Annotated in this window: 48 protein-coding genes, 1 rRNA gene and 1 pseudogene (2 of these 50 cut by a window edge); 12 read left to right on the top strand and 38 right to left on the bottom strand. The window is 37.1% G+C overall.

All coding sequences use genetic code 11. From position 1 onward, the window contains the following. From ftsZ to mraZ, 13 genes are all read right to left on the bottom strand, one after another. On the bottom strand, positions 1-724 hold the beginning of the coding sequence (gene ftsZ, locus EL165_RS15525; RefSeq protein ID WP_002981900.1) for a cell division protein FtsZ. Its footprint begins 1,184 nt before the window's first position; the window shows 724 of its 1,908 coding nt (coding positions 1-724); the start codon lies at positions 722-724; its stop codon lies off the left edge, out of view. A 91-nt stretch (positions 725-815) separates the two neighbouring features. Further along, the gene (gene ftsA / locus EL165_RS15520) at positions 816-2,201 is read right to left on the bottom strand and encodes a cell division protein FtsA (RefSeq protein WP_002981899.1); all 1,386 of its coding nucleotides are present in this window, start codon (positions 2,199-2,201) and stop codon (positions 816-818) included. A gap of 82 nt (positions 2,202-2,283) precedes the next feature. Next, positions 2,284-3,252: a cell division protein FtsQ/DivIB gene (locus tag EL165_RS15515; protein WP_002981898.1), complete on the bottom strand. Its 969-nt coding sequence runs from the start codon at positions 3,250-3,252 to the stop codon at positions 2,284-2,286. A 65-nt stretch (positions 3,253-3,317) separates the two neighbouring features. After that, a complete protein-coding gene (gene murC, locus EL165_RS15510; protein ID WP_002981897.1) occupies positions 3,318-4,676 on the bottom strand; it encodes a UDP-N-acetylmuramate--L-alanine ligase in 1,359 nt (452 codons plus the stop codon). A gap of 144 nt (positions 4,677-4,820) precedes the next feature. Continuing rightward, positions 4,821-5,915, bottom strand: coding sequence for an undecaprenyldiphospho-muramoylpentapeptide beta-N-acetylglucosaminyltransferase (murG, locus tag EL165_RS15505; RefSeq protein ID WP_002981896.1), 1,095 nt, complete (start codon positions 5,913-5,915; stop codon positions 4,821-4,823). A 1-nt stretch (position 5,916) separates the two neighbouring features. Further along, entirely contained in the window at positions 5,917-7,155 is a 1,239-nt protein-coding gene (locus EL165_RS15500; RefSeq protein WP_041461991.1) for an FtsW/RodA/SpoVE family cell cycle protein, read from the bottom strand. A 22-nt stretch (positions 7,156-7,177) separates the two neighbouring features. Beyond that, positions 7,178-8,515, bottom strand: a complete 1,338-nt coding sequence (gene murD, locus EL165_RS15495; protein ID WP_002981894.1) for a UDP-N-acetylmuramoyl-L-alanine--D-glutamate ligase — start codon at positions 8,513-8,515, stop codon at positions 7,178-7,180. Between the two features lie 86 nt (positions 8,516-8,601). Beyond that, positions 8,602-9,843 carry a phospho-N-acetylmuramoyl-pentapeptide-transferase gene (gene mraY, locus EL165_RS15490; RefSeq protein ID WP_002981893.1) on the bottom strand — a complete coding sequence of 414 codons (1,242 nt, stop codon included), beginning with the start codon at positions 9,841-9,843 and terminating at the stop codon, positions 8,602-8,604. Positions 9,844-9,920: 77 nt separating this feature from the next. Then, complete coding sequence (locus tag EL165_RS15485; RefSeq protein WP_002981892.1) at positions 9,921-11,381, bottom strand: UDP-N-acetylmuramoyl-L-alanyl-D-glutamate--2,6-diaminopimelate ligase; 1,461 nt, start codon at positions 11,379-11,381, stop codon at positions 9,921-9,923. A gap of 57 nt (positions 11,382-11,438) precedes the next feature. Further along, positions 11,439-13,430: a penicillin-binding transpeptidase domain-containing protein gene (locus EL165_RS15480; RefSeq protein ID WP_002981891.1), complete on the bottom strand. Its 1,992-nt coding sequence runs from the start codon at positions 13,428-13,430 to the stop codon at positions 11,439-11,441. Further along, positions 13,414-13,779, bottom strand: coding sequence for an FtsL-like putative cell division protein (locus tag EL165_RS15475; protein WP_002981890.1), 366 nt, complete (start codon positions 13,777-13,779; stop codon positions 13,414-13,416). Before EL165_RS15475 ends, EL165_RS15480 begins: the two co-directional genes overlap by 17 nt. A gap of 66 nt (positions 13,780-13,845) precedes the next feature. Then, positions 13,846-14,739 carry a 16S rRNA (cytosine(1402)-N(4))-methyltransferase RsmH gene (rsmH, locus tag EL165_RS15470; protein WP_002981889.1) on the bottom strand — a complete coding sequence of 298 codons (894 nt, stop codon included), beginning with the start codon at positions 14,737-14,739 and terminating at the stop codon, positions 13,846-13,848. Positions 14,740-14,788: 49 nt separating this feature from the next. Further along, positions 14,789-15,247: a division/cell wall cluster transcriptional repressor MraZ gene (mraZ, locus tag EL165_RS15465; protein WP_041461948.1), complete on the bottom strand. Its 459-nt coding sequence runs from the start codon at positions 15,245-15,247 to the stop codon at positions 14,789-14,791. Between the two features lie 272 nt (positions 15,248-15,519). On the opposite strand from mraZ, the gene EL165_RS15460 reads away from it, so the two are divergent. From EL165_RS15460 to EL165_RS15450, 3 genes are all read left to right on the top strand, one after another. Then, positions 15,520-16,281, top strand: a complete 762-nt coding sequence (locus tag EL165_RS15460; RefSeq protein ID WP_002981887.1) for an alpha/beta fold hydrolase — start codon at positions 15,520-15,522, stop codon at positions 16,279-16,281. 62 nt (positions 16,282-16,343) lie between these two features. Next, entirely contained in the window at positions 16,344-16,967 is a 624-nt protein-coding gene (gene yihA, locus EL165_RS15455; RefSeq protein WP_041461990.1) for a ribosome biogenesis GTP-binding protein YihA/YsxC, read from the top strand. Then, positions 16,960-17,409 (top strand): GNAT family N-acetyltransferase, encoded by a 450-nt coding sequence (locus EL165_RS15450; protein ID WP_002981882.1) that lies wholly within the window; start codon positions 16,960-16,962, stop codon positions 17,407-17,409. The genes yihA and EL165_RS15450 overlap by 8 nt, the downstream gene beginning before the upstream one ends. Positions 17,410-17,472: 63 nt before the next feature. Here EL165_RS15450 and EL165_RS15445 read toward each other — a convergent pair whose 3' ends face one another. The 14 genes from EL165_RS15445 to EL165_RS15385 all read right to left on the bottom strand — a co-directional run bounded on the left by EL165_RS15445 (position 17,473) and on the right by EL165_RS15385 (position 27,072). Beyond that, positions 17,473-18,372, bottom strand: a complete 900-nt coding sequence (locus EL165_RS15445; RefSeq protein WP_002981880.1) for a hypothetical protein — start codon at positions 18,370-18,372, stop codon at positions 17,473-17,475. Positions 18,373-18,382: 10 nt separating this feature from the next. Then, complete coding sequence (locus EL165_RS15440; RefSeq protein ID WP_002981878.1) at positions 18,383-19,723, bottom strand: hypothetical protein; 1,341 nt, start codon at positions 19,721-19,723, stop codon at positions 18,383-18,385. Positions 19,724-19,728: 5 nt separating this feature from the next. After that, positions 19,729-20,136, bottom strand: a complete 408-nt coding sequence (locus EL165_RS15435; RefSeq protein ID WP_002981877.1) for a hypothetical protein — start codon at positions 20,134-20,136, stop codon at positions 19,729-19,731. Positions 20,137-20,141: 5 nt separating this feature from the next. Then, positions 20,142-20,549 carry a DUF6804 family protein gene (locus tag EL165_RS15430; protein WP_002981876.1) on the bottom strand — a complete coding sequence of 136 codons (408 nt, stop codon included), beginning with the start codon at positions 20,547-20,549 and terminating at the stop codon, positions 20,142-20,144. Between the two features lie 8 nt (positions 20,550-20,557). Then, positions 20,558-20,773, bottom strand: a complete 216-nt coding sequence (locus tag EL165_RS15425) for a TM2 domain-containing protein (protein WP_002981875.1) — start codon at positions 20,771-20,773, stop codon at positions 20,558-20,560. A gap of 3 nt (positions 20,774-20,776) precedes the next feature. Next, positions 20,777-21,403 carry a PH domain-containing protein gene (locus tag EL165_RS15420; protein ID WP_002981874.1) on the bottom strand — a complete coding sequence of 209 codons (627 nt, stop codon included), beginning with the start codon at positions 21,401-21,403 and terminating at the stop codon, positions 20,777-20,779. A 17-nt stretch (positions 21,404-21,420) separates the two neighbouring features. Beyond that, positions 21,421-21,930 (bottom strand): SH3 domain-containing protein, encoded by a 510-nt coding sequence (locus EL165_RS15415; RefSeq protein WP_002981873.1) that lies wholly within the window; start codon positions 21,928-21,930, stop codon positions 21,421-21,423. 12 nt (positions 21,931-21,942) lie between these two features. Further along, positions 21,943-23,013, bottom strand: coding sequence for a type I restriction endonuclease (locus EL165_RS15410; protein WP_002981872.1), 1,071 nt, complete (start codon positions 23,011-23,013; stop codon positions 21,943-21,945). 5 nt (positions 23,014-23,018) lie between these two features. Further along, positions 23,019-23,357 (bottom strand): YegP family protein, encoded by a 339-nt coding sequence (locus EL165_RS15405; RefSeq protein ID WP_002981871.1) that lies wholly within the window; start codon positions 23,355-23,357, stop codon positions 23,019-23,021. Positions 23,358-23,424: 67 nt separating this feature from the next. Beyond that, a complete protein-coding gene (locus EL165_RS25880) occupies positions 23,425-23,595 on the bottom strand; it encodes a hypothetical protein (protein WP_002981870.1) in 171 nt (56 codons plus the stop codon). Positions 23,596-23,732: 137 nt separating this feature from the next. Next, positions 23,733-24,398 (bottom strand): response regulator, encoded by a 666-nt coding sequence (locus tag EL165_RS15400; RefSeq protein WP_002981869.1) that lies wholly within the window; start codon positions 24,396-24,398, stop codon positions 23,733-23,735. Positions 24,399-24,513: 115 nt separating this feature from the next. Beyond that, positions 24,514-25,176: a DUF5932 domain-containing protein gene (locus EL165_RS15395; RefSeq protein ID WP_002981868.1), complete on the bottom strand. Its 663-nt coding sequence runs from the start codon at positions 25,174-25,176 to the stop codon at positions 24,514-24,516. A 10-nt stretch (positions 25,177-25,186) separates the two neighbouring features. Next, a complete protein-coding gene (locus EL165_RS15390; protein ID WP_050791160.1) occupies positions 25,187-26,797 on the bottom strand; it encodes a sensor histidine kinase in 1,611 nt (536 codons plus the stop codon). Positions 26,798-26,871: 74 nt separating this feature from the next. Then, positions 26,872-27,072 carry a hypothetical protein gene (locus EL165_RS15385; RefSeq protein WP_002981866.1) on the bottom strand — a complete coding sequence of 67 codons (201 nt, stop codon included), beginning with the start codon at positions 27,070-27,072 and terminating at the stop codon, positions 26,872-26,874. A 379-nt stretch (positions 27,073-27,451) separates the two neighbouring features. On the opposite strand from EL165_RS15385, the gene EL165_RS15380 reads away from it, so the two are divergent. Together EL165_RS15380 and EL165_RS15375 are read left to right on the top strand one after the other, a co-directional pair. Continuing rightward, complete coding sequence (locus EL165_RS15380; RefSeq protein WP_002981865.1) at positions 27,452-28,267, top strand: hypothetical protein; 816 nt, start codon at positions 27,452-27,454, stop codon at positions 28,265-28,267. Between the two features lie 77 nt (positions 28,268-28,344). Further along, positions 28,345-30,132, top strand: coding sequence for a metallophosphoesterase family protein (locus EL165_RS15375; RefSeq protein WP_002981864.1), 1,788 nt, complete (start codon positions 28,345-28,347; stop codon positions 30,130-30,132). A 140-nt stretch (positions 30,133-30,272) separates the two neighbouring features. Here EL165_RS15375 and EL165_RS15370 read toward each other — a convergent pair. Beyond that, positions 30,273-31,370 (bottom strand): annotated as a pseudogene (locus EL165_RS15370) (phosphatidylinositol-specific phospholipase C1-like protein). 308 nt (positions 31,371-31,678) lie between these two features. On the opposite strand from EL165_RS15370, the gene EL165_RS15365 reads away from it, so the two are divergent. Together EL165_RS15365 and EL165_RS15360 are read left to right on the top strand one after the other, a co-directional pair. After that, positions 31,679-34,723 (top strand): SusC/RagA family TonB-linked outer membrane protein, encoded by a 3,045-nt coding sequence (locus tag EL165_RS15365; RefSeq protein ID WP_002981860.1) that lies wholly within the window; start codon positions 31,679-31,681, stop codon positions 34,721-34,723. An 11-nt stretch (positions 34,724-34,734) separates the two neighbouring features. Next, the gene (locus EL165_RS15360; RefSeq protein ID WP_002981859.1) at positions 34,735-36,495 is read left to right on the top strand and encodes a RagB/SusD family nutrient uptake outer membrane protein; all 1,761 of its coding nucleotides are present in this window, start codon (positions 34,735-34,737) and stop codon (positions 36,493-36,495) included. A 189-nt stretch (positions 36,496-36,684) separates the two neighbouring features. Here the strand turns inward: EL165_RS15360 and msrA are convergent, their stop codons facing one another. The 9 genes from msrA to EL165_RS15315 all read right to left on the bottom strand — a co-directional run bounded on the left by msrA (position 36,685) and on the right by EL165_RS15315 (position 50,102). Then, the gene (msrA, locus tag EL165_RS15355) at positions 36,685-37,239 is read right to left on the bottom strand and encodes a peptide-methionine (S)-S-oxide reductase MsrA (RefSeq protein ID WP_002981858.1); all 555 of its coding nucleotides are present in this window, start codon (positions 37,237-37,239) and stop codon (positions 36,685-36,687) included. A gap of 276 nt (positions 37,240-37,515) precedes the next feature. Beyond that, positions 37,516-38,484, bottom strand: coding sequence for an ROK family protein (locus EL165_RS15350; RefSeq protein ID WP_002981857.1), 969 nt, complete (start codon positions 38,482-38,484; stop codon positions 37,516-37,518). Positions 38,485-38,574: 90 nt separating this feature from the next. Further along, a complete protein-coding gene (locus EL165_RS15345) occupies positions 38,575-39,774 on the bottom strand; it encodes a PepSY-associated TM helix domain-containing protein (protein ID WP_002981856.1) in 1,200 nt (399 codons plus the stop codon). Between the two features lie 48 nt (positions 39,775-39,822). Beyond that, positions 39,823-41,937, bottom strand: a complete 2,115-nt coding sequence (locus EL165_RS15340) for a TonB-dependent receptor (protein WP_041461988.1) — start codon at positions 41,935-41,937, stop codon at positions 39,823-39,825. Next, complete coding sequence (locus EL165_RS15335) at positions 41,937-43,139, bottom strand: PepSY-associated TM helix domain-containing protein (protein ID WP_126358658.1); 1,203 nt, start codon at positions 43,137-43,139, stop codon at positions 41,937-41,939. Before EL165_RS15335 ends, EL165_RS15340 begins: the two co-directional genes overlap by 1 nt. Before the next feature lie 39 nt (positions 43,140-43,178). Beyond that, on the bottom strand, positions 43,179-45,368 hold the full coding sequence (locus EL165_RS15330) for a TonB-dependent siderophore receptor (protein ID WP_002981853.1): 2,190 nt from the start codon (positions 45,366-45,368) through the stop codon (positions 43,179-43,181). A gap of 151 nt (positions 45,369-45,519) precedes the next feature. After that, the gene (gene secA, locus EL165_RS15325) at positions 45,520-48,594 is read right to left on the bottom strand and encodes a preprotein translocase subunit SecA (protein ID WP_002981851.1); all 3,075 of its coding nucleotides are present in this window, start codon (positions 48,592-48,594) and stop codon (positions 45,520-45,522) included. Between the two features lie 121 nt (positions 48,595-48,715). Further along, positions 48,716-48,937 carry a DUF2795 domain-containing protein gene (locus tag EL165_RS15320; RefSeq protein WP_002662059.1) on the bottom strand — a complete coding sequence of 74 codons (222 nt, stop codon included), beginning with the start codon at positions 48,935-48,937 and terminating at the stop codon, positions 48,716-48,718. A gap of 136 nt (positions 48,938-49,073) precedes the next feature. Next, positions 49,074-50,102, bottom strand: coding sequence for a GDP-mannose 4,6-dehydratase (locus EL165_RS15315; protein WP_002981850.1), 1,029 nt, complete (start codon positions 50,100-50,102; stop codon positions 49,074-49,076). An 89-nt stretch (positions 50,103-50,191) separates the two neighbouring features. Here EL165_RS15315 and EL165_RS15310 point away from each other — a divergent pair, with 89 nt between their 5' ends. Together EL165_RS15310 and EL165_RS15305 are read left to right on the top strand one after the other, a co-directional pair. Further along, positions 50,192-50,989 (top strand): DUF2797 domain-containing protein, encoded by a 798-nt coding sequence (locus EL165_RS15310; RefSeq protein WP_002981849.1) that lies wholly within the window; start codon positions 50,192-50,194, stop codon positions 50,987-50,989. Positions 50,990-51,020: 31 nt separating this feature from the next. Further along, entirely contained in the window at positions 51,021-53,675 is a 2,655-nt protein-coding gene (locus EL165_RS15305; RefSeq protein ID WP_002981848.1) for a hypothetical protein, read from the top strand. Positions 53,676-53,750: 75 nt separating this feature from the next. On the opposite strand, the gene EL165_RS15300 is transcribed toward EL165_RS15305, so the two are convergent. Next, positions 53,751-54,104, bottom strand: a complete 354-nt coding sequence (locus EL165_RS15300; RefSeq protein ID WP_126358657.1) for a hypothetical protein — start codon at positions 54,102-54,104, stop codon at positions 53,751-53,753. A gap of 175 nt (positions 54,105-54,279) precedes the next feature. Here EL165_RS15300 and EL165_RS15295 point away from each other — a divergent pair, with 175 nt between their 5' ends. The 3 genes from EL165_RS15295 to EL165_RS15280 all read left to right on the top strand — a co-directional run. Further along, on the top strand, positions 54,280-54,474 hold the full coding sequence (locus EL165_RS15295) for a hypothetical protein (protein ID WP_002981846.1): 195 nt from the start codon (positions 54,280-54,282) through the stop codon (positions 54,472-54,474). A gap of 123 nt (positions 54,475-54,597) precedes the next feature. Then, a complete protein-coding gene (locus EL165_RS15290) occupies positions 54,598-55,644 on the top strand; it encodes a PA0069 family radical SAM protein (RefSeq protein ID WP_002981845.1) in 1,047 nt (348 codons plus the stop codon). A gap of 1,112 nt (positions 55,645-56,756) precedes the next feature. Next, positions 56,757-57,671: ribosomal RNA gene (locus tag EL165_RS15280) — 16S ribosomal RNA — on the top strand; it runs 602 nt beyond the window's last position.

Raw genomic sequence — 57,671 nt, 5'->3', positions numbered from 1 at the left:
TTTCACCTGAAGCAATTCCTGTAGACATCAATGCTGTACCGGAGTTCTGAAGTACAGATTTAGCATCTCTGAAGTCAATGTTTACATCAAAGTAACCCGTAATAACTTCTGCCATCCCTTTCGCAGCATTGGTTAACACTTCATCGGCTTTTGAGAATCCCTGTTTGAATCCAAGATTTCCGAACTGTTGTCTCAGTTTATCATTGTTGATCACAATAAGCGAATCAACATTGTTTCTTAATTTATCAAGCCCGTTTTCCGCCTGTTCCAGTCTTCTTTTTCCTTCAAAGCTGAAAGGAACGGTAACAATACCTACCGTCAGAATTCCCATGTCTTTTGCTACTTTAGCAATGACAGGTGCAGCTCCGGTACCTGTACCACCGCCCATTCCGGCAGTGATGAACACCATTTTGGTGTTCTGTCCCATAGCGGCTTTGATGTCTTCAATACTTTCGATAGCTGATTTCTCACCAACTTCAGGATCGGCACCCGCTCCAAGACCTTCTGTGATAGAAGTTCCCAACTGAACTTTATTGGCTACCGGGTTATTATCTAAAGTCTGGGCATCTGTATTACAGATCACGAAATCAACACCGTGAATACCTTTCTCGTACATGTGTTTCAGAGCGTTGTTTCCACCGCCCCCTACACCGATTACTTTTATAATGGATGAATTTCCTTTTGGTAAATCAAATGAAAATCCTTGTGAACCTATATTTTCCATAACTATACTTTTTACAATTATAATTGGTCATTGATTAATGATAATGGATAAGGAAAAAATCGTTTATCGCTTATCACTCATCATTTATAATTTACTCTACTTCTTCAAAGAATTTTTTTACTTTTTCCATAAGCGACTGCCCGAAGGTTAATTTCGCTTTTCTGTTCTCCTGTCTTTCATTTTCAACAGAATGCTGCTCCATGACCGGGGCTGTCTGCTGAACAGGTTGAACAGTTTCTGTCTGTGCTGCAGCAACTTCCGGTTTTGGCTGTTCGGTGACAACTTCTGTTACTTCATCAATATTCTGCTTTTTGTCTCTGATCTTTAAGCTTTCCATCAGCAATCCGATAGATGTAGCAAATTCAGGGCCTTTCAGATACTGATTTTTATCGTTGGCGATATATTCATTCGCAAAACCGATTCTGCTGTCAAAACCTGTGGTATAATTAGCCAGCTGACGAAGGTGTTTTAAATTTGAACCTCCTCCGGTAAGCACAATTCCCGCAATAAGCTTTTTCTTTTGCTCAAAAGCGCCATATGCTTTCAGCTCGGTATTTACCATTTCAAGAACTTCTTCTACTCTCGCATTGATGATCTGAGCCAGAGTTTTTAAAGAAATTTCTTTGTCCGGTCTTCCGTGAAGTCCCGGGATTGTTACAAAAGTACTGTCTTTTTCCAATTCGGGAACAGCCGAACCAAATTTTACTTTCAGTTGTTCTGCATGTTTCTCTATGATGGAGCAGCCTTCTTTGATATCTTCGGTAATAATTCCGCCTCCGTATGGAATCACACAGGTATGACGGATGATATTATCTTTGAAAATCGCAATATCGGTTGTACCACCACCAATGTCAACAATCGCCACACCGGCTTCTTTTTCTTCTTTTGTAAGGACAGCTTCTGAAGAGGCCAATGGCTCTAAAGTAAGGGCTTCCATTTCTAATCCGGCTTCGCGAACGCATCTTGCAATGTTTCTGATGCTTCCCATCTGGCCCACTACAACGTGGAAGTTGGCTTCTAAACGCTTACCATGCATTCCGACAGGTTCCTGAATTTCCCCTTCGGAATCCACTTTATATTCTTGAGGAAGTACGTGGATAATTTCTTCTCCAGGAAGCATAACCAGCTTTTTTACCTGATCTTTTAATGCTTCGATGTCATCGTCTGTAATAAATTTATCAGGATGTTCACGCATAATATAATCGGAGTGCTGCAGAGAACGGATGTGTTTTCCTGCAATACCTACCGTGACTTTGCGGATAGGAACTCCGGCACTGGATTGTGCTTCGGATACTGCAGCCTTGATTGAATTAATGGTCTGTGAAATATTATTCACAATACCTTTATGAACACCAAGACTTTTAGCTTTTCCTACACCGAGAACTTCTATTTTCCCGTGTGCATTCCTTCTTCCGACAATCGCGACTATCTTCGTTGTCCCGATGTCCAGACCTACTGAATACTCTTGATTTTCCATTTTATATCGATTTGATTTTTTCTACTTTTCCCTTTTTTCTATAAGGATATTCTCCTATTTGTGTATAAATGTCCTTTCGGATTTATTCTATTTTTACTTTTGGCTTAGATTTAGGCTGTACCTTGACGGGTGGCTTTTTTTCTGCTTTTTTTGTTTCTTTTGTATGTGTTTTCGGTTTTGTACTCTCTTGCGGTTTTACCGTGTTTGAGCTGGTCTTTTTTGCTTCCGCTGTTTTGGGCTTCACCTCCGTCTTTTTGGCTGCAGCTACGGAAGGCGCTTTTGCCAGTTCCATTTTTCCTGCTTTTAAGATACTGTCATTTTCTTTAAAATACGGGTTTAAAGTGGTGACAATCTGATTCTGGTACTTCACAGAAACCATGCTGTACTTCTGCGGATCCTGATATACCAGATATTTTTCCACAAAGGTTTTGAAACCTTTTACTTTAAAATCAATATTATCAAGATCTCCGATTTCTACTCTATAGTTGCCTTCACTGGTAAGCAGGCTGTAGCTGTCTTTATTTTTTGAGATTCCGATAAAATATTTTTTACTGAAATCATCTTTGTCAATCTTTTCTACCAGTTCCGCCAGCTTTTCATATTCGTCCGGCTGTACATTTCCTGTGACCAGCATGCAAGGGTGCGAATAGGTTCTTGAAATCGGGAATTCAATTCCTTTTTCGTCTACATAAAAGTCTTTTCCGTCTTTATTCAATCTGAAAACCGGGACTCTCTGTTTGATGTCCAGATTGAGTTTTCCATTCAGGTTCAGATAAACATTGGCACTGTCTACTGCCGGTAAGGAATTGATCTTTTTTTCTAAAGCAGGAATATTAAGATCTCCAACTTTTCCTGACGGGTTTTCTTTTTTTACAATCTCCCTGATGTCTTTTTCATCCACAAAATACACCGGTGTTCTCTCACTCATTTTTACAGAAATCTTATTGTCCGTAATCTGCTCACGGCTGAATCTCCTCAATGAGAAGCTCAGTAAAAATCCTAAGATAATTACAGTGACAACAATTTTTAATATTCTGTATTTATTTTTCATACATCTTTTGTATTCATGTATTTATGTAAAAAGTATTCATGAATACGTAAATACATTATTACTTTTTACAATTTATTTATCCATTCACAAATAGGATCATACAGGGTGTCTATATTTCCTGCCCCTACAGTAAGGAGGATATCAAAATCTTTTTCTTTTATTTTTTCAAAAGCATCGGATAAAGAGGATACTTCTTTTTTATCTAATTTTACTTTTTCCAACAGCCAGTTTGAAGTAATTCCTTCAAAATTTTCCTGAAGTTCTCTTGCAGGATAAATATCAAGAAGAATGAGTTCATCTGCCTTACTTAAGCTTTCCGCAAAGCCGTCTGCGAAATCTCTTGTTCTGCTGAAAAGATGTGGCTGGAAGGCTACCAGAAGTTTTTTATCAGGATAAAACGTTCTGATTGAGCTCATTACAGCATTGATTTCTGTAGGATGGTGAGCATAGTCATCAATATAAATTTTACCGTTCTGATAAATATGTTTGGTATATCTTCTTTTAATTCCCTTAAAATTGGAAATTGCTTTTTTCAGCGTATCAAAATCTGCGCCTAAATTATGCAGAATAGCCAGTGCTGCAGTAGCATTTTCCACATTATGGATACCAGGAATTTCCCAGACAAAATCTTTTACTGTTTCAGTTGGGGTATGGAAATCAAAATAAATCTTATCATGATCCATACGCAGATTGTCTGAATAGTAATCTGCAGGTTCATTGACCGCATAAGTCTGATGTCCTCTGCCGATTTCCAATCCTTTTCTTATAAAAAGCTGTTTGTCCTGAGGGACTAACGCTGCAAACTGTCTGAATCCTTCTTCTATATGGCTTTTATCTCCATAAATATCCAGATGGTCGGCATCTGTAGAGGTAACCACTGCCCAGTCCGGAGAAAGATTCAGGAAGCTTCTGTCATATTCGTCAGCTTCAACTACTGAGTACATGGAACCATTGTACAGGAAGTTTGATTTAAAGTTTTCAGAAATTCCTCCCAAAAAGCATGAGAAAGGAAGATCTGCTTCTTTGCATAAATGGGCAACAAGGGTAGACGTTGTTGTCTTTCCGTGGGTTCCGGCAATAGCGATACAGTCTGTATTTTCTGTAATTAATCCAAGGACTTTGGCTCTTTTTAAAACTTCAAACTGATTTTGGTTGAAGTAATCCAATATTCCAAGCGTTTTGATAGCCGGAGTATAGATAACCAATGTATCTTCTTTCTGAAGGGAAGTTATCCTTTCATCAATAAGATCTTCAAAAACGATATCAATCCCCTCATTCATCAGGTTCTGGGTAAGTTTGGTATTGGTTTTATCATATCCCAATACTTTTTTTCCGGATGCGTTGAAATAGCGTGCTAATGCACTCATTCCGATACCTCCGATTCCGACGAAGTAAAAAGTCTGATATGTTTGTAAAATGTTCATTTATATTTTGATCTTTAACCACTCTTGAATAAGCTCAGAGTTGTATTACTATATTTTGTATTATAAGGCTTTAATCAACTAACATCAATGACTCGTTAATAAATTAAGTTTTAACGGTGTCAGGCTGAGCTTGTCGAAGCCTTTCTATTTTATCACATTAAATATTTCATCTACAATCTCTTTTGCTGCATTGGGCTTGGCAAAATATTTCAGATTGTCAGACATTTCTTTTCTTACATTTTCATTTTCGCAGATCTCTGATAATGTATTCCAGAATTTTTCCTGCATCTCAGAGTCTTTTACCATTCTGGCTGCGTTCTTTTCTACCAGATTCATGGCATTTTTGGTTTGATGGTCTTCCGCTGCAAAAGGGAAAGGTACCAAAAGCACCGGTTTCTGTGCTACAGCCAGCTCTGAAATGGCAATAGCTCCGGCTCTGGAAACAATGATATCAGCAGCAGAGTAGGCCAGTTCCATATCTTTGATAAATTCTTTCAGATGAATAGAAGATGGAAGCTGGAGGTTGGAAGACAATTCTTTATAATCCAGTTTTCCTGTTTGCCAGATTAATTGATACCCTTTTTCTTTCAGATTTTCAAGGTTTTCTTTCCAGGCATTATTCAATGTTCTGGATCCTAAAGAACCGCCTACTGAAAGAATGGTAAGTTTATCTTTGTCCAATCCCATTTTTTCTTTTGCCTGAGCGGTATCCTGCATTCCTGAAACGATGTTCTCACGAATCGGATTTCCCAGAAACTTTATTTTCTCTGCCGGAAAGCCGTCTACTTTCGGATAAGCCGTGAAGACTGCTTTAGCTTTCTTGCTGAGGATTTTATTCGTTACCCCTGCATGGGCATTCTGTTCCTGAATGAAAATCGGAATTCCCATTTTGCTTGCTTCATAAAGCGCGGGTCCGCTTGCAAATCCTCCTGTTCCTACAGCAAAGTCAGGCGTGAAGTTTTTGATAATCTTCTTAGATTTTGATAGACTTTTCAGAATCTTGAAAGGGAGACCTAAATTAGATAACAAGTTACCTCTGTCAATTCCGGCAATATCAATTCCTTCAATTTTATAGCCTGCCTGGGGAACTTTTTCCATTTCCATTTTCCCGTTGGCACCAATGAACAAAAACTCTGCATCAGGAAATCTTTTTCGGATCTCATCAGCAATAGCGATGGCAGGAAAGATATGTCCTCCCGTTCCTCCGCCTGATAATAGTATTTTTAATTTTTTGTCCATTTTAAGCGATATCGTTTATTTCTGCTATACTTTGTTTTTTGCCCATTCCTTCTTCATCATAAATCTGAATCCTTGAGCTTATATTTAAAATAATACCTAACTGTAAATAGGTTACCAGCATTGAGGTTCCTCCGTAACTGATCAAAGGCAGTGGCTGCCCAGTTACCGGGATCAGATTCACTGCTACAGCAATATTTACTGAAAGCTGAATAAAGATCATTACCCCGAGACTGAGCACGAGCAATGATCCGAAAAATGCCGGCATCTTGCTGGCGATCATAACAATCCTTATGATCATGATGAGGTATAAGCTGATCAGAAAAGCAGCGCCTATCACTCCATATTCCTCTACAATAACTGCGAAAATAAAGTCGGAGGCAGATTGCGGAAGCATTTGTTTCAATGCACTTTTTCCTGGTCCCATTCCGGTAATTCCACCATGTACAATGGCTGCTTTGGCCTGCATTACCTGGTAATTTTTCGCTTTTACACTTTCATCATCCACATCGGCTGTTTTGGCTTTGCTGGATGTAAATGTTTCAATACGGCTCATCCATGTATGAACACGGTTTCCTCCAATAAGATTGGTATTTAAAGCAATCAATAAGAAGAATACGATGGCTACAAATGATGCGGAAATAAATCCTGCAATGTATTTCCAGTGAAGCTGTCCTATCACAAGAACAATCACAGAAACCATTAAAATCATTAACGCCGTGGAGCCGTTATCTTTGGCTACCAACACAAAAACAAGCAGGATAGGTCCGAAGATATACATGATATTCTCTATCGGAAGTCTTTCTCTTGTAATTTTTTTGGTTAGATATCTGCATAGATAGATGATTAACATTAAAAAGGCAAATGATGAAGGCTGGAAGGAGATCGGTGTTCCGGGAATTTTCAGCCATCTGGAAGCACTGGCTCCGTCAATGGTCTGTCCTGTAAACATCGTAACCACCAATAGGACAATCATAAGGCCGAGCAGAATACTGCTAAGCTTTCCGATGTATTCATATTTTACGGTTCCAACCAGTCTCATAATACCCAAACCTAAGACTACAAAGAACATATGTTTGATAACGTGACCTGTTGTGGTCCCGTTATTGACAATGTATTCAAGATTTGAACTCGCAGAGTAGACAGGGAAAATAGAGAAGATGGAGATCACAAGGATGACCATCCAAAGTACTTTATCGCCCTTTAGAAATTCAAATCTGCTTTCTGTGTTCTGTTCGTCCATATTTAATGCTATTGGCTTCTGGCTAATGGCCATTGGCATTTAATACCTGTTGTTTAAACTGGCGTCCTCTGTCTTCGTAGCTTTTGAACAAGTCAAAGCTTGCACAGCAAGGAGACAATAAGACGGTATCACCCTTTTTAGCCAGTGATTTTGAAATTCTCACGGCTTCTTCCATACTTGAAGTGTCATAAATAAATTCTTTTTTATCTTTAAAGAAATCTATGATCTTCTTATTGTCAATTCCAAGACAAACAATTGCCTTTACTTTTCTTTTAACTAAATCCTCAATTTCGGTATAGTCGTTTCCTTTATCTAATCCACCAACAATCCAAACAGTTGGTGTTTTCATGCTTTCCAAGGCATAGTAAGTAGCATTTACGTTGGTTGCTTTGCTGTCGTTGATGTATTTTACGCCATCAATTTCAGTAACAAACTCCAATCTGTGTTCAACTGCCTGAAAGGTCATCAATGAATGTCTGATACTTTCATTGTTGATTTCTAATATTTTACCGGCAATTGATGCGGCTAAGCTATTCGCTACATTATGATTTCCCAACAAAGACAATTCATCAACTTTCATTGAGAATTCGTCTTTCATTTTTACCACAATTTCATCTTCATTCACAAAACCTCCTTCCTGTAATTTCTCTTTTGTTGAGAAAGGAATCATTTTAGCCTTTATCTCAAGCTTTTCAAGGAGATTTTTGCTCATTTCATCATCTTTGTTGTAGATGAAGAAATTATCATTCTCCTGGTTTTCAGCAATTCTGAATTTTGCCAAAGCATACTCTTCATAATTGTAATTGTACTGATCCAGGTGATCCTGAGACAGATTCAGCAATAAAGAGATATAAGGCCTGAAATTCTGAATATCATCCAGCTGGAAAGAACTTACTTCCAATACATAATATTCATGATTTTCATCTGCAACCTGCTTGGCAAAGCTGTAGCCGATATTTCCTCCCAAGCCTACATTCAATCCGTCATTTTTCAGGATATAATAGATCAGGGAAGTAGTAGTTGTTTTTCCGTTGCTTCCGGTAATGGCGATAATTTTTGCATCTGTAAATTCAGAAGCAAATTCAATTTCAGAGGAAAGTCTGATTCCTTTTTCATGAATTTTACTAATAATATCTGCCTTTTTTGGAATTCCTGGACTTTTTACGATCCAGTCTGCATTTAAAATTCTTTCTTCGTCGTGATTTCCTTCTTCAAATTCAATTTCATTATCGGTAAGGAACTGCTTATAGTTATCCTTAATGGCTCCTTTATCTGAAAGAAATACTTCCAGACCTTTCTTCTTAGCCAAATAAGCAGCGCCGCATCCGCTTTCTCCACCTCCTAAAACAACTATTTTCATATTTATTCTTTTGTAAAATGTAAAATGTAAAACGTACAATGTATCTGGTGTCTTTTTACATTAATACTTCTTACTTTTTACAAAATTTATCTCATTTTTAATGTGATCAGACATACAATTGCCAATATTACCCCAATGATGATCATTCTGTTCACGATTTTACTTTCGTGGAATCCTTCTTTCTGATAATGATGGTGTAATGGTGACATCTTGAACAGTCTATTGTTTTGGGCATATTCCAGCCCGTATTTTCTTTTTCTATATTTGAAAACAACTACCTGAAGCATTACAGACAGGTTTTCAATTAAGAAGATTCCGCATAATACAGGAATAAGCAATTCTTTTCTTAAAATAATGGCCAAAACGGCAATGACTCCTCCCAACATCAAGCTTCCGGTATCTCCCATGAAAACCTGTGCAGGATAGGTATTGTACCAGAAGAAGCCAATTACAGCCCCTACCATTGCTACGGCAAAGATGGTGGTTTCCCCCATGTTCGGCAGGAACATGATATTGAGGTAATCTGCAAAGATGATATTTCCGGAAAGGTAAGCGAAAAGGGCCAGCGTAAGCAATATAATGGTACTTGTTCCTGCGGCCAGACCGTCAATCCCGTCTGTGATATTGGCTCCGTTTGAAACGGCTGTTACTATGAAAATTACGATAGGAATAAAGACAACCCATGCCCACTCATGGGCATCTTTGTCATTCATCCAAAATAAAATTCCGCTGTAGTCGAATTCATTATTTTTTGCAAAAGGAACGGTGGAAACGGTAATTTTTTCTGTAGGCATAAAGTTTTGCTCTACGTTGTTCCTGTTGACCACCTTAGCATCTGCATATTTTCTTTTAACGGTGATGTCCGGGTGGAAGTACATTGTAATTCCGACAATTAGTCCTAATCCGACTTGGCCTACAATTTTAAATTTACCACTTAATCCGTCTTTATTTTTTTTAATCTTCTTTAAATAATCATCAAGGAAACCAATTGCTCCCATCCATAACATTGAAACCAGCAGCAGAACAATATAAACATTGGTAATCCTTGTAAATAGCAATACCGGAATAATGGTTGCCAGAATAATGATAAGCCCTCCCATGGTAGGGGTTCCTTCTTTCTGTTTCTGGCCATCCAATCCAAGATCACGTACCAATTCACCCATTTGTTTTGTTCTCAGGTAATTAATGACTCTTTTTCCGTAGACAAGAGCAATAATCAGAGAGAATAGTACAGCCATTCCGGCACGGAAGGAAATGTATTTCAACATTCCTAATCCCGGAACGTGAATTCCATGGTTGGTTAGATATTCGTATAGATAGTATAGCATAGTTTCAATTGTTAATAAATGATCATTGATAATTGATGAATGATTGAATAATTATTCTCTCAGTTATCACTTGTAATTTATTTGCTCATTAATTTCCAGAGCTCATTAATTACTTCTTTGTCATCAAAATGATGTTTCACACCATTAATCTCCTGATAGGTTTCGTGGCCTTTTCCGGCAACTAAAACGATATCTTTAGGCTCAGCAAATTTTATCGCCATTTTTATGGCTTCTTTTCTGTCCGGAATTGAAGTGTATTTGCTGAAGTTCTGTGGCTCAACACCCGCTTCAATTTCTTTGATAATCTGCGTAGGATCTTCTGTTCTTGGGTTGTCTGAAGTGATGATTGCCAAGGTTGATTTTTTAGTGGCAATATTTCCCATTTCAGGTCTTTTGGAGTGATCTCTGTCTCCTCCGCAGCCGAACACGGTGATTAATCTTTCGTTCTTGGTTCTGATATCGTTGATGCTGTCCAGAATGTTTTCCAATGCATCCGGAGTATGTGCATAATCTACGATAAAGAAAATTCCACCATCGGATTTGAAGGTTTCAAATCTTCCGGAAACTCTTTTTAACTTGCTGATAGCCTGAAGAATTTCATCCTGTTCAAAACCTAGTTCAGCAGCAATTCCAAAGACAAGAAGTAAGTTGTATACATTGAATTTCCCGGTCAATGTCGTCCAGAATTCTTTTCCGTTGAAGTTCAGCAGCATTCCGTTGAAATCAACTTCCAATAATTTTCCGTGATAATCTGCCATGGTTTTCAGAGCGTAAGACTTTTTTTTAGCCTTGGTATTCTGAAGCATGACATTGCCGTTCTTATCATCCACATTGGTGATGGCAATAGCTGTATCTTCTAATTCGTCAAAGAATCTTTTTTTCGTTTTTAAATATTCTTCGAATGTTTTATGATAGTCTAAATGATCATGGGTAAGGTTGGTAAAGCCTGCTATTTTGAAGTGCAATCCTTCAATTCTGTTCTGAGCAATCCCATGTGAGCTTACTTCCATGAAAGCAAATTCACATCCTTTTTCTACGGCTTCAGCTAAAATCCTGTTGATGGTAATCACGTCAGGCGTAGTGTGGGTAGCCGGTATAATTTCTTCACCAATTCTGATTTCAACAGTAGAAAGTAACGCAGCAGGATAACCCAGATTTTTGAAAACATCAAAAAGAAGGGTGGAAACAGAAGTTTTTCCATTGGTTCCCGTAACTCCTATCAGCTTCAGTTTCTGAGAAGGGTTTCCATAGTAATTGGAAGCGAGATATCCTAAGGCTTTAGACGAATCTTTTACCAGGATGTATGTTACATTTTCTGCCAATGTTTCAGGGAGTTCTTCGCAAACAACTGCTGCAGCTCCTTTTTCAATAGCAGATGTGATGAATGAGTGACCATCCACTACTGTTCCTCTCATTGCAACATATAGAGAGTCTTCTGTAACTTTTCTGCTGTCGATCACCAATTCAGTAATTTCACGGCTGTTATCTCCGTGAATTTCCAGTACTGGGATTCTGTTTACTAATTCTGTTATAATCATCTTTATCAATAAGGCTTTGCCTTATTTTGTTTTAAATTGCCCTTCCGGACTTGTTTCTTAATTCTGCAGAGATAAATAAATTCTCTGGTTCTTACTGATCGTTGTGCCTTCCAGAGGGAATTGTTCTTTTATTCTTCCTACTCCTTTATAGTCGACACGATAGCCTAAGTTTTCCAATTGCGGGATCACATTTTTCCCGATTAATCCTACTACATTAGGCATCTGTTTATCATTTACTGCTATTTTTACATTAGGCTCAACCATTTTACTCAGGTTTACCTTTTTGTCTACCAGCATTTCTTTTTCAATATTCTGCGGAGTTTTCAGGAATGTCTTTCCTGCAATTTCCTTAAACACCGGTGCTGAAACCGATCCTCCGTAAAAGCCTTTTGCCGTATTCGGCTCACTGATCATTACATAACAGGTGTATTTTGGAGCGTCTGCCGGATAGAAGCCTGCGAATGAGGCACGGTACTTCATAGGGCCGGGCAGCCAGTATTCAAATCTTGCGGTTCCTGTTTTTCCTGCCATTTTCAGGTTAGGCGTAAAAATGCTTCGTCCTGTTCCTTTTTCTACAGCTTTTGTTAAAGCACTGGTCATCATTTTAATAGCTTTTTCAGAAGCCATTTTATTTACCATTACTTCAGGTTTTGCACTGTACATCACTTTTCCGTCTTTCATGATTTTATCAATGAATAAAGGCTTAAGCATTTTTCCCCCGTTAGCTACCCCATTATAAAATGTTGTTAATTGAAGCAGGTTGATATTGGAAGAATATCCGTATGATATAGAAGCAAGCGTTGCTGCATTCCATCTTTTGTTTTCCGGAGTAACAATTTTTGGTTTTGTAATACCCGGAAGTTCAATGTCCATTTTGTCGAATAATTTCCAGCGTTTCAGGTGATCAAGGAAAATCTGTGGTTTTTCAGCATAGTACTTTGTGATCAGTTTGGCAGTACCTACATTACTGGACTTCGCCAGTACATCACTGATATCGTATGTTCCACCTCCGTGGCCATCGGAAATTCTCTGTTTTGCATATACCCAAACGCCGTTTCCAACATTTACAGTTGTGTTTTCATCAATAAATCCATCATCCATTGCTGCCAGCAGAGAAATGGTTTTAAAGGTGGATCCGGGCTCGATATTGTCTTTTAGTGCATAGTTGTAAGAATCTTCATAATCGCCGGATTCTGTCCTTCTTAAATTAACAAGAGCACGTACTTTTCCAGTTTCAACCTCCATGACGATTACGGTGCCATGTTTTGCTTCGAAATTAATTAACTGCTTCTCAAGAGCAGAGTGCGCAATATCCTGAATTCTAAGGTCTAAAGTGGTATAAACATCTTCACCATCTACAGGTTCCTGAACTTTCCAGAAATCAATCGGTTTCCACTGGGAAGAGTTAATTCTTTGTTCCAGTCTTTTTCCGTCAGTACCTGTCAGATATTTTGAAAAAGCGCCTTCCAGTCCGGATTTAAGTTCTCCGTTATCCATACCGATGGTACCGGCTCCGATTTCTGAGGTAGCCAATTCTCTTTTATAGTTTCTGTCAACGATAAATCCTCCTTTGTTTTTACCTCTTTTGAAGATCGGGAACTTTCTGATTCTGTCATACTGGTCAAAGTCAAGCCCTTTTACCAAAGTGTAGTACTGATTTTTCTTTTTTTTCTGCTCATCAAACTTCTGTCTGAATTCACTTCTCGGTTTCCCGAACATTTTACTCAGGGAATCAGTCAATGCTCCGATGTTGTTGGAATACACCGTATCTTTCATCGTTTTGAAGTCAAGATAGATGTCATAACGCATTACAGTTGTAGCGAGGATAGAACCGTCGGAAGCAAAAAGATTACCGCGGGCAGCCTTTAAAGTGGCTTCACGATAGTTTTTATTAATGTAATCATCTTTAATTTCCTGGACATTGGTATTCTGAAGGATCACAATCCTTGCCAAGAACATAACAAACACGCACAAAGCTACCACTGCAAAGAGGTAGCCCCATCGTAACGTTTTTTTACGTTTATTGTCGTATTCATTTTGCTTTTGCATCTGTACTGTCCAGTTTTATTAGCAATTTGTGAGGGTGGTTTTCCAGGGTCATCAATGAATCCCGTGCTACCTCTTTCCCCAGCTCTGATTCCATTTTTACTTTGATCAGCTTACTTTGAGCGTAAGCATTTCTCGATTTATATTCTTCTGTTTCTTCCTTTAAGGCGTTTACAATTTTAATTTTTTTATTGACGAGATGGTTGGTATAAATCATGGCCATCATCAGAACAAACAGCAGGAGAAAATACTTGTAATGTATTTTGATCTCATCACGGTTCAGAAAGTTTCCTTTTATAATGTCTATAAAAGTGAGTCTTTTCTGGGGGCGATTTGTTGTTCTTTTTGCCAAAGTTTTTTTTATAATTGATTAATGATAAAAGATAATTGATATCACTTATCATTTATAATTTATCGTTTATACTTTAATTCCTGTTCTCATCTTGGCACTTCTTGCTCGCGAGTTTTCTTCGATCTCTTTGTCATCAGGGATGATTGCTTTACTCTTGACCAATTCGAATGCCTTTTTATAATTTCCGTAGATATCTCTTTCCGGTTCTCCCTCGAACATTCCGTTTTTCAGGAATCTCTTTACCAAACGGTCTTCCAGGGAATGGTAAGAAATAACGACTAATCTTCCTTCCGGTTTCAAAACATTGTAAGCCTGAACCAGCATTTCTTTCAATACTTCAAGTTCCTGATTCACTTCAATTCTTATTGCCTGAAAAAGCTGTGCATAGAATTTATTAACCTTGTGAGGCGGAATGTAGCTGAACAATTTTTTCAGATCTTCCGTAGTTTCTATACTTTTTGTTTTTCTGTGATGTACAATTTCTCTCGCCAGCTTTCTTGCTTCTCTTAATTCTCCATAGTGATAAAAAAGATCGGCAAGCTCTTCTTCTTCATATTCGTTGATTACTCTTTTGGCATCAAGATTCTGCATCACATTCATTCTCATATCCAAAGGAGCATTACTTCTTGTTGAAAAACCTCTGTCTGCCTCATCAAACTGATGAGAAGACACCCCTAAGTCTGCCAAAATGCCGTCTACCTGTGAAACGCCATACATCAGCAATGAGTTTTCAAGGAATCTGAAATTCTGATTAACCAATGTAAAACGTGGATCATCAATTGTATTTTTAAGTGCATCCAGGTCCTGATCAAAACTGAACAATCTTCCTTTATCGGAAAGCCGGCTCAGGATTTCTCTTGAATGGCCTCCTCCTCCAAAGGTGCAGTCCACGTATATTCCGTCAGGATTCGTCACCAAATCATCAACACTCTGCTTCAACAAAACGGGGTTATGATACATGCTTAATTGTGTTTTTTATTTAATACTATCAATTAATAATCTACTGCAGTTATTCTTCGTCGAAAGAACCCATCACATCTTCAGCAAGGCTTGCAAAATCAGCTTCGTTGGTTGCAATCACCTTTTCATAGGCGTCTTTATCCCAAATCTCAAAGAGTTCTCCTGCGCTGGTAATCACAATATCTTTCTGAAGATTTGCAAAAACCGTAAGGTCTTTTGAGATCTGTAGTCTTCCTGCATTATCCAGTTCTACTGTTTTTACTCCTGCCGTAAACATTCGTATGAAATCAGCATTCTTTTTTATGAACCTGTTCAGTTTATTAATTTTACCCATCAGTTTGTCCCATGCATTCATAGGATAAACTTCCAGACAAGGTTGGAACACAGATCTTTTGACTACAAACGCCTTATCGTCGAAGTTTTCCATCTGTTTGATTAAAGATGAAGGAACTTTTAAGCGGCCTTTGTCGTCAATTTTACACTCATATGTTCCAATGAAATTTTTCATTTGGGACAAATTTATATAATAATTTCCAAAATTTCCCACTTTTTCCCACTTTTTGACTCAATGTTAATAAGTTTTATTAAAGATTGAATTTCAATAATGTAAAATACTGATATGAAGAGACTTGTTGAAAGTGTTATTTACGCCATAATAAAGCGGTTTTGAAAAAAAAAGTTAAAAAGGAGAATATTATATTATTTTTATCTTAAATTAGGATAATCAAAATTTTTTTGAGGTTTAATTTGTATTTTTGCAGGGCTTTATTAAGGCGTTTTATGATATTTAGTACAAAAAAAGAAAAGAAATATTCCTATATAGAAGCAGGAGAAGGACATCCATTAGTGCTGTTGCACGGGTTAATGGGTGGTTTGAGTAATTTCGATAAAATGGTAGATTTTTTTTCGGAAAAAGGGTTTAAGGTCTATGTGCCTCAGTTGCCCATCTATGATCTGCCGGTACTCAATACGAATCTTACCACTATCGCAAAATATATTATCAAGTTTATAGAAAGTCATATTTCAGGACCTGTAACCATTGTAGGAAACTCAATGGGAGGTCATGTAGGGCTTATTCTAACTCTGGCAAGACCTGATCTGGTAAAAAACCTGGTTCTTACCGGAAGTTCCGGATTGTATGAAAGAACTTTCGGGGACAGCTTTCCAAGGAAAAATGACCGGTCTTATATCAGAAAGAAAACCGAAGAAGTTTTCTATGATCCAAAGATTGCAACAGAAGATCTTGTAGATGAAGTTTTTGGAGTGGTAAATGACAGAATGAAGGGTATAAAAACAGTAATGCTGGCAAGAAGTGCCATCAAACATAACATGCTGAATGACCTTCCGAAAATTATGACACCAACCTGTCTGATATGGGGTAAACAGGATAATGTAACTCCGCCGGAAGTAGCAGAAGATATGCACAAGTTCATTCCTAATTCAGATTTGTTCTGGATAGATAAATGCGGTCATGCTGCCATGATGGAAAAGCCGGATGAATTCAATGAGATCCTGTACAACTGGATAAAAGATAAAGTTTAAAACATATAAATGACCATTAAGAGCTTTTCTTAATGGTTTATTTTTCTAAAATACATTCAAAAATGATTATCAAGACAGCAGAGTTTGTAAAGAGTAGCGGAAAATGGCAGGAATGTCCTGAACCTAATATTCCCGAGTATGCTTTTATCGGAAGGTCTAATGTAGGAAAGTCATCACTCATCAATGCGATGATGAATCATAAAGATCTTGCCAAAACATCACAGACACCCGGAAAAACCCAGCTGATCAATCATTTTTTAGTGAATGAAAACTGGTATCTTACCGATTTACCCGGATATGGATATGCAAAGGTTTCAAAAGTACAGCGAAAGGATTTTGAAAAACTGATCACCAATTATATTCTGAACAGAAGGAATCTGGTCAATCTTTTTGTCTTGGTAGATGTGAGACATACTCCACAGAAAATTGATCTGGAATTCATCCAATGGTGTGGAGAAAGCGGAATACCATTCTCAATTGTGTTTACAAAAGCTGATAAGCTGAAACCGAATGCCGTAATCAAAAATGTTGAGGATTATAAGGCAGAGCTTCACAAAACGTGGGAAGATCTCCCTGAGTTGTATATTACCTCAGCAGAAAAGAAAGAAGGAGGAGATAAGATTCTTGATTTTATTCAAAAAACCAATGAGTTTTTAACCCATAATAATATAAGCTTTGATGAGTAATATTGTCTGGAAAATCAAAACATTTGATGAGTTTACTGTTCCGGAGCTGTATGCCGTACTGAAAGCACGTATTGATGTTTTTGTTATTGAACAGAACTGCCCTTATCCTGATCTGGATAATTATGACCAGAAAGCAGTCCATATCTGGGCAGAAGAAGGCGGGCAGGTTTTAGCCTACTGCCGTATTTTTGATAAAGGTATAAAGTACGATGAAACTTCTATTGGCAGAGTTCTTACCACAGAGCTGGCAAGAGGAAAAAGTCTTGGAAAACAACTGATACAATATGCTGTAGAAACTATAGAAAACCGTTTCCATACTTCTGAAATCAGAATTTCAGCACAGGATTATCTGTTAAAATTTTACAGCGGATTCGGGTTTGAAGACACCGGAAAGAAATATCTGGAAGATGATATTCCGCATACGGAAATGATAAGAAAATAGAGAAAAAGCGAAGAATACATTTCTTCGCTTTTTTTGAATAATTAATATATTGAGTGTGTTTTTTTATTTCCCTGAAATCGATTTTAAGATAATGGGCTCCAGGTTGGAAGGCAGATCTGTGGATTTAATCTGATAATTTTTAATTTTCATCTCTATGAACCAGTTTTCCCAGTATTCTTTAATAACAGCTTCTTCGAATGGGTTTCCTTTTTCCGGGTTAATTCCTAAAACGATAACCTCAAGGTTACTCAGATTTTCATTTGCTTTTACAAAACCATAGCCATTTTTTTCAATGGTATCTTTAAAACTGGATGTTGTCAGGTTATTGGCTTTTATAAGTTTCGTTGTTAAATAGGAGGTTCTGTATGAATTTTCATTTTTTTCTTCAAACTTCGTGTTTTGATGATACATATACCCGTCGGTTAAAATGAAAAGGATGTTTCTGCGATCATCTTTTATACAGTAATCTTTGACTTTGTTTTTAAAGAATTCCCAGATGTCGGACCCGACATATTTTCCATCTTTAATTGCTGAATTATAAATTTTTAAAGGTAACTCAGAATATTTTTTATCAACAGAATCAAAATAATTTCTTGGAGTATCTTTATTGAAAGAAACTTTTAATTCTTTGGTAAGGTCATTCATTTTCGGATCTGAAGGTTCCGGATTGAAGAAAACCTGCATCTGATCGTCATAGGTGATGATTCTTTTTGATTTAATATGATTTAAAAATCCTTTTTCAATGGCTTTGATATACTCTGTGTCCCGTTGATAATATTCCATTGTAGAATTTGGGTTTGTATTAGGATCAATTCTATCGGATAAATCAATCAAAATACTGACATTGATATTGTTTGGGTCAGCCACAGCAGAATCTTTCTTTCCAGTGTTTGTTCCATCGTCTTTGTTTTTACAGCAAGAAGCCAAAGAAATGAACAATAATAAATAAAATATTTTTTTCATAATCTGCGCGTTATAAAGATGATAAATACACTAAATTTTGGTTGTCGGAATTAGCGCCTACAGTTTCCAAGCTGGTATTATAGGTGGCAATGCAGTCTTCAATCATTGTTTGTTTTTCCGTTCTTGACACTGCTATTTTTTCACCGATAAAAGTGATCCAGCCCTGCACGTATTCCGAGGCATATAGTTTGTAATCCTTGGTGGGAATAATTACGCCGTCAATAATATTCTGAAGCTCTTCGATTCTGCCCCGGGTTTTAATAACAGTTTCTTTTATCATTCCAATGTTGGAAAGGATTTCTTCTATTTCTTTTTTTAAAATATTGACTTTATCCTGAAAGAATTCAATTCTCTTTTGCCTGATTTCCTGTTCATTTTTAATCTTATCTTTTTCACGGTGTTCTTTCATTACAAAGTCAAAAACCAACCCCCAGATAATGTATACAATAAATCCCGCGAAAATTATTCCCCAAAACTGAATTTTGGTAAAAGCAATTTTAATATCAAAGGGTGGAGATTCAAAAGTTTTGTTTAATTCATACAATTTTGACTCAATTTCGTAGGCTAAAATGCAGTCGAAAATAAATGTCACGATAAATAATAAACCAAGCTTGATATAGTTGGCTCTCGTTTTATTCTCCCAGAACATGTGAATTAAGTAACCCAATCCTAGGAATACAAAGGGAATCAAGGTGACAAATGCTCCTTCAATAACTCCTTCGTTCCATGCTTTGCTGAAAGCCTGTGCATCTAAAACACTTTGGATAATTGTACTTTTTGCATCAAAACTTTTGAAAAAAGCCGAGTAAGAAGTTGAGATATAGAAAGTTCCTAAATATAAGGTGATGGGAATCAAAAGAAAAAGTCCGATCCAGAATTTTGCTGAAGCTCCTCTTGTCGCTTTTATATTATATTTTTCCGGGTTTCTGGGAAGATCAAGGATCTCAGCTTTTAATGTTTCAATGGTATGCTGATGATTCTCAATTTCTATGCTCTTGCTTTGTAATTGTTCTTCTTTGGTCTCCTGTGAAACGAATAAAGCTTTGATTTCAGTTTCCCGGTTTTTCTGTTCGTTTACATAAGATTCTTTAAGATTCTTCTGTTTTTCAACCATTTCTTTTTCTTCATTCTGAAATTTTGAATAAACGGCATCCAAACATATAGATAGGGTCGAGTGATTTCCGTTGGTTCGCGAGCTATCTCTGTAGCCCGATTCGTGGTAGGTCCTTTTTCGGGTTTCTTCGAAAGATTCATCACCCGGAATGACATCACTTTTAGCAAGCTGTTCCTGTTGTGGTTCTATCGGAACGGATTTTAGTTTAAATAAATTTTTTATACTGGTGGTATCCATGATGATTAGTTTTTTAATTCATATAAAATTTCGCTTTTGTTCTTGCCGATTTTTATAGCTTCAATGAGGTAATCTACAATAGCTGTTGTATTTTCTTCCAGAAAACCAAACATCAGAACATACTTTTGCATGGCAGAGTATTCATTCGGAGAAATGATTCCATCAGCCCAGATCATGACAGTGAGATCATATAAATAATCTACTTTTTCTTCGATCGTTTGGGGTACCAATGACTTTAAATTGATCGGATTTAAAAGGATCTCATCTAAATTTTTTGATGAAATTCCTCTTTCTTCTGCACATTTGTAGAGCATTTTTAATTCTAAAGCACTGAAATCGTCATCACATATTGCCATTTGATAGAGTCTTAGAAAATGAGCTTTGAGGCTTTCTGTTATTTGATTGTTTTCCATGATGGTTACTCTTGTTTTGTTGTTTTAGGATTAATAATTCTGTCTCTGGAAACAGTTCTTTGGTGTATGGCAGGTAAGTGCTCTGAGGTTTCTTCGATAATTTCTTCCTCTTCTTCTTTTTTTTGTTCTTTTCTTTCTATGAAATTGATCAGCAGAAATAAAATTCCCGTTATAATATCAATTGGGATCCAAATGTTTTTCCGATACAGATAAATTGGGAAAACGGGATTGAAAAGAATGAGAATGATTAGAAATAGTATACTGAAATAATGTTGTCTAGAGCTCAGCGTATTGTATAAAACCAATAAAGCTCCAATGGAAATAATAATTCTAAGAAAAGTATAATATTCTATAGGAAGTTTGAAAATACCAGCAAAACAACATAACGCACAGATGGTGAGAAATGGTTTCATGATGCTGTTTAAAATCCTGTGTTAAAATTATATTTACAATTAAAACGGTTTTCAGACATAAAAATAAGTACGAAGAAATCAAAAAATGCAACTAATGCGGGAATGAATGTCCAGCAAAATACAAGATAAAGTATTCCCACACCATTCTGACCTAAGTAGAATCTGTGAATGCCTAATCCTCCCAGGAAAAAAGCAAGTAATGCGGCGGTAGATTTTGATTTCATAATTTAAACTCTTGATAAAATTTCGTTCTTTTTTATTTCAAATTCTTCGGGAGAGATTATTCCGTTCTCTTTTAAGTCTTTCAGCTTCTGCAATAAGGCAAAAGGATCTTCATTTTCTATTAGCAGTGGCTTTTTTTCTTCCTGAAATGGTTGAGGTTGCGTGATGATAGGGGTCGCATTGTTTACAGTAACCCCTCCTGCGGAAGCCCTCAAAGTTTCAAGATTTTTTTCTCTTCTTACACCGCGCATTCTTTCTTCTACTTCCTGTGCAAACTGATATAGCTTTCTGGCTTGATTTTTAGGCAGATAATCCATCATATTAGTATAATTTTTTGTTGTTCTCATTGTAAAAGTAGAGCCAACAATTCCTTCTTTGATATGACAATCAGCGATGTCTACCCAGTTATAATCCTGAAAATCCATGGATAACCCAAAGGTTTTCGGCCTGCAGAAAATAATTCTTCTGTTGGTTAGAGCAATACAATCAGGAGATAAATTGATCACAGGTTTCTTCTGAACAGCTATATATTCTACAAATTCTTGTGAGGTAAGTAAACTGTTGATTCTTCCTAACAGCTTTTCAACAGCTTGAGGATCCTGTTCTTCATTTAAAAATTTTTTTAAGTTCATGTTATTTTGTTTTTTGATTATTTGACATCTTTATTGAAAACATATCCTATTTTTCTACTTGATTTAACCTGTACTTTATACCATGATCCTTCCTTTGAGAGCTGTGTTAGTTTGGTATCTTTAGGAACTGTTGTTATTACTTTAGATTTAAAAGTCGGTTTTTCATAAACATTTGTTGTTGAAATGCCTGCAATGTATCTGTTGTTAGAGTTAAGATTGATGTTTACCTTATCAATAAATACTTTTGGAGGTTTACCAGTGTGGGGCTTTGAAGATTTGTAGGAATCCGAAGATTTATCTTTTTTAGACTTGCTTTTTGAAGAGCTCCTCTCGGAATATCCACCACGGCAGACTCCACAGACTCCTCCGCTGCTGCAGTGTCCGCAGCCTGAGCAATTTGAACAGGCCGTACAATTGGCGGAACCGGTACATCTCCCACCGTATCCTACATTGTCATTGGCTTTAAAACAAGAAATTAATGGAAATAAAGTGAAGATCAGTAATATGAATGGAATTAGTTTTTTCATGGCTATTAATTTTTATCCATAGTTTTCCAGCGTCAGATGAAGCTGATTTCTGTAATTATAAATTTCATCAAGGGTATTCAATAAAATCTTTTCTCCTGCTTCTTTTCCGTTGTGGAAAGTTTCCAGGTATTTATTTGTTGTATTGAAGTGTAATCTGCAAAGTGGTTTTCTGTTATTGTCATCTAATAAAATCCCGAAATAGGATAAAGTATCCCGATAGGCAATTCTTGAAGAAGGAATTTTCTCTCTCAAAATGGCTTTTACAATCTGAAACCCTTCCAGCTCTTCTTCTGTGGTGATAATTTTAGAGTCATTATTTTGATCAATAGATTGTGATGATTTTACATCATCTTCTTTTTTCTCTATCTGTTCATTAATACTCAATGCGGACTTTAACCGGAAACTAATTGATTCATTAATAGAAGTAGTTAATGCTTTTTTAGCATACTCTTTAAAAGAAATCATTCTGTTGGCTGTTAAAGGTTTCTCAAAGAAGAGGTTCACCAGAAGTTTTACCAATTCATCAGATGGATTTTCAATTTCCTTTTCGAATTCCTTTCTGATGGCTTTGATATACTTTAATGCTTCTGCAGAATCAAGTATACTTTCCAGGTTATAATTTTTTTTGGTGAAACTTTCCAGAATTTTGATGGAACTGTCTTTTAAATCTTCAATATTGATGGTGAAAAACGGTTTTTCGTCCATAATATTGGGCTTTTCCAGATCTGTATAAAAGTTGTACACAATTCCATTGGTCAAAACTCCGAATCTCGTTTTCGAAACATGATAATACCTGTGAAGCTGTGAATTATGGGCATCTGCACTTTCCTTCCAGTGTTTGCACTCGATAATGAAGATAGGTTCATCATTATTTTTGATCACATAATCTACCTTTTCTCCTTTTTTTGTTCCGATATCACAAACGTGCTCGGGAACCACTTCTGTGGGATTAAAAATATCATATCCCAGGATTTGTATAAAAGGCATCACGAATGCATTTTTTGTGGCTTCTTCAGTTCCGATCTGGTCTTTAAGCCCCATAACTTTCTGCTGCAATTGCTCCAGTTTAATTTTGAGATCCATAGTGTTTAGTTTTTTAAAGTTTCGTCAATGATTTCAGCTGTCGGGGCATTTGATTTTACAGAAGCAATACCATTTTCCATTCCGGATTTTGTACTATACATCTGGCTGTTCCCTATAATTTCACCGTTTCTTGCTTTTAGAACGAAATAGTCTTTTCCATTTTTTGCAAGTCTTCTGTCATACCTTGAAAGATCCTGAGAATTGACTTTTACAGATTCAATACCTTTCTGGCATGATGCTTTCTGAACATACCCTTCACTGGTTAAAATAATTTCACCGTTTCCGGCTTTCAGATTAAACTGATACTCTTTGTTGATTCTTTGTGTGATTACGAATTTTCCCATGATTATTTTGTTTATTAGATAATCCAGTGATCATTTTTTGTTAATAATCACTGGAAATAATGATTTGTTAAGCGTACTGAATTAATTCCCAAGTAACAGCTTTACCATCATAAGGAGGCATTCTATTTCCTTTTGAAATTGGAGCGGTTGTAGAAGGATTTCCAACGACTTTCCAAACTCCAGATTCAGGACAATTTTCTCCTGTCTTCGCTTTTGTTCCTAATGGTTTTTTTTCCATTGCAAAAATTTTTATTGGTTTAACAGTCCAAAAATATGAGCATTAAATTTTGGTTCGTTACGGGTTTCCGTAAAACGGGCAAAAAATAAAAAACCTTTCAAAAAATTTGAAAGGCTGTATGTAAGATGAATTATATACTATATAATCCCGATGTCCTTGCAGAAGGCTACCAGCTGCTCATTGCTGTTTATTTCAAGGTCTTCCTTCAGACTGTTTAATCTCTTCTCAACGCTGCTCAGGCTGGAGGGTTTAATATTTCTTTCTTCGAGGTGGGCAGGAATGTTTTTTTGCAAGATTCCCTTAGAAAGGAGAGAGACAAGGGTGATATCAAATGTAGAAAACTCATAGCTGTTGAACTTTTTCATATCCTGCTTCAGATCAAAAGATAAATAGTTTTCGCCGATATATACAGATGCAATGGCCTTTTTCAGTTCTTTTGAATCGTTTCTGGCTTTACGGATATATCCGTTGATTTCATAATCTGAAAAAAGATTTTCTATTACACCCGTTTTATGTTCTGCCGAAAATACAATGATTTTCAAATCAGGCTGTATCTCTTTTGCTTTTCTGATGAGTTCTTTTCCGTCTTTAAGGTTTTGTTCATGATGATCTTCTTCATAATACAGATCTGTAATCAACAGGTCATAAGGATATTCTTCCCGTAACGCTTTCTGAATTTTTCCAATAGCATCATCACAGTAATACACATAATCTACGGTGGGAATATTCAGCTCTTCAAGGGTTTTCTGAACAGAAATATTGATGCTTTCATGATCTTCGGCAATTAAAATTTTTTTGAACATGGTTATACGGTTTAATTAAAAAAATGTTTAAGTCCTCAAAAGTATATTCATTTAATTTTTCGTCATTACGGTTTCACGTAAAAGGGACGAAAAAATGATATTTCAGCAAGCCTGATCAGATGAGGCCAATATCTTTGCAGATTACGATCATCTCAATATTATTTTTTGCGCCGAGACTGTCTCTGAGTTCGTTCAGTCTCCTTTCGATAGACCTGATGCCATATGGCATCATTCTTTGTTGTTTCAGAGAAGTGCTTATTTCACTTTGCTTATAGCCTTTAGCTAACAGCTCAAGCAATTTGATATCATACGCATCAAACTCAGAAGAAATATGACGCATTGTATTCAGAATTTCCTGGGGAATTACGGTTTCTCCGTTAAAGATTTTCCGTATTGTGCTTTTCAGATCTTGTCCGTCACGCCTTGCCTTGCTTACAAACCCGTCAATCTGATAGATTTTGTAAAGGTCGTCAATTGTTTTTGCTTTCTTTTCAACAGAAAATACCACTACTTTTAAAGCCGGCTGAACTTTTTTTGCTTCAAGAATAAGTTCCTGTCCGGAACGAAGTTTCTGGGGAATATGGTCTTTTTCAAATGAAAGATCAGCAATAAGCAGATCATATGGGTTTTTCCTTTCCAAAGCTGTTCTGATTCTGCTTAAGGCTTCATCACAATAGGTTACATAATCAAAATCAGGGATATTTAATTCTTTTATTGTATTCAGGACTCCCCGGTTCATGACTTCCTGATCTTCAACGATTAAAACTTTTTTGAACATGGCTGGATGGTTAGGAAACAGGGAATGAAAGATTGACCTTCAGCCCTTTTTCAATTTTCGTGTCAAAAGTAATGGTTCCTTTAATCGCTTCAATGCGGGATGCCGTATTTCGTAAGCCATTTTTATACACAAGGTCTCCCGGAATTCCTATTCCATTGTCTTTGTACTGAATTTCAACGACATTGTTTATTTTTTCAAATTTAACCGCAACATGACTGGCCCGGCTGTGCTTTTTCATATTCACCATCAGCTCACGGACCATTTGGTAAACTTCCTCTTTTACTGTAGGAGAAACGGACTCCCAGATCGCAGGGCTGTTTCCAGCGGTAAAGGTTTTTACGGTATCATTATTAAAAGAAGCAATAAGCTCTGAGACGACTTTGCTGAACTCTTTTTCTTCCCCAATTTTATCATAGGAAATATCCCTGGATTTTTCATATACAAATTCCAGTTCGTCAAGCGCTTTATCCCGGTCGAAGTCTTCCTGGTTTTCAATCTTTGTCATCACCTGGTAGATTCCATTGGCAACCACATCATGAACTTTCTTCGACATTTTGAGTTGCGTGTTTTTTACCTCGATTTCTTTTTCTTGTTTTAATCTTATCTGGCGCTTACGAAACCATACAATAACAATAAGAGCTAAGATTAAGGCCATTAATAATAACAAAATATTAAGTTTTTTTTGTGAGTTGTCAGCCTTTAATCTTTGATTTTCTATTTCTTTCTTTTCGCTATCATATTTTATATAAGCAAATCGATTTCTATTATCATTTTTATAGTTTTGAATACTGTCAGATAAGTTTTTGTAGAGTTTGAAGTTTTTAATTGCATTAGAAGGATTGTCAACTAATGATATCTTTTCTATCGCTTCAAGTCTATCATCAGGACTTTTTATTTTGTTAGCGATATTAAGCATTTGTTGTGCATAGTATAAAGACTTGGTAGGATTACTATCCTGATTTATCTCTGCTAAATGAGAATAGCTTGAATTTGCCCCCCAATTATCTTCATTTTTTAATTTAAGCTTTAATAGTTTTTCAAACTCTGATTGAGCGGGATAGTTTTTATTTTGTAACCATTGAGTATATACAATATTTTCTTGAATCCTGTTTTTTAGATTAATATCCTTTACATTTTTTAGATCTATACTTTGTAATGTTCTCAATGCTGAAGAATATTTCTTTTGCCTATATTCAGAAGCACCTTTGTTATTAAGCATGTCAAATCTGTCCTTTTGAGAAATATTTTTTTCGGAAAGGCCTTTACTATACCATTCTTCAGCAGATGTGTATTCTTTTTGTGCATATTTTATATCTCCAAGTGTACTATATGCAGAATAAAGACTTTCGTCCCCTTCTTTCATAAAGGTGAGAGCATCTACTAATGTGGTTTCAGCACCAAATATATCTCCTGTATATTTTTGAGCTATAGCCTGACATATCAAGCTTTTAGAAATGTTAGATGAATCTCTTACTTTATAATAATAATGTAGGGCTTTTTGAAACTTTTTATAGGCTTCAACATTATCTTTAAGGAGAAGATTGGCACCTTCATCATACAATTTATCTGCCTGAGAAACATTATGAATTGCTTGTTTCTTTTCACAAGCAACAAAAAACATCAGAATAAGTAATAGATATCGTATCATTTTACTAAAATAAAAAAAACCGCTCTAATGTAGAACGGTTTGATTTTCTATTTTTTAGGTGGCAGAACAGGACCTGTGTCTCCTCCCGTATCGCTTCCCCCACTTTCCCCTGTAGATCCTCCAGGATCCGTAGCCCCACCTTGAGTTTGAGTTGTTACAGTAGTTGGGTTATTATCATTTGCAGTTGTTGTATTGGCATTATTGTTTGAGAATGCTAAACCTAATAGCATCAATATAATCTCGATCATTTCCTTAAAATTTTTGAAGTTGAAATAGTTTTTCTTCCTCCCGAGATGTATTTATCTCAGGCTGTACACAATTAAAATTTCGAAGCGCTTCTTAATTTTTTAGGGAAGTGAACCTTCAAAAACGGAGGAGAAACATCTGCTTCCCAATCCGGAGTTTTCCTCCGTTTTATCTGGTGATTTTTGAAATCAGGTTTTAGATTTTTTAATGTTATTTTTTGTTCTGATTTCTTTTACAAATATCTTGTATATAACCTCAAATACTCAGACAGGCGATGGACAGTTAGATATATTGTAAGTGTTTGATTTTTACGGAAAACCGCAATTTTAACGTCTTGTTTTTGTCTAATTTGGACAGCAAATAATTAATACCTGAAAAATTATGTATGAGAAGAAAAGATTTTTAATGAAAACCGTTTTCGAGAAAGCAAAAAGTGAGCTTCCAAGGGGAAGTAAAAATTCTGTTTCTGGCTATTTAAGTTCTCTTTTTGAAGAACAATATGGTTTTAAAAGAGATGAGAGGTCATATACAAGATATTATACCAGCCTAGTCCAAGAAAATGAAGATTATAATATTGATGATATTGCGTTAGACTGTCTAAGTAAATATATAGGGTATACTGATTTTAATAATTTTTGTGATAAGATAAGTCTGGAGGGAAAAGATGCAACAAATATTTTTGGTTTAAGTTTCAAAGATATATCTGATAAAGTTCAGCAGATAATTATTACTGTATCACCAACAGTTTTATTACCAGATTTGATTAGAAAAAATGGATTAGGTATTTTAGAAATGACCTTTATTTTATTTCTTGTTACTGGAGGCGTTGTTTTCTCTAATGGCAAAAATTCTAAATCTTTTGGCATTATTTCTGGCTGGGAGCCTCCTGCAATTAATAAAGCCTATATGTATTGGGATAAAGATAGATATATGGCAACGGATAGTAGTTCTCTAGGTTCTCAAGTGGAGGTTGTTCCAATGAATGAATATATGTTTAAGTATTTCAAAAAAATTACAAGACCAGACACATTGACTGTTAAAAATTCCTTAGGAAAAGTGTGGTATAATAAAAGTAAAAATCATGTAGAATTCTTTACGAGTTTTGGAAAACATCCTGAGAATGAAAAGACATTAAGAGATGTTTCTGAAAGAATATTGGAAAATTATGCCGGAAAAAATGCAGAATTAGAAGAATGAAACTTCCTTCACAATTATTTAAAATTCAATTAAAATATTTCCTTCTCAATTCCTGTAATTTCGTCTTATTTTAAAAGATGAACAAAGGAATATTCGTTGTTATATTATTGATGTTTACCCTTTTTCATGCACAGAAACCCGTGCAGATTGCTTTTCTTTCGGATGTCCATTTCCAGGACCTGTACGGGAGTTTTTCGGACCATGATTTTAAGGGAATTATCAATCCGAAAACGGGAAAATCTACTATTCTGAGAACCATGGATTCTCAGTTGCATTCCACAAGAATCTTCAATGAGAATTACTTTGCCTTTCTTAAAGCGCTGGATGATATTGCTGTGAAAGGAATTAAAATTGTAGCGATGCCCGGTGATTTCTCAGATGACGGACAGGCTTATAATCTGCGTGGACTTCATAAAATTTTAGAAGAATATCACAGGAGATACGGAATCCGTTTTTATTTAACCACAGGAAACCATGATCCCGTTGGACCGTTTCGAAATGACGGAGGGAAAGACGATTTTCTGGGGACTGATGGAAACCCACTGGGAATTTACAGTCGGAAAGATGTGGGGAAATCAATGGAGAAAGTAATTACAAGAGATATTGCCGAATCAGGATATCTTGAAATTTTAAATGAATTGAAAGACTTTGGTTTTTATCCTCAGAAAGAAGACCTGTTTTGGAGTACTCCTTTTGATCGCAATTCATTTGAAAATTACTCTTACGGAAAAGGGCTGCAGGCTGCAGACTATTCGAAAAGAATGTATGAAGTAGCCAAAGGATTTTCTGTTCCTGATTTCAGTTATGTTGTTGAACCTGTGAAAGGTGTACGGATGATTGCTATTGACGGTAATACCTATATACCAAAAAATCTTAGCGAAAATCCTGCAAACCCATCTAATTATAAAGGAGCAGCCATTGGATATAATAATGTACTGACCAGTAAGCTGCATTTAATACAGTGGGTAAAGAAACTTACCCATGAAGCAAAGAAGAATAACAAAACCCTGATTGCATTCACTCATTATCCAATGATCGATTTTAATGATGGGGCAACTCATGAAATTAAAAGTTTATTGGGCGAAAAAAAGTGGCAGCTGGAACGTGTTCCGGAGGAGGAAGTGGCAAAAGTATTTGCTGAGGCGGGATTGCAGGTTCACTTTGCAGGTCATATGCATATTAATGATTCAGGAATCAGAAAAACGGAAGGTACGTTTCTGGTAAATATTCAGGTACCATCACTGGCGGCTTATCTGCCGGCATATAAGGTTCTGACCATACAGTCTCCCGATAAGATGGAAATTCAGACCGAGGTTTTAGACGAAGTTCCCCGCTTCGATGAATTGTTTCCTTTATATGAAAAAGAATATGATGCTTTACAAAGAAATACGGGTAAAATACTTTGGAATAAAGATATATTAAAGACAAAATCGTATCATGACTTCATGCTTTTTCATTTAAAAGAGCTGGTTCGCTTACGAATGATTCCCGATGACTGGCCGAAAGATTTTATTAAAAAAGCAAAGGAGTTGAATGGGGAAGATCTGCTTCTGCTTATTCAGAATAAAGAAGGGCTAAAAGCTAAAGGAATCAAATCTGAGAATTTTAAAAATTGGTCTTTTGATGATCTGTTGTTGGATGTATATCAATTTCAGTCTGCAGATGAGCTGGCAAAAAAGGATATTCCTGAAGAAAGGCTGAAGCAGTATCATGTATTGGAAACCCTGTACAGAGATAACAACTCGAAAGATCCATTTATTCAGCAGTTAAAATCTGTTTTCAAAATCCTTTCATTACTTTCCCACGGAGATCCGGCAGACCATTTTGAAATAGATTTAAAAAGAAAAGAAATCAGAAAGCTGTAATTTACAATGCTTTAAGAGCATTCAATTCATACTTACAGATTGGTGAATATTTGTTAAAAGCATTAGTGTTATTTGTGTTTAAAATAGAAAGGCTGCCCATTCAGACAGCCTCCTCAATTATAAATCTGACAGAAACAGGATTATTTTCCTGTTATGGGGTTTATTCTTTCATACGTATTATGATCAAAGCTTACTCTATAACCGGATTTAAATAGCTTGCTCGGGTAATAGTAGTCTGTTGTAATAATTTGTGCTCCGCTTGCTTTTGCTTTTTCAAACCTTGAGTAGTCTTCACTTCTTGCTTCCATGGTATCAGCATCAGCTCTGGTACGGATGATATAACCTTTTTTGACCAGATCTTTGATCATCGCATCATCTTTTTTCGGTTCATTCATAAAAAGAACAGCAGATTCGGGAGTTCCCGGAGCAGAATTGGTAAAAATCATTCTTCCTTTCAAAGAGGGGTGCCCTTTAATATACAAATCCCTGTTTTCCCCGTTATTATCTAACACAAAAAGGAATTTTCCCTTTACGTTTTTTACTTTGGGCTAGTTTTTCTTTAAAACAGCTTCGTTCAATGTTGTATAAGCGCCGCGAATATCATCAGGTGTAATTATTTTATCTTTTCCCAGATACTTTTTTAATTCGTTATCAAGATCATCAAAAAGTTTTGACGTATAATGTTCAGGTTCTGTTCCGAATTGATTGACCTTTCCGTCTTTAGGTTCAAGCGTTATAAAAACCGGATCGTGATCCGGATGGCTGTCCGACCATTTTTTCAGGTCATTCAGGCAGTCTTTTAATGTAAAATACCAGGTCTGGTAATCAATATCTGTAATGTGGATTATCTTATAGCCCGGCTTTTTCATTATATTTTCAGGATCGAAAGGCTCTTTTGTTTGAACCAGATCCAGAATTTTCGGATGGGCATATTTTCCTCCTTTACGGTCTGCATATACATCAATTTCCAGATTTCTGAGTCCGAGATCCAGCTGTTGGAGTATAGGAATGTGTTCATACTGAATTTTCGGCAGCACATTAAGAGTATCTTTTTGAGATAAATAATGATACACTTCCGGCAGAATCGCTTTTTTATAAGAATTATGTGAACCAATAACCTGAATTTCATTGATTTTTAACTCATCAAGATGCTGAGATTGCGCCCAAAGCAGATTGAATGATGAAACACAGATCCCCAGAAAAAAAGCCTTTTTTATTTCGACATATTTTAAGTTCAAAATTAATCACTTTTGGCAGGGGATAAGCTATATATTATGTTAAGTGATTTTTAAAATTCTGTGAATATAAGAAAAATAGAGGGTTGTAAGCGTTTGATTGCTAATTGTTTTCTATTTTATCAATCTGAGATATTTATATTTTGTTGACTTTAAGATAATATTATGTTAAAATAGATTTGTGGTAGATCCTTTTACTTTGTATGCCGAAATAAAAACTAACCGTTGCCTGAAAAGAAAACCACTGTTGCGGGAACAACAGCGGCTTTTTGATAAGCAATGTAACATCGTGCAATTACTTACTTATTGATATGTACCACAAAATTAATTTTTTTAAGTTTAAAAAACTAATCCCGATTGCGTTAATTTTTTTGGTGGTGAACCATGCTGATGCTAAAGGATTTACTTTAAACCATCCTGTATTTTCACAGGTAAACGAAACCATTTCCGGAACTGTAAAGGATCAGAATGGCTCTGCCATAGAAGGCGCAAAGATCACTGTTGTAGAAACCGGGGACAGTGCTTCTACTGACGCATCTGGAAATTTTACCATTTCGGCCAGTATTGGGCAGACTTTATCCATTTCTTACGATGGATACGGAGAACAAATGATCAGAATATCCGGAACTTCAATATCTGTACAATTAGAGCCTAAAAAACAATCTACTTCCATTGAAGAGGTGACTCTCGTAGGATATGGTTCTCAGAAAAAATCTGATTTAACAGGAGCAGTAAGCCAGTTGAAGGCAGAAAATTTTAAAGAGGGAATGAATATTTCCGTTGATAACCTGATGCAAGGGAAAATTGCAGGGGTACGTATCGTTCAGTCGAGTGGAGAACCGGGAGCTGGAGTGAATGTTTCCATCCGAGGTATAGGCTCCATCCGAAGCGGAAGTACTCCCTTATTTGTCGTAGATGGAGTTCCTTTGAGTAATGATGCCGTAAGTGCTACCGCACCGAATATCGGTTTGGGAAATGCCCAGGCTAAAAACCCGTTAAACTTTTTAAATACCAGTGATATTGAATCGATTACTGTATTGAAAGATGCTTCTGCGGCAGCTATTTATGGTGCCAGAGGATCCAACGGTGTTGTTTTGGTTACAACTAAAAGAGGAAAAAAAGGAGAACCTTTGTTTACATATGATACTTATTTAGGCTTTTCTTCAGTCATTAAAAAACTGGATCTGATGACGGCTGATGAATACAGATCGGCAGGGATCAACAAATTATATGATCATGGAGGAAATACAGACTGGCAGGATGAGATTTTCAGAAATGCCGTTTCATCCAATCACTCAGTATCATTTTCAAAATCTACGGAAACGGGGAACTATTTTGCTTCTATATCCCATATGGATCAGGACGGTATTGTGCTGAACAGCGGTTTCAAAAGAACGACAGCCCGTCTGAATGCTGAAGAGTCGTTTTTTGATAATAAGAGATTAAAAATCAAGCTCAACCTTACGGCAAGTGACATCAAAGAAACAGGAATTCCGAATGGTGGAAATGCAGGTTCTGACAGTCAGGTGATCATCCATGCTCTGATGGCAAATCCTACACGTTCCGTATATGATGAAAATGGGAATTATACGAACTTTAATATGAACGCTCATTACAATCCATTGTATCTTTTGAGTGTTTATAACGATAAAACCAATACTTTCAGAGTCCTTGGAAATACTGAGGCAACATTAAGAATCTTACCGGGGCTGAATTATAAGTTCAATTTAGGGATTGATAAAACAATGTCTGAGAGGAATACGACAATGTATCCGAATATCACGGACAGAACTCCAAAAGGAATGTATGTTCAGGCCAACCTTGATTCTTATAATGTATTGCTGGAACATTATTTAACCTATGACCTGAGTTTAAATAAACACAATTTCAGTTTATTAGGCGGTTTCTCTTATCAAAAATTCAAAACGACAGGCACCTATTTCGGGTTGAAAAATATTGCCAACCAGGGAGCAGGTATTTCACCTGACATCAATCCTGGATATTCCGGGGAAGCCTTTGTTCCTGCTGCGGGATATGCCCAGGAAAATGAGCTGCAGTCATATTTTGGAAGAGTAAATTACAACTATGATAAAAAATACTTATTAACAGCTTCATTAAGGGCTGACGGTTCTACCCGTTTCGGGCAGAACAACAAATACGGATATTTCCCATCTGTTGCAGTAGGCTGGACTGTTTCCAATGAAAATTTTCTGAAAGATTCTCAAATTATTAATGAATTAAAATTAAGAGGAAGCTGGGGACAAACCGGTAACCAGGAAGTTCCGAACAAGATCACCCAGGCGAGTTCTTCCCTGTCACCATCAGGAGGATATTATCTGTATGATAACCTCAACCTCATCAATGGGGTAGTGATCAACAGGACCCCTAATCCTGACCTGAAATGGGAAGTGGTGGAACAAACCAATATTGGTGCGGATTTCAGCTTGTGGAGAAACAAATTGTACGGATCATTGGAGTATTACAACAAAGTCACTAAAGATCCTATCCTGAATATCCCATCCAGACCGCTAAGCCCCACAAGTACGGTTTGGAAAAACGTTGATGCAAAAATTGTCAATAAAGGATTTGAGTTCTCTTTAGGTTCGGAAATTATCAAAACTGAAAACTTCACATGGAATGTTGATGTTAATGGAGCTACAGTCAATAATGTAGTGAAAGATCTTCCGGTGTCTGCCATTTACTCGGGAGAAGTTTCGGGACCAGGGCTGTCAGGGGTTACCGCCAATATCTATAAGAACGGCTACGAAGCAGGATCTTTTTATATGCTGAATTATCTGGGAGTGGATGCGAACGGAAAATACATCTATGAAGACATAAATGGTGACGGAAGAATTGATCAGAATGACAGAAAAATCTTTGAAGGGGCCATCCCGAATTTTACATTCGGAATCAATTCTTATATGAGATACAAGAAATTTGATTTTGCATTTTCTTTCATCGGACAAACCGGCGGCTACCTTGTAAATAATACCGCATTGGATTTAAATATCAACAATTTAGCCTCAGACAGAAACGTCCTGAAAAGCTTCTATGATTCCGGAGCAAGCTTTACCAACCAGCCTCAGTTGTCATCTCTTTATCTTGAAAAGTCAGATTTTATAAGGTTGAATAATGTAAGATTAGGATATACTTTCGATACCAGCCAGCTGAAATTTCTGAGAAGCATCAATCTGTATGTCAGCGCACAAAACCTATTGACCATTACAAGTTATTCAGGGTATGACCCGCTGGTGGATACCAACAAGCAGGTAAGCGGAAACCAGTCGCTGGGAATTGATTATACCACTTATCCTTCTGCTAAGACTTTCATTCTGGGAGCTACTGTTAAATTTTAATTGAAAAAATCATGAAATCTAAATTTTTATATAGTAATAAAATTATATTATCCTTTGCTGTACTTTCTTTAATAGGATGTACCAATCTTGATGAAAAAGTAATTGATGAGGTTTTAGGTTCTGAAACAGCAGATCCTGAAGCAGCACTTGCTGCAGCTTATGGGCAGCTTGGAGACGGTACTTTTGTTGACCATGGAAATGTCTTCGCTTTACAGGAATATTCTACTGATGAAGCATTATTACCTACAAGAGGAAGTGACTGGGGAGATGGTGGAAAATGGAGAGCCATGCACGAGTTTACATGGGATGCAGGTAACGATGTTGTGAAAACAACCTGGAACTCGCTTAATTTCGGAATTACAAAGTCTCTGACGGCCATTTCGAGTATCGAAAAAAGTAACAGTACCAACAGAGCCTTATTTTTAGCAGAAGCAAAAGGTTTATTGGCCTATTATACTTATACAACAATAGATCTTTTCGGGCAGGCTCCGTACAGAGATCCGGGTAATATCAATGCTCCTATTCAGATCAGAAAAGCAGAAACTACTATTGATGCTTTGATTACTGAAGTAGAAGGTCTTATTCCGAATCTGGCCGATATTAAGACCCAGAATACCCACGCCGGAAGATTTACCAAGCAGGCTGCGTATGCATTCCTTGCGGATATGTACCTGAACAGGGCAGTTTTGAAGAATAAGACAGCAGGAACCTTCAACTTTTTGGAGCAGGCAGTCAATGGTTCCGGAACAGATATGGATAAGGTAATTGAATATTCCAATCTGCTGATCAATAATCCGAATTTCAGTCTGGAACCCAATTATTTCCACAATTTTGATATCAACAATGATACGAGTAAAGAAATGATCTTTTCAGTTGTTCAGAAAAAGAATACGGATAAAACTTCGGATAATGATCTGGCGTACATGTCCATGGAAAGAATCCAAAAGCCGTCACCGGATAATAGAGGAACGAATGCTTCCTGTGTCACCCCGGAATTCTATTATTCATGGAACGGAAATCACGATGATCCGCGTTTTCAGAGATCTTACCAGTATGCAGACGGTACCTGGTTCAGAAACGATGGAACAGATATAAGTGTACCTTCGTTCAGTAAAGTGGAGGGAACAGGAAAACCATGGTTTCATTTCAACAGAGGATTACAGGTAGGACAGCAATACGGGCCTAAAATCCTTGCAGACGGAAACTTTGATATGACAGCAGATGGAAGAATTAAAGTTTATAAATTATTTACTGAAAAAAATACAACCCTCGCTGCAGACTTTACGCCTGACCTGAATTTTGATAACCCTTCTGAATCTGTATTTACACAGGCCCAGATCAACAGAGGAGTAAGGAACTTTAAGTTTGAATTCGATCCGGGTTATGGAAACAACGGAACCAGCGGAATGGATGTGCCGTTGTACAGATTAGGAACCATTTATATGATGAGAGCAGAAGCTTATTTAAGAAGTGGCAACCTGTCAGCTGCTTTGGCAGATGTCAATAAACTGAGAACCAGCAGAACGAATGATGCTTTAAAGAACAATGCGCCGGGAGTTGCTATTACTTCTTTGGATCTGAATACGCTATTTAAAGAATCAGGATATGAGCTGTATTGGGAAATGTACAGAAGAAAGGCTATGATCAGATTTGGGAAATTTGATTTGCCTGGAACAGCTAAACCAGCTTCTCAGCCGTTCAGAAGGATTTTCCCGATTCCTCAGGCAACCATTGATGCTTCAAAAGATTTTACCCAAAATCCTGGATATTAGTTTTTTCATATTACAATTATTTTTGCGCCAAACAAGAAGCGAAGAGATCTCTCTTCGCTTCTGTTATTTTTATATGGATTTTGTCTTATTCCAGCTTCTATTTGGATATTAAATATCACTAGGAACGGACTTTAGTCCGTTTAACTGAAATTATATCATCAAATCCGGCTTTAGCCAAAACTTAAGATTTTACTCTGCATTCAGCATTCCCAATTCTCCGAAATGTTTTTTAAACTTCTGAATTTTAGGCCCCACTACAGCGCTGCAATAAGGCTGTGTCGGGTTTTCATTGTAATATCCCTGATGATACTGTTCTGCCGGCCAGAATTTATCGAATTTCGTTAGCTCTGTGACATAAGTACCAGCCCATCTTCCTGATTCCTGAGATACTTTGATGGCTTCTTCTGCTTTTGCCTTCTCTGCATCATCTTTATAATAGATAACAGAACGATATTGAGTTCCGATATCATTTCCCTGTCTGTTCAGCTGAGTGGGATCATGAAGAAAGAAAAATACATCCATTAGCTGTTCGTAAGAAATAACAGCCGGATCATAAGTAATCTGCACCACTTCCGCATGTCCTGTTTCTCCTGTACAAACTTCCTGATAAGTCGGATTGTCTTTATGTCCGCCTGAATATCCTGAAATAGCAGATTGTACCCCTTTCAGCATATTGAAACAGCTTTCCACACACCAGAAACATCCGCCCCCGAAAGTAATCTGTTCTAAATTATTGTTGTCCATTGTTGGTAATTATATTGTTTTATGATCTCTTCCTTTATACGGAAAAGATGATCAAAAATAGGAAAAACTTTTTCATTTGAACACGGTTTTAAGTCTTAAACTTAAATTGTAATGATAGATATGACAAATGATTTCTAAACACAAATAATGCAAATGTTTTTCACGAATAGCCACAAGAAAATATAGCATACCATCTGTGAAAACCTGTGTAATCTGCGGGAAAAACAAAAAGCACCCTAAAAAAGGATGCTCTTAATTATTTAAAATAGCGTTCAGTTATTTTTCCCAAACCAAAGCACTTGCTCCAAGAATGGCAGCATCTGCTTCGTCAAGCTCACTGAATACCAGTTTTACCTTATTTCTGAAAATAGGAAGAAGGTTTCTTTCCATATGAAGCTTAGCTGGTTTTAAAATAAAATCTCCCGCTTTAATCACTCCTCCAAATAAAAGAATAGCTTCAGGTGAAGAGAACATCACAAAATTAGCTAATGCTTCTCCCAGCTTCTGACCCGTATATCGGAAAACCTCAATAGCGATAGGGTCTTCTTTGATGGCACATTCGTATACCGTTTTAGAATTGATGGCATCTTCAGGATATTGATTCAGCATAGATTCCGGGAACTCTGCTCTCATTTTCTTTGCGGTGATGGTAATTCCTGTTGCAGAAGCATAAGCCTCCAGACTTCCTTCAGAACCTGTGCTCCAGTGCTTTCTACCGCCGGGTTTCACTATTGTATGTCCTAATTCTCCGGCAAACCCGTCATGTCCATAGATTAAACTTCCGTTGGCAATGATTCCGCTTCCTACTCCTGTTCCCAGTGTAATCATGATAAAATCCTTCATTCCTCTGGCTGCTCCGAAAAGCATTTCTCCAAGGGCTGCTGCATTGGCATCATTGGTAACCGTACAAGGGAGACCGAATTTTGCTTTCATCAGTTCGGCAAAAGGAATCACTCCTTTCCAGGGAAGGTTAGGAGCCAGTTCAATGGTTCCTTTATAGTAGTTGGCATTGGGTGCTCCTACCCCGATTCCGTCAAAATGCTTTTCAGTACCATGTTTTTCCATCATGGGATGAACATGTTCATACAAAGCATCGATGAAATCCTCAACTTTGTCATAAGCATCGGTTCTCAGATTTCCTTTATCCAGAACTTCTCCACGGTGGTTTACGATTCCGAATTTAGTATTGGTTCCGCCGATGTCAACTCCAAGGGCAACTTGTTTTGATAAATCTATTAATGACATTTCTATGATTAAATTCTAAGGGCTAAAATTATAAAAAAGATTGTATTAATGGATTATTAACTGAGTTTTATTTAATGCCTTAAGCTGTTTTTATTGATTTTTCTTTTTTCTTCCCCACCAGATCATAAATCCTGTAACCGGAAGAGAGGCGCATATAAGACTTACAATAAAAGCAATAATCTTGGTAGGAAGTCCTAAAATTGCCCCTACGTGAATGTCGTAATTGGCATTTACCACTTTCTCGCCAAAGTTTTTGTCCTTCGGATCATGAGTATGGAGAAGTTCTCCTGAATTTTCATCAAAGATTAAGCTGCTGCTTTTATGATAAGAATAAGACAAATGCTTCACATACACTTCAAAGTTAGGGTGCTCGTGATCATCCATGTGAGGGTGGCCCAGATCTATAGCAAAACCATAGGCATCGGGATATTTTGTCTGTACAGTATTTATAATTTTATCAAGCGTTCCTTCTGTTCTCAGCTCAATGGGAGCTTTTGTCTTGATATGGGAGAAGTCAGGGTACTTTGTTTCTCCACCGGAAAAGATCACATAAATCATCGCCTGAACGACAAAGAATGCATAGAAAAGTCCTGTGATGGAAAAGATCAAAGCAAAGATAGATGCATAAAATCCTAATACGTTATGAAGATCATAGTTCTTTCGTTTCCAGCTTTTGATATTTTTCCATTTGAAAGTGAAACGCTGTTTTCTTGCTGCTTTGTTCTTGGGCCACCAAAGAATAATCCCGGAGATGAGCATAATGATAAAGATAATAACTGGAATTCCCACCACATACGTTCCCCAGTCCTGTTTCAGAAGATAGCTCCAGTGTATCATTTTTACAATATTGAAGAATCCGTTTTTCTCATCATAAACTCTCAGTACCTTTCCGGTGTATGGGTTTACATAAGCCTGTTTGTAAATAGGAAATTCATCAAAATAATTCCAGGAATCCGTATTATGTTCGTACCAGAAGAACATGTAGGACATTTTTTTATCGATTGGAACATTGACCCAGTGGATCGGATATTTTTCTTTTACCTGTTCCGCGACAGCCTTTTCCATTACCCGGATAGGAAGTACCTGCTTCTGTTCAATATTCTGCTCATGATGGTAGATGACATCTTTTCGGGTGATATTTTCTACTTCATCCTTAAAAACGTATAATGCTCCGGTAATAGAAATAATAAAGATCAGGAAACCTATGCCCAATCCGAACCAGAGATGCAGCTTTGCAGACCATTTTTTAATGAATCCCGGTTTCTTTTTATGATGATGCTTTTTCTTCATATCGCAGTAAAGTAAAGCAAATATAAGCTTACTCTTTATTTAGTTTAATTAAAATCTATATTCAACCATGAATGTTCCTCTCAATCCCAGAGCATTGGTAAAATCACTGTCTCTTGCGGTCCACCATGAAATAGCAGGCTGGTACAGTTTATTGAAAAGGTTTTCAATACCTAATGATACTCTCCAGTTGTTATTAACCTCATAACTTGATTTGAAATTGAAAACAGTATACTCAGGTACATATCCTTCACCATAAGCATATAATCCCGTCTTGGCATTAGGTTCAAATCTGTTTTGCTGGAAAGAGTGAAGCATATCAAATCCAATGGAGAGAGCAGGGATCGGTCTGGCCTGCACATATGCCAAAACTTTAGGAGCAGAAATTCTGCTGTTGTTGATTTTTGTGGAATAATCACCGTCATCTTTTACAGAAGTAATTCCTTCCATCCAGCTGTAGCTTCCGCCAAACCGGATCCATTTCACTGGGGTAAAGTGTAAAAATCCTTCGACTCCGTAGACAATTTCAGGAGATCGCTGAATCATTAATGCTCTGTCCGGACTTTGTACGAATGAGGCTCCCAGTTTTGAGGTACTTACATAAGACGTTAATTCATAATTCATCCAGCTGGAAAGCTGCCCTGTAGCGCCCAATTCATAATTGTTGACAATAATCGGTTTGGTTTCCAGGTTTTTGATCGTTTCAGAAGTTGAGGTTCTTAAGATTCTTCCCAACTCATTGATAGAGTACGCCTGAGAAAAGCTTCCAAAAAGGTTGATATAAGGTTCAATATTGTAGCGAACACCAATGTTTCCGACCAAAGCATTATAGTTCAGCTTTCCGCCGGCTACAGGAATGCTTTTGGTGAAAGTTCCGTCACTTTTAAGGGTAGAAAGGGTATTGAAATCATCAACATTTACTCTGATGTTTTCGTAGCGAAGCCCTCCTTTGATGGTGAACTTTTTAAACAGATCAATTTTTGCCAGCACAAAAGGTGCAATATTGGTCATATTCATGTTAGGAGTCCAGAAACGTCCGTCTTCCAGCTTTTGTACAGTTTCATCATTCAGAATATCAGCTCCATAGATAATTTCTCCCTGAGAGTTGGCCGAACTCCAAAGCTGGGTATCGAAATTAAATCTGGCTCCTGCTTTTTTTGAGATTACATTAGATTGACCGCCATTGAAGAACGTATCGCTGTAGCCGTAGACGGTTTTAAAATCCTGGTAATAAAGATTGACATTTAAAGAGGTTCTGGCAAAAAGATTTTTATTGTCATAGCTCACTCTGATGTTGTGGTTTTTCGGAGTTCCCTGAGGGGTTGTTTCCAAACCTTTTCCGATTCCTTCACCAATGGTTGGTGTTATGCCGTACTTTCCCGTTTTTAATCCTACATTCAGATCTGATCTTGAAGAATAACCAATGTAAGAAGCCTCAATTCTCTGATTTTCGTTGATATCATAGCCTATTTTCAGCAATCCGTTGTAATTGCCCATCTTGGCAATGCTGTAAGTCGGGCTTATTAAAACGCCATTTCCGTCTTTCGTATATCCGGTTCTTTCATAAGCTAATGAAAGGGTATAGTCAAATTTGTTGATCTTTCCCGATACAAGCTGACTGGCTCTTACTCCTAAGGTACCACCATAAGGCTGTCCGGTGAGACCAATCTGTGAAATTCCTGAGATTTTTTTATCTGTTTTGTTTCTTTTCGTAATATAATTGATGATCCCTCCGTCGGCTCCGTTTCCATAGATAGAGGAAGCTCCTTTGATCACCTCTATTCTTTCAATCGCTGAAGGATCAATCGTCCTTAAATCTCTGGCTCCGTTACGAAGTGGTGTAGACTGCGGAATGCCATCAATCAAAACCAGAACCTGGCGTCCTCTTAACGTCTGTCCTGTATTGGAAGTCTGTCCTGAATTGGTTCCCAAACTCGGAACGGTGTACTGTAGGATACTTGTAATATCTGAGTTAACAGTCAGTTGAGACTGAATCTGCTTTTCACCAACAATTGTGATAGAGCTAGGAACTTCTTTGATGTTTTCCTTTTTTCTGGAAGCAGTCATTACCACCTCATCTACATTTTTAGTTTGTAAACTGTCTTTTACCTGGGCAAAAAGGGTAGTAGTTCCTAAGCAGGCAGCTGATAAAAGCACTTTTTTCATTATATTTTCTTTCCTTTTTTTTTTCTTTTTCCCCACCAAACCAGAAATCCGGTTACAGGGAGTGACGTACACGTAAGGCCGGCAATAAACCAGATGATTTTTCCAATAATTCCGAAGTAGGAACCGGTATGGATATCATAATTGGCGTTGGAATATTTCTCGGCAGTATTGAGATTGTGATGAGGTTTGTTGGCAAGTAGTTTACCTGAATATTTGTCAAAGGTCAGGATGTTTCTTTCACTGTATCTTCCATCCATTCCGTAAACCGTTACAGGAAGATTTTTCAGCTCTTTTCCTTTTTTATTCTTTCCGTTTAAAGTAATTCTGAAGCTGGATGATTTTGAATACAGGTTTTCAGCCTGTGCTGCAGCCAGATCAAAAACAGCTTCATTCTTTGCCATCAGAGAGTCCGGAGATTTTCTTTCTTTTTCCTTTGGAAGTTCCCATGAGCCGGATAATGCAAAAGTAAAAGTGTTTTTTACAAAGGGATAGGCAAAATAAAGTCCGGTAACACTCATAAGCAAAGCAATAAATGAGGCATAAAATCCAAGGACATTATGAAGATCATAATTTTTACGCTTCCAGTTTTTTACATTTTCCCAATTGAACCAGAAACGTCCTTTTCTTGCATTTTTGTTTTTGGGCCACCATAAAATGATTCCTGTAATCAGCATAATCACAAAAATAATGGTTGGGATTCCCACCGTGTACGGCCCCCATTCTGAGTTAAGCAATAATCCCCAATGGATGTATTTCAGAATATTGAATACATCGTATTTTTCATCATAAACCGCAAGGATTTGACCGGTATATTGATTGACATAGACCTGTTTGCTGATGAGCACCTGCTGAAAATAATTCCATCCCTTTTTACTTTTTTCATAATACTGGAACTGATAGGATTTACTTTTATCCAAAGGAATTTCTACAGCACTTACAGGATATTTTTCATTAAGTTCCAGTGATACTTTTTCACGAAGCAGATTGATAGGTAAAGGTTTTGTCCCTACATCTTCTTTTGTAAGATATATGGCTTCTTTTCTTAAGCTATCCTGTATTTCATCCTTAAAAACATATAAAGTCCCTGAAAGAGAGACTATAAATACAATGATTCCAACAGATAAACCCAGCCACAAATGCAGCTTTGCGGACCATTTTTTTGTTGAAGAAACCTTCTTTTTATGATGATGCTTTTTTCTCATAGCAAAAAGTTAACCCCATGAGGGGCTAACCTTTGAATTTTAAAATTTATAAGTGAAGCTTCCTAATACGTTGGCAAGAGCTTGTGCATTGGCTGTTGTATACCCGCTCCAGTAATGTTCGTTGGTAAAGTTGTCTACCTTTACCCCGATTCTGAATTTTTTTGTATCATAAAAGGCATTAGCATTCAATACCAGATATTTTGGAAGGATGAAAGTTCCCATTGTGGTTGAGTTGACGATCTTATTATCGCTGGCATAATTTCCTCCTACACCAAATCCAAGTCCTTTCAATTTTCCGTCAAGGAACTGATAGCTCGCATTGAAATTAACCAACCACGGAGAAGAAGCTGTGGCAGGTCTTCTTCCAATTACAGTTTCATCAGCTTCCGTATATTTCATATCATTATAACTTACACCGGCAATTACAGAGAATCCTTTGATCAGATAAGCATTTGCTTCCAATTCAACACCCTGACTCGTTAGTGAACCTGCCTGTCTTTGAATTGCTCTCCCTTGATCAGTATATCCAGCATTCAGAAGTGTATTTTTTACTTTGATATTATAATAGCTTAATGTTGTACTGATCCTTCCTTTGATAAGACTGGCTTTAAATCCACCTTCGAACTGATTAGCTCGTTCAGGATCAGAAAGGGTTACATTAGAATTTGCATCGGAAACATAATATCCGTTGCTTGTGAAACTATTTTGATAATTTCCAAATACAGAGACTTTATCCTGAACAATCTGATAAACAATTCCCAGTTTCGGAGACCATGCTCCCTGGGTATATGCTGCAGTTACATTTTGTCCCGTTTGACCTCCTTTAAAGTCTACACTTTCATATCGCAGAGAGGTAAGGATATTAAGCCCTGCTACAGGAGTTATTACATTGGAAATGTATCCACTGTAAACATCCTTTTTCCCCGTACTGATATAGGTGTTATTTTTTTCAAAATCAGGCTGATTTCTCAGATTATCATACATGGCTCCCAATGTCTGGCTATTCATATTAGAATAGTCTGTACCTTTAAAAGGAACCCAGTCAAAATTGGTGAACATAAAGTATTGGTTGTCATTTAATCTCATATAATCGAAACCAGCTACAGTTCTGTTTCTTATACTTCCAATATTGAAATCAAAATTGAAATTCTGCTGAAACTGGAAATAAGTTCTTTTACTGTCTTTGGTTGACTGATCGGCTCTTGCTATTCCAATTTCAGAACTATTTGCAGGATTGGGGGAGAAATAAAAATATGGGCTATATCCGTCTGAATAAGAATAGGCAGTACTTACATTAGTGGAAGATTTAATATGTTCATTAACTTTATAGTTAACCTGGCCAAAGAAGTTTCTTGCCTTACCTACAGTTTTAAGACCTTCCCCGGTATAAGACTGTTTATAGTTATACCCCAATTTTTCCATTTTGTCCATGCTGTCTGCACCAAGTTGTGAGCTTGGAAAATAAAAGAAAAATGCTGTTTCAGGATAGGAATTGGTTTCAAACATTTCCAGCTCTGCATTGATTTCCAAATTGTCGGTAGGACGGTAAGTGATGGAAGGTGTAAATGCATAGAATGAATTCTTTGCATCAGTTCTCTGGAAAGTACCCTGATTTGTATAAGCCGTATTTAATCTGAATAATAACTTTTTATCGTTAGTCAGCGGAGTATTTACATCCGCCTGTACCCTGTAGTAGTTGTAACTTCCTCCTGCAAGAGATATTGCTCCTCCGAAAGTTTCATAGGGCCTTTTTGTAATTCTGTTGACAACTCCACCATAAGAAGTTACATTACTTCCAAATAGCGTTGCGGAAGGTCCTTTTAAAACTTCAATTCTTTCAATATTAATGGCATCCATGGAAGTGGTAATAGGAGCTACCATCCCATTTCTGATAGAGTTTCCTGCTACGAAACCTCTCAGGTTAAGATAAATTCCCCCATCTCCGGATCTGTTGGTTGCACTCCACATTTTTTGTGCGCCGGCAACATTCCTGAAGGCATCATCTACAGTGAATAGTAATTGATTTTCCAAAACGCCCTTGTCAATAGAGGAATATACCTGTGGATCCTCTATGGCTTTAAGAGGCATTTTATTGGAATAATCACTGTCTTTCTTGACATATGTATTGATAACTACTTCATCTATGTTTTTTGTGGTTAATGAATCTTTTTTTTGGGCAGAAACCATCATTGTCCCCAGTGCAGAAGCACAGATCAGTACATTTTTCATGAAAGCAAAATTTTCTGCAAATATATTATTTTTAACTGTTCTAAATAAATAATAAGATTGATATTTATCATAAATTTGTTATATACCGAATAATAAAAAACCGCTATGGTCAATGCCATAGCGGTTTTTAAGTATTATTATTAAATTTTTCTTAAGAAGGAATTTCTCCTTTATATAAGAATGAAATAATTTCTTTGTTTAATTTATCGATCATTTCACTGAATAAGTGGAAGGATTCCTGCTTATAGATTACAAGCGGATCTTTCTGCTCGTAAACAGCTCCCTGTGATGATCTTCTTAGGTCATCCATCTCACGAAGGTGAAGCTTCCAGTTTTCATCAATAATTGATAAAGTGATGTTCTTTTCGAAATCGTTTACAAGACTTTCACAATGCGTTTCGTAAGCTTCTTTAAGATCAGCTACAATCGTCATTGTTTTGTGTCCGTCTGTGAAAGGAACCTGGATCATTTTGAACATTGAACCCTGATTCTGGTATACATTCTCAATAATCGGGAATGATTTTTCTTTCAATAGATTCAGTTTCATTTTATAATCTTCCTGAGCTGCTTTGAATAGGATGTTTGTAAGATCCTGAACATTCTTGTTACTAAAATCACTTTGAGAAACCGGAGATTCCATCGTAAATGTCTTAATGATTTCGTATTCAAAATCTTTATAATTTCCTGAAGCTTTTCCTTTCGCAACGATAGAATTAGCTACATCGAAAATCATGTTCGTGATATCATATTTCAGGTGGTCTCCGAACAAAGCATTCTTTCTTCTCTTGTAGATTACGTCACGTTGCTTGTTCATTACGTCATCATACTCAAGAAGTCTTTTTCTGGTTCCGAAGTTATTTTCTTCCACCTTCTTCTGAGCTCTTTCAATAGACTTGCTGATCATAGAGTGCTGAATTACTTCTCCCTCTTTATGACCCATTCTGTCCATCATTTTCGCAATTCTTTCAGAACCGAACAAACGCATCAAGTTATCTTCAAGAGATACATAGAACTGAGAACTTCCCGGATCTCCCTGACGTCCCGCTCTACCTCTTAACTGTCTGTCAACACGTCTTGAATCGTGCCTTTCTGTACCGATGATGGCTAAACCTCCTGCATCTTTTACTTCTTTGGTAAGTTTAATATCGGTACCACGTCCCGCCATGTTCGTTGCAATGGTTACAACTCCCGGACGTCCTGCTTCCGCAACGATCTCTGCTTCTTTTTTGTGAAGCTTCGCGTTCAATACCTGATGCGGAATCTTTCTTAACTGAAGTGCTTTTGAAAGCAACTGGGAAATTTCAACCGAAGTAGTTCCTACCAATACAGGTCTTCCTGCTGCTGTTAATTTTTCTACCTCTTCAATTACGGCGTTATATTTTTCTCTGTTGGTCTTGTAAACCAAATCCTGCTTGTCATGTCTCAGAATAGGACGGTTGGTAGGAATGACCACAACGTCTAATTTGTAGATCTCCCAAAGCTCTCCGGCTTCTGTCTCAGCAGTACCGGTCATCCCCGCAAGCTTGTTGTACATACGGAAATAGTTCTGAAGCGTGATGGTTGCAAAAGTTTGGGTTGCTGCCTCAATTTTTACATTCTCTTTCGCTTCAATTGCCTGGTGAAGACCATCTGAATAACGACGTCCCTCCATGATACGACCTGTCTGCTCATCAACGATTTTTACTTCACCATCAATTACCACATACTCATCATCCTTCTCAAATAATGTGTAAGCTTTCAACAGCTGGCTCATCGTGTGAACACGTTCGGATTTTTCAGCAAATTCAGCGAAAAGTTTTTCTTTTGCTTCAAATTCTTCTTCTTTAGATAAATTTTTAGCTTCTACTTCAGCAATCTCAGTTCCGATATCCGGAAGAACGAAGAAGTTCGGATCAGAGTTTCCTTGAGACATGTATTCAACACCTTTGTCTGTAAGGTCTACCTGATTGTTTTTCTCCTCGATAACGAAGTAAAGATCTTTATCTACGATCGGCATATCACGGTTGTTGTCCTGCATGTACTGCGCTTCCACTTTCTGAAGCAATGCTCGGTTTCCGCTTTCCGATAAGAATTTGATAAGTTGTCTGTTTTTTGGAAGACCTCTGTAAGCCTGAAGTAATTTGAATCCACCTTCCTTCGTATTTCCGGCAGCGATTAATTTTTTCGCTTCGTTGAAAATAGTAGAAACCGTTTTCTTTTGTACTTCAACGATTCTGTCGATAGAAGGTTTAAGAACGTCAAACTCCTGTCTGTCTCCCTGAGGAACCGGACCGGAAATGATCAACGGCGTTCTGGCATCATCTACTAATACAGAGTCCACCTCATCCACGATAGCAAAGTTAAGTTCTCTTTGTACCAGTTCTGAAGGAGAGGTCACCATGTTGTCTCTCAGATAATCGAAACCGAACTCATTGTTGGTTCCGTAAGTAATATCTGAGTTGTATGCTTTTCTTCTTCCGTCTGAGTTCGGCTGGTGGTTATCGATACAATCGATAGACATTCCATGGAACTGATAAAGAGGGCCCATCCATGCGGAGTCTCTTTTCGCAAGATAATCGTTCACGGTTACAACGTGTACTCCTCTTCCAGGAAGTGAATTTAAATAAATAGGTAATGTTCCTACCAAAGTCTTACCTTCACCGGTAGCCATCTCGGCAATTTTACCGCTGTGAAGAATAACCCCTCCGATAAACTGAACATCATAGTGGACCATATCCCAAACTACAGGAGTTCCGGCAGCGTCCCATGAGTTTTTCCAAACAGCTGTGTCTCCCTGAATGCTGATGAAATCTTTTCCTGCAGCAGCTAACTCTCTGTCCCAGTCAGTTGCCATTACACGGATTTCTCCATTCTGAGCCCATCTTCTTGCTGTTTCTTTTACCAATGCAAAAGCTTCAGGAAGGATCTGAGTCAGAACTTTCTCTTCAATTTCATATGATTCTTTCTTTAGAGACTCAATTTTTGAGAAAAGAGCTTCTTTCTCATCAACATTTGTTGAATTTTTTATCTGCTCTTTTATCTGTTCTATTTGAGCTGTGATCTTGCTGGTTGCAGATTTTATATTCTCTTTAAACTCAGCCGTCTTTTGTCTCAACCCATCATCCGTCAGTTGTTGGATGTTAGGTTCTACAGCCTTGATTTTTGTTACAACTTTTTTTACTTCTTTTAGGTCCTGCGCTTTTTTGTCTCCCAAAAACCCTTTAAGAACTTTGTTTAAAAAACTCATAAATTTTTTGCTTTATGCTTAATGCAAATGCTTTAAGCGTTTTAAATAACACTTATCGTGTAAATTATATATAAAAAGGGCAAAAAAGCTCTAAGCACGCAGCCTAAAGCTTATCGCTTTATTAATATTCGTCTTCGTTCCAAAGGAAATCCTCGTCAGTAGGATAATCACTCCATACTTCTTCGATAGATTCATAAATTTCTCCTTCGTCTTCAATTGCCTGAAGGTTTTCTACTACTTCCATAGGTGCACCAGTTCTGATTGCGTAGTCGATAAGCTCTGCTTTTGTCATTGGCCAAGGTGCGTCACTTAAATATGAAGCTAATTCTAATGTCCAGTACATAATTTTCTAATTTTTTGCAAAAGTATAAAAATAGGTTGTATAATAAACTTTTTTATACTTGATTTTCAATTCTTTTTATAATTTTTTCTTATAAATGGCTGTCACAAACTGGCTGTCAGCTATGTCAGCAATTTACTTAATGTCGTTTTCTCAAAAACCATTCCACAAATTTTTTTATGCCATTTTGGAAGTCTGTGGCAGGTTTATACCCTATTAATTCCTTTGCTTTTGTGATATCTGCATTGGTTTTTGTGACATCTCCCGGCTGCATTGGCAGAAATTTTTTAGTGGCAGATTTTTCAAGCGCCATTTCTATAGTAGCTACCATTTCCGATAAAGTCACAACCTGGTTTTCTCCGAGATTAAGAATCTCATATACCTCTGTATTATTTTCAAGGTAAAGGATTGATTTGGTAATTCCATCAATGATATCATCTATATAAGTATAGTCTCTTGCTGTATTTCCATCCCCATAGAAAGGAATTTCCTGATTTTCCGAAATAAGCTTTGTAAACTTATGGATTGCAAGATCGGGCCTCTGTCTTGGTCCATATACCGTGAAGAACCTGAGCTGGATCATATCTATATGGTATAGGTTATGATAAACATGGCCTATAACTTCGCCACTTTTTTTGGTCGCTGCATAAGGAGAGATAGGGTTGTCTACATTATCTGTTTCTGCAAAAGGAATTTTTTCATTATTTCCGTAAACACTTGAAGAGGACGCACAAATGAATTTTTTAATCTGATGTTCTTTGCACAATTCCCAAAGGTTCATAGTGCCTCTTACATTTACTTCTTCATATTCCAAAGGACGTTCAATAGAAGGGCGCACCCCGGCAAGTGCTGCCAGATGAATCACCATGTCAATATGATGATTTTTAAAGATAGCTTCAAGACCCTTATAATCCCTTATATCCTGCCAATAGAGGGAATATTGATCAGAATGGGAGAGGGAAACCAAACGACGGATGTCAGTCTCTTTATCCGAGAACTCAAAATCCGAAATTTTACCAATTGACTCTAAAGTATTTTTAATTTTTACCTGATAGTCGTAAAAATCATCAAAATTGTCAATGTTTATGACAGAATGTCCATTTCTTAATAATCGCTCAGTTAAATGAGAGCCAATGAACCCGCTGCCGCCTGTTACAAGATAAACCATTTGTATTTTTTATGGATACAAAAATATAAATTTTACTATTTGAAAAATATAATCATTAAATTTACTTAAAAAAGTAATATAAATATAATATGCAGTTTCAAGGGCAAATTTTAAAGATGACAAGCTACGATGCCAAACCTATCCAGTACTACCTCAATCTTTCAGGAGATCTGATTCATATGAATGAGCTGTTTGGAAAGGAGTTAAGCATAAAACATATTGGATTTCAATGTGTAAATTGTGGTGAGAATAAACCGATTTACAGAATGGGATTCTGCAAAAACTGTTTTTTTGAAAGCCCTTATGCAAGTGATACCATTATCCGTCCGGAACTTTCCACGGCCCATCTTGATATCGCAGAACGTGATCTCGAAATTGAAAAACAAATTCAGCTGCAGCCGCATACTGTTTATCTGGCCTATACAGGAGATGTGAAAGTAGGAGTGACAAGAAATACACAAATTCCAACAAGATGGATAGATCAGGGTGCAACTTTTGCTTTACCTATTGCAAGAACAGAAAACCGCTATGAAGCAGGAATGATAGAAGTTGCTTTAAAAGAACATTTACCGGACAAAACGAACTGGAGGAAAATGCTGCAGGATGATTTTGAAGGAGAAGTGGATCTTGCGGATTTCAGGCAGAAGATTAAAGAATATTTCCCTGAGGATTTCCAGAAATTCTATAGTGATGGAGAAGAATTGTGGATGCTGGATTATCCGTTTGAAAAACCGGAAAAAGTAACTTCATTCACATTAGACAAAAAACCTGAATTTGCAGGAAGGCTTACCGGAATCAAAGGGCAATATCTTGGGTTTGAAGGAGGAAATTTCATCAATGTAAGAGGCCATGAAGGATATGTGATCGATCTGGAAATCAGGAATTGATCGGAATAAAAATATAATCAAATCACAAAATATGAAAAAATGGGTTAAAAGACTATTGATAAGTTTCGGGGTTCTGGCAGGTATCCTTCTTGCCGCAAATTTCGGAGTTAACATATGGCTTAAAACCCGGCTTCCGGATTATATAAAAAAGAACACGGATTATAAAGTATCCTATAAAACTCTTGATGTGGATTTAGCATCAGGCAATATATTCGCAACAGGAATTTCCGTCAACAGTAAAGATCCGCAAAATACTGATGTCATTGGCCTGCAGGGAACAATTGATACCTTGAAAATAAGCCGTTTCGGGATTTATGATGCTGTTTTCAATAAAAGAATCAGCTCTTCGGACCTTTTGCTGGCTACACCCAGTTTAAATGTTATTCTTGCAAAACCGGTTGATCGTAAAACGGGCAAAAAGAGAAATCCCGTGCTTTTTGAAAATATCAGGATCAGTGATGGAAAAATTGCTGTTTTCAGACATACCAAACAAAAGTTTTTATCTGTAGAGAAGCTGGATCTGTTTGTTGAAAATTTACAGATGACGGAAGAATCTGTAGAGGATAAATTACCGGTCGTTTTTGACAGATACAGCATTAAAGGAGAAAGGTTCTTCTTCCGTCCGGATAATATCTATGCCATTACCATCAGTAAAATCAATACAGAGAACGGACAAATGTCGGTGGATAACTTCAGGCTGATTCCACTGCTTTCTTTGGTCCGCTTTAAAAAGTTTTATCCCGAGAAGGTCCAGCTATTTGAATTTTCCATTCCTAAAATGGAATTTAAAGATGTTGTTTTAAATAAGAACAAAGTATCACTTGCGAATGCGGATTTTAAAAACCCTGTTTTGGCGGTGTACAATACAGGAGTAAAAGGGAAAAAAAATGAAAAAAAATCAAATTTTGAGGTAGATTTAAAAAATATAAAACTCAATAATGCTATTGTTCGGATCAATAAACCGGATGGCAATAAACTTTTATCTGTCGGGAATCTTAATTTGAATATCAATCAGCTGATGTTTAATAAAGAAACTTCAGAACAGATCATTCCCGTAGGATATAAAGACTTTACCGTTGCCGGAAGAGATATTGAATATTCAAACCATCAGAATATTACAGTAAGAAGCCTTGCACTTAAGCCTTCCAGCGGTGAAATCCGGGATGTGGTATTATCAGGAGGCAATTCGGAAACAGGAAAACTAATAGAAGGATTAAGAACCGACCATATTGCTTTTAACATCAATAAACTGGAATTTGCAGATAAAAAACTGGATCTTGACCTTAAAGATCTTCTTATAGAAAATGTGAACGGGACTTTTACGGCAGGTGAAAAAAAGCAGAACAACGCTGGCGGACCTGATATTGTAAAATCCATTATCATAAGAAAAGCTTCCTTAAAAAATTCAAATATTATTTATGATAAAGGAAAACAGCCTTTAGCTTTCCGTGATCTGAATGCTACCTTTAATGGCATTGAGCTGTCTCCTAAACCTGATCACAAAGGACTTTCTTTTAAAGTGAAAGATTACTATCTGACCACCAGAAATTTTGCCTACAAAACGCAGTTTTATAATATGAGCCTCGGGCTTCTTAAGCTTAATAAGAACAGAGTCCAGGTTAATAACTTTGCCATGAAACCTCTCGTTTCAAGAGCTCAGTTTATCAAAATGATACCCGTTGAGAGAGATCTGTATGACCTGAAAGCAGGACAGATAACTGCAGAAGGGGTCTGGGAGCTATTTTCTCAAAATAAAATGGTAAATGCTTCCCATGTCGTTATTCAGTCAGCAGATGCCAATATTTTCAGAAGTAAAATTCCGAAAGACGATCCGAAAATAAAAGCTTTATACTCCAAAATGCTGAGATCCATTAAAATTCCGGTGACGGTTAATAACCTTGATGTGAAAAACTCTGTATTAGTGTATGAAGAAGATACGCCTGAAAGTATGGGACCGGGAAAACTGACTTTCAGCAATTTTAATATGAATGTAAGGAATCTGAATTCAGCTAAAATAAAAGGAAAACCAACCAGGGTAGATATTAAAATCAATTGCTCTTTTATGAATCTGTCGCCACTCTCCGTAAACTGGAACTTCGATGTAGCCGATCAGAGTGATAAATTTGCAATTTCCGGGAAAACATCCAATCTTCCGGCTAGTGGAATCAATCCGTTTATCAGACCTTATCTTCATGTAACGGCTACTGCAGGAACTATTCAGGAAATGCTCTTTAATTTTAAAGGAAATCCCGCCGGATTACACGGAACCTTTAATCTTAAACATAAAGATCTGAAAATTGCTGTCTTAAATAAAAACAACCATGAGAAAAAAGGTTTTCTGACTGCTGTTGCCAATGTTTTTCTGAAATCAGACTCAGGAAGCTTTCCTGAGGCAGTTACTGTGGAAGATGTGGAGCGTGATCCTACGAAGTCTTTCTTTAACCTTTTCTGGAGAGGAATTGAACAAGGATTAAAGAAAACCCTGATTGGTAAAAATGTTGAAAAAACAGAGAAGAAAGTAAAAGATGCGGTTTCTTCGGTGAAAGACATGAAGCAGTCTGTAAAAGAAATAAAACAGGAAATAAAAAATAAAAAAGAAACTTCTGCACCAAAAGAAGAAGAGAAAAAAGAAAAGAAAGGTTTTCTTAAAGGAATTTTCAGGAAAAAAGAGAACCCTCAGGAATAATTCTTAAACCATTAAGATAGAACTATCACTATTTAATAATAACCTTAATGGTTTTAGAATTAATATAAGAAAGATTCAGTTAAAATTGAATTCATCACTTTCCTGAATGGGAATATCTCTTAAAAACTTATCAAACTCTTCACCCGGATAATTACTGTCTGCTCCGTAAGAATCTATGATCATTCCGCGGTTTCCGCTATTGTCTTTTACCACATAAAGAACTGCATTATCATCGGGATTGCTGTCTCCTTCAAAGCGGTATGTTTTCAAAATGACCAGATCCGAAGGCTGATAAATTTTGTCGGAATTTTCAAACTTCATTTCACATTTTTCATTCATTCTGAACTCTCTGTGTATTCCTCTTTCAGAAAGCGTTTTCATGACTTGGCTCAAGGTCGTCATTCTGTCGATGTTTTCCGGATTTTCCATAATAATATTTTTGTTGATAAGTACAATAATTAAACCATTGCAATTTCTAAATATAAGAAATATAACAGATTATAATTTTCTTAAAAATAAAGTTGAATGTTAACAAAATTTATAATCCGGAAAAATAAAATGGGTATACTTTTTGCAATGGTATCAATAATAAATCAGAGAAAATATGAAAAAAGAAGTTGGAGTTTTACTGGCAGGGGGAGTTGGTCTTTTGGCAGTATTAAGTTTAATAAGCATAAAAAAAATATTGACAAAAAAAGATAAAAAATATAGTGATACCTACTCAGATTATCACAGACACTTTGATGAAAAGAACCATGAAGATGAATATCATGGTGTCGAATTTTACGCAGTGAAGTAGTAAAAAAATATATTTAATTATGTTTAAATCCAACGCTTTTGAAAGTGTTGGATTTTTTTTGTGGAAAACTTTAGTGTTAAAACTCATTATTTTATAAAAATTCCATTCTAATTTTACACTCGCATGCAAAACGAAAATTTCATAAAAGGTCAGGGAGCTCAGCGAAACGTTATCAATCGTTTCGACAGATATACCTATGAACCTGAAGATGAAGATTTCGAATCCGTAAAGACCTCTTTTACCGAAGTCTTTCCCAAAACAATTGTCAATCAGGTGAAAAGCGAGGATCTTCCCATGGAGTATTCAATGAATCCTTATCAGGGATGTGAACACGGCTGCTCCTACTGTTTTGCGAGACCCACTCATGAATACTGGGGTTATAGCGCCGGAATTGATTTTGAAAGAAAAATCATGGTGAAGAAAAACGCTCCGGAACTATTGGAAAAGTTTTTTCAGAAAAGAGGTTACAAAGCAGCACCTATTCTGTTGTCCGGAAATACAGACTGCTATCAGCCGGCAGAAAGACAATTTGAAATCACAAGAAAATTACTGCAGGTCTGTCTTGACTACAGACATCCTGTCAATATTCTGACAAAAAATGCATTGGTTTTAAGGGATCTGGATATTTTAAAGCCAATGGCAGAACAACATCTTGTTTCCGTTTCCCTAAGTATTCCGACAATCAACGAAGAACTCAGAAGAAAGATGGAACCGAGAACCAGTTCCGCAAAAAATAAATTAAAAGCAGTAGAAATTCTTTCCGGAAACAACATTCCTGTACATGTAATGGTCGCTCCTATAATTCCCGGACTCAATAGTGATGAGCCGCTGAATATATTGAAGGCCATTTCGGATGCCGGTGCTTCCGGCTTCGGATACACGCTTGTAAGGTTAAATGATACCGTTGAACCTGTTTTTGTAAATTGGATAGAAGCACATTTTCCCGATAGGGCCCAGAAAGTCTTAAACCTTATCCGGTCTATGAGAGGAGGAAAGCTTGGAGATAAAAGATATTTTGAACGACAAAGGGGAGAAGGTAATATTGCAGAAATGATTCACACTACCTTTAAAGTCGGAAGAAAGAAATTTTTTGAAGGTAAAGAATTCCCGAAACTTTCAACCGCAAACTTCACCGGAACCCGCGATCAGCAATTGAGACTATTTGATTAGCCAAACTTCGAAGAAATCATATCATATATATAGTATAGGATAATTTTACAATGGGTTTCGCAATATTGTACATCATTATAAATATAGTAATAGATTTTCAGGAGCTATTTCCTGCTATTCATTCATACTCCTCGCGCCTGCACCCTCCCACGCCCAAACCCTCTCGCCCTCCAACTCTTGCTGCGGGGTAACCATTTCTATAAGGGCTAGGGAAGGAGGGATGTAATAAGTAATAAGTAATAAGTAATAAGTAATAAGTAATAAGTAATAAGTAATAAGTTGGCACAATAAAAATAGTTTATATGCTATAAAATAGACATTATGCTCCGTGTAAATCCGCACCATTTGTGGTTAAAAAGAAAAAAAACATTCAATAGAAACGGGTTTTAACCCGTTTACGAAAATACATTCTCCGCTGGCTTTAGCATAAACTTATCTTTTTATTATATATAGTATATTACCATCATCCTAAACCCCACACCCCGCACCCCCGCATCCCGTATCACCATTCTCTCACCCTCAAACCCTCCCACGCTCAAACTCTCAAACTCTCATACACTCCAACTCTCCAACCCAATACCCCAAACAAATGTTTAAAATTTTTCTCCCTGCAATCCAGTGCTTTAAGAGTAAATATTACGAAACGGTAAAATTTATGTTAAATAAACTTGTTTTGCGTTGTTAGAAGTTGCTATCTTTGCCCCACTGAAAACGAGAGTAGAACAGTAAGCGCAGAAGAGCTTTTAGGTAAGCAGGAACATTATTTACTTCACAAGAGACAGACGAAAAAAAACTTTAAAACTTTTTGCAAAAAGAGTTGTAAGATAAAAAAGAGTTTGTATCTTTGCAGTCCGAATAAATCGGAGCGCAGGAGTAGAGAGATTGAGGGTTTGAGAAGGATTAAGGTTACTTAAAAAACTTTAAAATTTTCTTCAAAAACATTTGGTCATTAAAAAATAAAGTTTTACTTTTGCACTCGCAAATACGGAGCGCTACTGACAGAGAGGGTACTTCGGGAAAAGCGGAAGATATAAAGATCATTGACATACAATATAACAACCAAGTAAGGAAAAACTAAAGCGTTAAAAACTTTGAGTGAGTCAGACAAACATACAATGGAGAGTTTGATCCTGGCTCAGGATGAACGCTAGCGGGAGGCCTAACACATGCAAGCTGAGCGGTAGAGATCTTTCGGGATCTTGAGAGCGGCGTACGGGTGCGGAACACGTGTGCAACCTGCCTTTATCAGGGGGATAGCCTTTCGAAAGGAAGATTAATACCCCATAATATATTGAGTGGCATCACTTAATATTGAAAACTCCGGTGGATAGAGATGGGCACGCGCAAGATTAGATAGTTGGTGAGGTAACGGCTCACCAAGTCTACGATCTTTAGGGGGCCTGAGAGGGTGATCCCCCACACTGGTACTGAGACACGGACCAGACTCCTACGGGAGGCAGCAGTGAGGAATATTGGACAATGGGTGCGAGCCTGATCCAGCCATCCCGCGTGAAGGACGACGGCCCTATGGGTTGTAAACTTCTTTTGTATAGGGATAAACCTACTCTCGTGAGAGTAGCTGAAGGTACTATACGAATAAGCACCGGCTAACTCCGTGCCAGCAGCCGCGGTAATACGGAGGGTGCAAGCGTTATCCGGATTTATTGGGTTTAAAGGGTCCGTAGGCGGATCTGTAAGTCAGTGGTGAAATCTCACAGCTTAACTGTGAAACTGCCATTGATACTGCAGGTCTTGAGTGTTGTTGAAGTAGCTGGAATAAGTAGTGTAGCGGTGAAATGCATAGATATTACTTAGAACACCAATTGCGAAGGCAGGTTACTAAGCAACAACTGACGCTGATGGACGAAAGCGTGGGGAGCGAACAGGATTAGATACCCTGGTAGTCCACGCCGTAAACGATGCTAACTCGTTTTTGGGTTTTCGGATTCAGAGACTAAGCGAAAGTGATAAGTTAGCCACCTGGGGAGTACGAACGCAAGTTTGAAACTCAAAGGAATTGACGGGGG

Source organism: Chryseobacterium gleum, assembly GCF_900636535.1.
In the GTDB taxonomy this organism is placed as follows: domain Bacteria; phylum Bacteroidota; class Bacteroidia; order Flavobacteriales; family Weeksellaceae; genus Chryseobacterium; species Chryseobacterium gleum.
Note: the sequence above shows the minus strand (reverse complement) of the source record. Positions and strands in the feature narration are given on the sequence as shown.

Bases quoted from the DNA above. Each gene is read 5' to 3' on its own strand.
- msrA (WP_002981858.1), bottom strand. From the start codon at position 37,239: ATGGACAACAATAATTTAGAACAGATTACTTTCGGGGGCGGATGTTTC.
- EL165_RS15330 (WP_002981853.1), bottom strand. From the start codon at position 45,368: ATGAAAAATGTACTGATCTGTGCTTCTGCACTGGGGACAATGATGGTT.
- mraY (WP_002981893.1), bottom strand. From the start codon at position 9,843: ATGCTATACTATCTATACGAATATCTAACCAACCATGGAATTCACGTT.
- EL165_RS15335 (WP_126358658.1), bottom strand. From the start codon at position 43,139: ATGAGAAAAAAGCATCATCATAAAAAGAAGGTTTCTTCAACAAAAAAA.
- EL165_RS15390 (WP_050791160.1), bottom strand. From the start codon at position 26,797: ATGTTTTTTGTTGCTTGTGAAAAGAAACAAGCAATTCATAATGTTTCT.
- EL165_RS15445 (WP_002981880.1), bottom strand. From the start codon at position 18,372: ATGAAAAAAATATTTTATTTATTATTGTTCATTTCTTTGGCTTCTTGC.
- EL165_RS15415 (WP_002981873.1), bottom strand. From the start codon at position 21,930: ATGAAAAAACTAATTCCATTCATATTACTGATCTTCACTTTATTTCCA.
- EL165_RS15365 (WP_002981860.1), top strand. From the start codon at position 31,679: ATGTACCACAAAATTAATTTTTTTAAGTTTAAAAAACTAATCCCGATT.
- EL165_RS15485 (WP_002981892.1), bottom strand. From the start codon at position 11,381: ATGATTATAACAGAATTAGTAAACAGAATCCCAGTACTGGAAATTCAC.
- EL165_RS15405 (WP_002981871.1), bottom strand. From the start codon at position 23,357: ATGGGAAAATTCGTAATCACACAAAGAATCAACAAAGAGTATCAGTTT.
- EL165_RS15360 (WP_002981859.1), top strand. From the start codon at position 34,735: ATGAAATCTAAATTTTTATATAGTAATAAAATTATATTATCCTTTGCT.
- EL165_RS15350 (WP_002981857.1), bottom strand. From the start codon at position 38,484: ATGTCATTAATAGATTTATCAAAACAAGTTGCCCTTGGAGTTGACATC.
- EL165_RS15340 (WP_041461988.1), bottom strand. From the start codon at position 41,937: ATGAAAAAAGTGCTTTTATCAGCTGCCTGCTTAGGAACTACTACCCTT.
- yihA (WP_041461990.1), top strand. From the start codon at position 16,344: ATGATTATCAAGACAGCAGAGTTTGTAAAGAGTAGCGGAAAATGGCAG.
- EL165_RS15305 (WP_002981848.1), top strand. From the start codon at position 51,021: ATGAAAAAATGGGTTAAAAGACTATTGATAAGTTTCGGGGTTCTGGCA.
- EL165_RS15440 (WP_002981878.1), bottom strand. From the start codon at position 19,723: ATGGATACCACCAGTATAAAAAATTTATTTAAACTAAAATCCGTTCCG.
- EL165_RS15380 (WP_002981865.1), top strand. From the start codon at position 27,452: ATGTATGAGAAGAAAAGATTTTTAATGAAAACCGTTTTCGAGAAAGCA.
- EL165_RS15515 (WP_002981898.1), bottom strand. From the start codon at position 3,252: ATGAAAAATAAATACAGAATATTAAAAATTGTTGTCACTGTAATTATC.
- EL165_RS15460 (WP_002981887.1), top strand. From the start codon at position 15,520: ATGATATTTAGTACAAAAAAAGAAAAGAAATATTCCTATATAGAAGCA.
- EL165_RS15425 (WP_002981875.1), bottom strand. From the start codon at position 20,773: ATGAAATCAAAATCTACCGCCGCATTACTTGCTTTTTTCCTGGGAGGA.
- EL165_RS15400 (WP_002981869.1), bottom strand. From the start codon at position 24,398: ATGTTCAAAAAAATTTTAATTGCCGAAGATCATGAAAGCATCAATATT.
- murG (WP_002981896.1), bottom strand. From the start codon at position 5,915: ATGGACAAAAAATTAAAAATACTATTATCAGGCGGAGGAACGGGAGGA.
- EL165_RS15410 (WP_002981872.1), bottom strand. From the start codon at position 23,013: ATGGATCTCAAAATTAAACTGGAGCAATTGCAGCAGAAAGTTATGGGG.
- EL165_RS15385 (WP_002981866.1), bottom strand. From the start codon at position 27,072: ATGATCGAGATTATATTGATGCTATTAGGTTTAGCATTCTCAAACAAT.
- EL165_RS15435 (WP_002981877.1), bottom strand. From the start codon at position 20,136: ATGGAAAACAATCAAATAACAGAAAGCCTCAAAGCTCATTTTCTAAGA.
- ftsA (WP_002981899.1), bottom strand. From the start codon at position 2,201: ATGGAAAATCAAGAGTATTCAGTAGGTCTGGACATCGGGACAACGAAG.
- EL165_RS15500 (WP_041461991.1), bottom strand. From the start codon at position 7,155: ATGGACGAACAGAACACAGAAAGCAGATTTGAATTTCTAAAGGGCGAT.
- EL165_RS15295 (WP_002981846.1), top strand. From the start codon at position 54,280: ATGAAAAAAGAAGTTGGAGTTTTACTGGCAGGGGGAGTTGGTCTTTTG.
- EL165_RS15320 (WP_002662059.1), bottom strand. From the start codon at position 48,937: ATGTACTGGACATTAGAATTAGCTTCATATTTAAGTGACGCACCTTGG.
- EL165_RS15395 (WP_002981868.1), bottom strand. From the start codon at position 25,176: ATGTTCAAAAAAGTTTTAATCGTTGAAGATCAGGAAGTCATGAACCGG.
- EL165_RS25880 (WP_002981870.1), bottom strand. From the start codon at position 23,595: ATGGAAAAAAAACCATTAGGAACAAAAGCGAAGACAGGAGAAAATTGT.
- rsmH (WP_002981889.1), bottom strand. From the start codon at position 14,739: ATGTATCATAACCCCGTTTTGTTGAAGCAGAGTGTTGATGATTTGGTG.
- EL165_RS15290 (WP_002981845.1), top strand. From the start codon at position 54,598: ATGCAAAACGAAAATTTCATAAAAGGTCAGGGAGCTCAGCGAAACGTT.
- EL165_RS15420 (WP_002981874.1), bottom strand. From the start codon at position 21,403: ATGAACTTAAAAAAATTTTTAAATGAAGAACAGGATCCTCAAGCTGTT.
- EL165_RS15310 (WP_002981849.1), top strand. From the start codon at position 50,192: ATGCAGTTTCAAGGGCAAATTTTAAAGATGACAAGCTACGATGCCAAA.
- EL165_RS15480 (WP_002981891.1), bottom strand. From the start codon at position 13,430: ATGCAAAAGCAAAATGAATACGACAATAAACGTAAAAAAACGTTACGA.
- secA (WP_002981851.1), bottom strand. From the start codon at position 48,594: ATGAGTTTTTTAAACAAAGTTCTTAAAGGGTTTTTGGGAGACAAAAAA.
- EL165_RS15430 (WP_002981876.1), bottom strand. From the start codon at position 20,549: ATGAAACCATTTCTCACCATCTGTGCGTTATGTTGTTTTGCTGGTATT.
- EL165_RS15450 (WP_002981882.1), top strand. From the start codon at position 16,960: ATGAGTAATATTGTCTGGAAAATCAAAACATTTGATGAGTTTACTGTT.
- murD (WP_002981894.1), bottom strand. From the start codon at position 8,515: ATGAAAATAGTTGTTTTAGGAGGTGGAGAAAGCGGATGCGGCGCTGCT.
- EL165_RS15300 (WP_126358657.1), bottom strand. From the start codon at position 54,104: ATGGAAAATCCGGAAAACATCGACAGAATGACGACCTTGAGCCAAGTC.
- EL165_RS15345 (WP_002981856.1), bottom strand. From the start codon at position 39,774: ATGAAGAAAAAGCATCATCATAAAAAGAAACCGGGATTCATTAAAAAA.
- mraZ (WP_041461948.1), bottom strand. From the start codon at position 15,247: ATGAAAAATTTCATTGGAACATATGAGTGTAAAATTGACGACAAAGGC.
- murC (WP_002981897.1), bottom strand. From the start codon at position 4,676: ATGAACATTTTACAAACATATCAGACTTTTTACTTCGTCGGAATCGGA.
- EL165_RS15315 (WP_002981850.1), bottom strand. From the start codon at position 50,102: ATGGTTTATCTTGTAACAGGCGGCAGCGGGTTCATTGGCTCTCATTTA.
- EL165_RS15375 (WP_002981864.1), top strand. From the start codon at position 28,345: ATGAACAAAGGAATATTCGTTGTTATATTATTGATGTTTACCCTTTTT.